Here is a 54,877-nt window from a genome sequence, read left to right on the forward strand (position 1 = left end):
CTTCCCCAAGCCCGATCGAATTTCCAAGCACGGCCAGCCTGGCCGAGGATGTCAGTATTTTGAATATGGCGTCGCCGGTCTGCCGACCATCGGCTGCGATACAAACAGTAGCAAAAAAGGCAGTTCGTCGCTATCTCAGTGGAAGAGGCCGGATTGCATGCCTAATGGCAGCGATCGGCACGGAGCGGCTTGGAACGGGATCATGGCGGCAAGGGATGTACTGACGAAGAACCAGCTTTGCGTGCTCGAGAAACTCGAGGCCGCCAGCGGACCGCTCAGCGCCTATACTTTGCTCGACCAATTGCGCGAGCGCGGTTTTCGCGCGCCGCTGCAGGTCTACCGGGCGCTCGACACGCTGGTGAAATCCGGCTTCGTGCACAGGCTCGAAAGCCTCAATTCCTTCGTCGCCTGTGCCGAGCCGCACGACCACAGCCATTCGATGACGGCGTTTGCCATCTGCGACACCTGCGGCCAGGTGACCGAGTTCTCCGACCACGATGTCGGCCACCGGCTCGACGAATGGGTGCGTTCGACCGGCTTCGCCGCCAAGAAGGCGGTGATCGAGTTTCGTGGGACATGTGCGAAGTGTTTGGCTGAAGCGGCTTAGCAAACCCAAAGGCAACACTTCGGAGGCGGCGGAGCAGTATTCACGCCTCGCCGGTGGGCTCACGATGGTTCCCTGGACGTAGACTCATTCGCGTAGCCGGATACGGAAGCGACTGCCTCGGGTTTCGGCACGATTTGAAAGCCGCTAGTCGACCGACGCGTTGCAGACATTCGGCTATGAAAGTGCAGTCCAAACTACCCTCTCAAGATCGGGAGAGTAGCGGGCGATGATAGCCGCTTGATCATTTTCCTGCGTGAGAATTATCTGCTTCCCAGTAGCGTCACCGAGCAATCGCATAAAGCGGTCAAGGTGCTCAACCTCGGTTTTTCCAGTGACTTGCCTTGGATCGAAGTCGAACTCAATTTCGTCAGCGCTGAAGAAGTGACACGCAAGCTGAATTGGCCCGACGTAAAAGGACAGTAAGCTGCCTGTTTCGCTTTCCAGGGCCGCTTCGACGCCCAATGGCATCGACTCGATCTTGCCGGAGACACTGAAATCAGGAGGCGGGGTCCATTCGAGGAGGATGTTCCAGACGCCCTGCCAATCTACCTCAGACGTGTTCAGAATGTAGATGTCTCGCCAAAGCCGTCCCAAGCGAAATCCGATGCTATCTGTTCCCAATTCATGAATGAACCATTCTCGATGACTGCGGTTGTAGCATGACATACGCCATGAGTGCTTTCCACAAATCCCAAGTCCGCTTTCCACCTAGTTTACGGCCTAGCCAACCGGCTTCTTTGAGGTATGCCGGATGTGCAGGATCTCAATTGCGTCGGCACGGGCACGATAGAAGACCTTATAAGGGTAGCGGCCTATGAAGAGGACGCGAACGCCAGGGATGTCAATCGCGTGACCGCTTTCGGGAAATTCGGCAAGTCGCGAAATCCCAGCGTGGATCCGAGAAATGACTGAAAGGGCGCCCTGAGGCGCCCGCTCTTACGGGTAGTTGAAAATCGCCTCGCGTTCGGCAAAAGCTTGCCGCGTAGATCGGACTTTCATAGCCTGCGGCGGGTGTCGGCCGCGCGAACAGTATCCTCATCTACGAAAATGCCGTGATCGGCCTCTGCTAGCCCCGCTGTGACCGCGCTGCGCTCTGATTCCGACGTCGCATACACGCCGGTCCGCCGCGCCTCGATGACGCGGGCGTAATCAGCAAGCTCCTCTTGGTCTTCGCGAGGCCAAGCCTCCGCATGCCTTACCAGATTCTCAAGTGCCTTGGTGATCATGCGGGCATTATTGCATACCGCTGCTTCTCGTGAACCTTGAACCGAATATGGCTCTGTGGCTCGCCTTAATGCGCCTCTTCCCAGTTGTTGGCGGCGCGGGCGTCGACGTGCAGCGGCACCGACATCGACACCGCCGGCATGGCGGCGTTCTCCATGACGTGGCAGACGACCGGGATCGTCGCCTCGACCTCGGCTTCGACGGTCTCGAAGACCAGCTCGTCATGCACCTGCAGCAGCATGCGGGCGGAAAGCCTGGCTTTTTCCAGGGCATCGTCCATGCGGATCATGGCGCGGCGGATGATGTCGGCCGCGGTGCCCTGCAGGCGGGCGTTGATCGAGGCGCGCTCGTTGAAGGCACGGACCGAAGGATTTGACGATCTGATTTCCGGATAGTGGATGCGGCGGCCGAAAATGGTTTCGACATAGCCGTGCTCGCGGGCATAGGCCTTGGTCGCATCGATATAGTCGCGGATGCCGGGGAAACGGTCGAAATATTTCTTGATGTAGTCGCCGGCTTCCTCGCGCGCGATCGACAGCTGGTTGGCGAGGCCAAAAGCGGAAATGCCGTAGATGATGCCGAAATTGATCGCCTTGGCACGGCGGCGCACTTCCGAAGGCATGCCTTCGACCGGCACGTTGAACATTTCAGACGCGGTGATGGCGTGGATGTCGGCGCCGTCGGCGAAGGCCTGCTTGAGCTGCGGGATTTCGGCGACGTGGGCGAGCACGCGCAGCTCGATCTGGCTGTAGTCGGCGGAAACCAGCTTGTTGCCCTTGTCGGCAATGAAGGCCGTCCTGATCTTTCGGCCTTCGACGGTGCGCACCGGAATGTTCTGCAGATTGGGATCCGAGGACGACAGCCGCCCGGTCGTCGTTGCGGCAAGCGCGTAGGAGGTGTGGACGCGCTTGGTGTCGGGATGGATGAAGCCGGGCAGCGCGTCGGTATAGGTCGATTTCAGCTTGGTCAGCTGGCGCCAGTCGACGATCTTACGCGGCAATTCATGGCCTTCGGCGGCGAGGTCTTCGAGAAGCTGCGCCGAGGTCGACCACTGGCCGGTCTTGGTTTTGGAACCGCCGGGCAGGCCCATCCTGCCGAACAGGATGTCGCCGAGCTGTTTTGGCGAGCCGATGTTGATGCGTTCGCCGACCAACTGGTAGATTTCGTCCTCGAGCCGTGCGGCACCCTGTGCCAGTTCGCCGGAGAGCCGCGACAGGATCTGCCGGTCGACCGAAATGCCGCGCTGTTCCATCCGCGCCAAGACCGGCACCAGCGGCCGTTCCAGCCGTTCATAGACCGAAACCAGGCCCTTGGCGGCAAGCCGTGGCTTCAGCACCTGCCAGAGTCTGAGCGCGACGTCGGCGTGCTCGGCGCCGTAAGCCGTCGCCTTGCCGAGGTCGGCCTGATCGAGGCCGACGAAGCTTCTTCCCGAACCGGCCAATTCCTTCAGCGGAATGGTCGCGTGGCCGAGCCATTTATCGGCCAGCGCCTCCAGGCCGTGGCCACCGTGGGTGCCGGCCTCGAGCACGTAGGAGATCAGCATGATGTCGTCATAGGGGCCTATCTCGATGCCGTGACGGCTCATCACGAGTAGGCGGTATTTCATGTCGTGCACGATCTTGAGGACGGATTTGTCCTCGAGCAGCGGCTTGAGCAACGCCAGCGCATCGCGGACCGGGATCTGGTTTTCGACCGCGCCGCCGCCGAGCAGGTCGCCATTGCCGTTTTTATGGGCAAGCGGCACATAGGCGGCATGGCCAGGCGCGACGGCCATGGCAAGGCCGATCAGTTCGGCCCGCATCGGATCGGGCGAGGAGGCCTTAACGTCGAAGGCGACGATGCCTCTCTCCATCGCCTCGGCGATCCAGACCTTCAGCGTCGCGGCGTCGCGGATGCAGGCGTAGGCGCTGGTGTCGATCTTGCGGGTGGTGGCAGCCTCCAGGCGAAGCGCCGAAAGCAGGGATGGGGTGTCGCCTTGCTTGGCTGCAGCCTGGGCTTCGAGCGCCGCTTCGTCCGGCGGCGGTGCGCTCTCGGCGGCCGCGGGCAGGCCAAAACCCATATCGGGGCCGTGCGCGGTATCGGCACGCTCTATGGTGACGGGGGTGGCTGGAACGTCACCCGCGTCGGTTCCGGTCGCTTCGGCCACGCGGCGGGTCAGCGTCGAGAATTCCATGGTCTTGAGAAAGCCGATCAGCCTGGGGCCGTCCGGCGCATGCAACACGAACTCGTCAAGCCCTTCGGTCACCGGCACGTCGTTCTTCAGCCTCACCAGGTCACGCGAAATGCGCGCCTTGTCGGCATTGGCGATGATCGATTCGCGCCGCTTGTCCTGCTTGATCTCGCCGGCGCGGGCGAGCAGCGTGTCGAGGTCGCCGAACTGTTCGAGCAATTGCGCCGCCGTTTTCGGCCCGATGCCGGGCACGCCCGGCACATTGTCGACCGAATCGCCGGTCAGCGCCTGCAGGTCGATCATCTTCTCCGGCGGCACGCCCCATTTCTCGATCACCTCGGAAACGCCGATCTGGCGGTCCTTCATCGGGTCGTACATGGCAACCGTCGGGCCGACCAGCTGCATCAGGTCCTTGTCGGAGGAGATGATGGTGGTGTCGGCGCCGGCTTCGCAGGCAAGCCGGCAATAGGTGGCGATCAAATCGTCGGCCTCGTAGCCTTCCGTCTCAAGGCATGGCAGGTTGAAGGCCCTGGTCGCCTGGCGGATCAGGCCGAATTGCGGGATCAAATCTTCCGGCGGCGCCGAGCGGTTGGCCTTGTATTCGGGGTAGAGGTCGTTGCGGAAGGTCTTCGACGAATAGTCGAAAATCACGGCGAAATGCGTCGGCACGATGCCGACATCGGTGTTGCGGGCGTCCTGCGTCAGCTTCCAGACCATGTTGCAGAAGCCGAGCACGGCACTGGTCGGCAGCCCGTCGGACTTGCGGGACAGCGGCGGCAGCGCGTGATAGGCACGGAAGATGTAGCCGGAGCCGTCGACAAGGAAGAGATGATCGCCTTTTTTCATGGCACGAGGGATAGCGCGGCGCAGCGCCGCGGTCCATGCCAAAGGCGGCTTGCGCCAAGGGTTCCGGCAACACCCTGACAAATGGCGTGCGAACTTGGCCGGCCCTGCCGGCTTGGCCGCAGCTTTGTTCGCTCACGCCTATGTTACAAAAGTGTAATTTTTGTGCCCTTGAATCGCCACGTTCGCAGACACAGATAAAACGCATCGGCAGTTTTCGCCGAAGTCCGGAGCAAGGCTCGTCCCCCGCCTATCCCGGACACTTGCGGCAGCCTATCCCCCCTCTCCGGGCTGCCGCATCGTTTCGAGTAAAGGCCGCCGTGGTTCCCCTCCACCACGGCGGCATTTTTTTGCCGTTGGACAGGAAGCTGTGGCCCAACGGTCGCGGGCTTTCCGTTTCGCCGCATGGGCTCTAGATTTGCCGCCAGAATCGAAAGGCCCGCCAGATGTCCGCAGTTTCCCCTGTTCTCGACCGCCTAGACAAGAACTTTGACCAGAGCCTGGAACGCCTGTTCGGCCTGCTCGCCATCAAGTCGATCTCCACCGATCCGGACTACGCCGCCGACTGCCGCAAGGCCGCCGAATGGCTGGTCGCCGAGCTCAAGCTGATCGGCTTCGACGCCAGCTTGCGCGACACGCCGGGACATCCGATGGTGGTCGCGCATCACGATGGGCCGGCGGGCGCGCCGCATCTGCTGTTTTACGGCCATTACGACGTCCAGCCGGTCGATCCGATCGAGCTGTGGGAAAGCGACCCGTTCGCGCCGGCGGTCAAGGAGATCGGGCCCGGCCACAAGGTGATCACCGGCCGCGGCGCGGCCGACGACAAGGGCCAGCTGATGACCTTCGTCGAGGCCTGCCGCGCGTGGAAGCAGGTGCATGGCGGATTGCCGTGCCGAATCACCATCCTGTTCGAGGGCGAAGAGGAGTCCGGATCGCCGTCGCTGAAGCCGTTTCTCGAGGCGAATGCGGATGAGCTCAAGGCCGATTTCGCGCTGGTCTGCGACACCGGCATGTGGGACCGCGATACGCCGTCGATCTGCGTCTCGCTGCGCGGGCTGGTCGGCGAGGAGATCACGGTGACTGCCGCCGACCGCGACCTGCATTCCGGGCTCTATGGCGGTGCGGCCGCCAATCCGATCCGCATCCTGGCAAAGATCCTGGCCGACATCCACGATGCCGATGGTCACATCACCATTCCAGGTTTTTATGACGGCGTCGAGGAAACGCCGTCGCAGATATTGCAGTCGTGGCTGTCGCTCGGCGAGACGGCCGAGACCTTCCTCGGCCCGATTGGCCTGTCGATTCCGTCCGGCGAAAAGGGCCGCTCGGTGCTCGAGCTCACCTGGGCGCGACCGACGGCCGAGTTCAACGGCATTATCGGCGGCTATACCGGCAAGGGCTTCAAGACGGTGATCGCCGCGCAAGCCTCGGCAAAAGTCTCCTTCCGCCTGGTCCACAAACAGGATCCGGAAAAAATCCGCGCCGCCTTCCAGGCATTTGCCAGGCAGCGCGTGCCAGCGGACTGCTCGGTCGAATTTCATCCGCATGGCGGCTCGCCGGCAATCCAGCTTTCCTACGACTCGCCCTTCCTGGCCAAGGCCAAGCAGGCGCTGTCCGACGAATGGCCGAAGCCGGCGGTGGTGACCGGCGGCGGCGGCTCGATCCCGGTGGTCGGCGATTTCCAGACCTATCTCGGCATGGAATCGCTGCTGGTCGGTTTCGGCCTCGACGACGACCGCATCCACTCGCCGAACGAGAAGTACGAGATGAGCTCCTTCCACAAGGGCCAGCGCTCCTGGGCGCGCATTCTCGAGGCGCTGACACGCTGAAATTGCGCCAGACTCAAGTTTTTGTTGATTTTTCGCCGGATCGCGGCAAGGACGGGCACGGTCCGTCGCGCATCGCTGCACGGGGCCGCGACCGGAGAAGACGATGAGCGACATACGTTTCCACAAAAACGATCTGCCCGGCCTGCTGCATTACGATGTCGGGGCGGTCGCCATCGACACCGAGACGCTAGGGCTGAACCCGCATCGCGACCGGCTCTGCGTCGTGCAGATCTCGCCGGGCGACGGCTCGGCCGACGTCATCCAAATTGCGCCCGGCCAGAAGAAGGCGCCGAACCTCGTCAGCCTGCTCAAGAACCGCAGCATCACCAAGCTTTTTCATTACGGCCGCTTCGATCTCGCCGTGCTCTACAACGCCTTCGGCGTCATGCCGGAGCCGGTGTTCTGCACCAAGATCGCGTCGCGGCTGACGCGCACCTACACCGACCGGCACGGGTTGAAGGACATCTGCTTCGAGCTTCTCGGGGTCGGCCTGTCGAAGGCGCAGCAATCATCCGACTGGGCAGCCGAGACGCTGTCGCCTGAGCAGCTCGAATATGCCGCCTCCGACGTGCTCTACCTGCACCGGCTGCGCGACGTGCTGAGCGCGCGTCTGGCGCGCGACAACCGGACCAGGGAGGCCGATGCCTGCTTCCGCTTCCTGCCGACGCGTGCGAAACTCGACCTGATGGGCTGGGATGAAGAGGACATCTTCGCCCACAGCTAATGGCCTTCTGGCACTTTAACGCCGTCGGCCGGGAGGAATTGAGATGGCTGCGCGAAAACCAATCGAGACGGCACCCAAGGACGGTTCCAAGGTCACCGTCTACTGGCAGGACAGCGACGGCGTGATGAACGAGAGCATCGCGCAATACCGTTCGCTCGACCGGCTGAAGGCGGCCGGCGGCGACTGGGACGAAAGCGATGCCGGCTGGTGGGCCTATACGGACGGCCATACGCAAAGGAAGATCGAGCCAATCAGCTGGCGGCCGGCCTCCGACGACCCAGACGCGGACGACTGAGGGTTGTCGCGACGGTCGAACTCGGCGCTGCCCCTCAATCCCTGCCGGGACCTTCTCCCCGTGAGAACGGCGAGAAGGGGCTTGGCCGCAACGCCGGCGATCTCCCCTCGCACCGTCCTTCACGAGGAGAGGGTAAGGGTGAGGGGCAGCGCCAACCGAGCGATTATTGTGCGGCAACGCGTATTTTGTTCTTGCTTTGTGCCGGCAGCTATGCTACTAATCTCGCTATGGTGCTCATTGGCTCCAACAACCCGCCCGCCGAGGCGGGTTTTTCATTTCCGGCTTTGGCGCTGTCGCGGGCCGCGCCTGCTCCGCAAACGGTTGAATACACTTTACCTCGATTTTTCCCGACTTAACCCGCCCTTAAATCGCCGCATCTAGTCTTCAACCCGAACGCCATAAGCATCGGGAAGACAGCACAGCGCATGGCGAACCGGAAAGACAGCCGCATCGAGCCCAGCTTCGAGGCATCGCCGGGGGCGAGATCCTCGGCCGGTTTTTCGGTGAGCGAGGAGGACCGCGTCGTGCCGAGCAACCGTAAAGCCGCTGCAAAGCGCAAATCGACCAAGGCCAAGCCGTCTCGTGGCGGGCGCGGCAAAAGCCGGCGCGGCGTGTTCGGCGTGCTTGGCCGGCTGTTCTACTGGTGCTTCGTGCTGGCCATCTGGGGCGGCATCGCCACTGCCGGCATCGTCGTCTATTACGGCGCGAAAATGCCGGCGGCCACCACCTGGGCCATTCCCGATCGCGCCCCCAACATCAAGATCGTCTCGGTCGACGGCCAGCTGCTTGGCAATCGCGGCATGAGCGGCGGCGAGGCCGTCGGCCTGCACGAAATGTCGCCCTATATTCCCGAGGCCGTCATTGCCATCGAAGACCGCCGCTTCTATTCGCATTTCGGCATCGACCCGATCGGCCTTTCCCGGGCCATGGTGACCAATGTGCTGGGCGGGCATTTTTCGCAGGGCGGCTCGACGCTGACCCAGCAGCTGGCCAAGAACCTGTTCCTGACGCCGGACCGCACGCTGGAACGCAAGGTGCAGGAAGTGCTCTTGGCGCTGTGGCTGGAGCACAAGCATACGAAGGACCAGATCCTCGAAATGTACCTCAACCGGGTCTATTTCGGCTCCGGCGCCTATGGTGTCGAAGCGGCCTCGCGCCGCTATTTCGGCAAGAGCGCGCGTGAGGTCACGCTGTCGGAGGCGGCACTTCTCGCCGGCCTGCTCAAGGCGCCGTCGCGGTTGTCGCCGGCGCGCGACCCGAAGGCGGCCGAGCAGCGCGCGCAGCTGGTGCTCGCTGCGATGCGCGACGAGGGCAAGATCAGCGCCAAGGAGCAGACCACGGCAATGAGCGCGCCGGCGACACGCGCGCCGTCGTACTGGACCGGCTCGGAAAACTACGTCGCCGATACGATCATGGAAGAACTGCCCGACCTGATCGGCGACGTGCGCCGCGATATCGTCGTCGACACGACCGTCGATCTGACGCTGCAGAAGCTCGCCGAGCAATCGATCCGCCGGCTGATCGACCAGAGCGGCAAAAAACTCAATGTCAGCCAGGGCGCGCTGGTGTCGATCGACAATTCCGGCGCGGTGCGCGCGATGGTCGGCGGTTACGACTATTCGACCAGCCAGTTCGACCGCGCCTCGGAAGCGCGCCGGCAGCCGGGCTCGGCGTTCAAGCCGTTCGTCTATATGGCGGCGCTGGAATCCGGCCGCACGCCCGACAGCGTGCGCAACGACGCGCCGATCAAGATCGGCAACTGGACGCCCGACAATTACGGCGGCAAATATTTCGGCAAGGTGACGTTGGCGACGGCGCTGGCAAAATCACTGAACTCGGTGGCCGCGCAGCTAACCATGGAAGTCGGGCCGAATGCGGTGGTCGAGGCGGCGCACCGCATGGGCATCCAGTCCGAGCTGACCGCCAACACCTCGATCGCGCTGGGCACCTCGGAAGTGACGCCGCTGGAACTGACCTCGGCCTATGTTCCCTTCGCCAATGGCGGTTACAAGCCGGACATCCATTTCATCCGCCGGGTCACGACGAGTGACGGCAAGGTGCTCTACGAAAACAATGGCGGCGGTGCGCCGCGCGTCGTCAAGCCCGATGTCGTGGGTATGATGAACTCGATGATGACCGGCACGGTCGAGATCGGCACTGCCAGGAAGGCGGCGTTCGCCTGGCCGGCGGCCGGCAAGACCGGCACCAGCCAGAATTCGCGCGACGCCTGGTTCATCGGCTATACAGCCAATTTGACCACCGGCGTCTGGTTCGGCAACGATGACGGCAGCGCGATGAAGAAGGTCACCGGCGGCGCGCTGCCGGCGCAGGCCTGGCACGAGTTCATGGTCGCCGCGCATGAGGGCGTGCCGGTGCGGCCGCTGCCTGGAACCTGGAAATCGACGCCGCCCGACACCATCGTCCAGGACGACATACCGTCCGACACGGCGCCGCCGGCGCCGGTCGCTTCCGTCGGCCAATCGGCACCGCCAACAGCAGCTACCCAGCCGCCCTCGCGTCCCGTGCGTCCTGCCGAGACGGTCGATGCCGGCGGCCTGGCCATGCCGGGCGTCGACAGCGCCACCGCATCGATCAAGCACCCGGTGCCGCCCGGCGAAGTCGGCGGCCCGGTCAAGAAGCGGCAGACCTCGATATTGGATATTCTGACAGGCGGCTGAGGCTGATCCCCCTCGCAACCGCGACCGTGTTCCGCTACATGTCCGCCTGGAGACGCGACATGGCCGAAACCGACACCAGAAAGACGATCGTGCTGACCGGCGCCAGCCGCGGCATCGGCCATGCCACGGTCAAGCGCTTTTCACGCGAAGGCTGGCGCGTCATCACCTGCTCGCGCCAGGCCTTTGCCGAGGACTGCCCGTGGCCGGCCGGCCCGGAAGACCATATCAAGGTCGACCTCGCCGACCAGGAGGATGTCGGCATCGCCATCTCCGAGATCCGCCACCGGCTGGAGGCGCATGGCGGGCAGCTGCACGCGCTGGTCAACAATGCCGGCATCTCGCCAAAGCTCAAGGACGGCAACAGCCGCATGAACTCGATCGACACGCCGATGCATGTCTGGCGCGACGTCTTCCAGGTGAATTTCTTCGCCCCGATCATGCTGGCGCGAGGATTGTTCAAGGAACTGGCATCGGCCAAGGGCTCGATCGTCAACGTCACCTCGATCGCCGGCACCCGCGTGCATCCTTTCGCCGGCACCGCCTACGCGACGTCGAAGGCGGCACTCGGCTCGCTGACGCGCGAGATGGCGCATGATTTCGGCCCGCACGGCATCCGCGTCAATGCGATTGCGCCGGGCGAGATCGATACGGCGATCCTGTCGCCGGGCACAGAAAAAATCGTCGAGACGATCCCGCTGAGGCGGCTGGGCACCACGGCGGAAGTTGCCGATATCATCTTCTTCCTGTGCTCGCAGCAGGCGTCCTACGTGACCGGCTCGGAAATTCACATCAACGGCGGCCAGCACGTTTGAGCGGCTGAGTTTTATCAATCGTCGGCGCTGCCCCTCATCCCCTGCCGGGACCTTCTCCCCGTGAAGAACGGGGAGAAGGGGGAACCCCAGCGCTGGCGACCCCCTCTCCCCATCCTTCACGGGAGGACCTGCTCCAGCCTGGCGATTAATAAGGAAATTGCACGCCGCCGATGCCCGATCAGCTCGCCTGCAGCAGGCTCTCGATATCGGGTATGCTGTGGTTGGTCAGCGTCTTTGGAATTTCCGCCGTTAACTTGTCGGTGACCTCCTTGTGCAGTTTCCTGCGCATGTCGCCCAGCACCGGCGGCGGCGCGATCAGCACGATCTCCTTGAATGTGCCGCGATGCGCGAGCTTGTAGAGCCTGTCGGCAATCTCTTCGGCAAAACGCTCCTTGCCGAGACGGTGCCAGTCGGTGTCCTCGACCGCACTGCGGTGGACGGAAGGGCCGTCGCTGTAGCGGCCGGGGCGGTCCGTGCCTTGTTCTCGGGTTGCCGGATTTTCCTGCTCCATCTCGTGCACGACTTGAAGATCGGGATATTGGACGTCTCCACGGTTCTCGAGGAACAGCGCCTTTTCGCCATCTGCCACCACGATCCATAGTCCGCGTTTCAGTCTGACGTTGCTCATGGGGGCGCTCCTTTTTGATTTTCGAACCCATCGCCGGGCCTTTGCTGCAGGGCTGTGACCGGCCCGGGTCCATAGGGCAAACGCGTACCAAGGCGGGAATGTTCCGGCACTCGGACCCGGTGCTCCGACAGGGGTCGGCGAGAGTGCGGGGCTGCCGTCGATCGCTCGGTCAGCATCCGGCGGCTTAATCTACTAAATTGATAGAATTTAGAAAAATCTGGTTTGTGGTTAGCTCCTCCGGCCGCTAAAAAGGCAGCGGATCAAGGGCTGCAACAGCAGCTTCAATCTGCTCCGCCTTTGAATGTGGAATATTTTTCTCTTGGCCTTCATGCTTGCAGAAAAGAGATTGCCTGCTACGAAGCGATGCGCGAGTGGGTGCCTTCTGGTTTTTCGCGCCCCCGCGTAGAACTGACAAACGGTTCCAGGATTCCGCTCGTCATGCCGCAAGCCACGCCCAAGCTCAATGCCTTTCCCGTCTTCATGCGGGTCGAGGGCGAAGCCATAGCCATCGTCGGCGGCGCAGAGGAAGCGCTGGCCAAGGCGCGGCTGCTCGCGCAGTCGAGCGCTGTGCTGCGCATCGTCAGCGATGAAACAAGCCCGGAGCTGCTGGCCTTTATCGCCGAGACGGGGGCCGCCCACATTGCCAGCGCCTATGATGCAGCACATCTCAACGGTGCGGTGATGGTGTTTGCCGCCAGCGGTGACGAGGCGCTCGATCGCCGCGTTGCCGGGGATGCGCGCCGGCTGGGCATTCCGGTCAATGCCGTCGACCGGCCGGAGCTATGCGATTTCTTCACGCCGGCACTGGTCAACCGCGCGCCGGTCGCCATTGCCATCGGCACGGAAGGTGCCGGCCCGGTGCTGGCGCAGATGCTGCGCAGCCGCATCGACCGCATGCTGTCGCCGTCGCTCGGTCCGCTCGCAGCGCTCGCCGCCTCGTTTCGCGATACCGCCGAAAGACTGCTGCCGAAGGGCAATGCCCGCCGCCGCTTCTGGAGCGATTTCTTTGGCGGCGCGCCAGCCCGCGCTGTCGAGGCCGGCGAGCTTTCGCAGGCGCATGATGCGGCCGTCGGCCTGCTGCTTTCGAAGGAACCGGCATCGGGCCATATCGCGCTTGTAGGCGCCGGTCCAGGCGCCGAGGACCTTTTGACGCTGCGCGCCCATCGCCTGCTGATGGAAGCCGACGTGATCGTCCATGACGCGCTGGTGCCGGAGGCGATCGTCGCCATGGGCCGCCGCGATGCGGAGCGCCTGCCGGTCGGCAAGCGCAAGGGCTGCCATTCCAAGAGCCAGGCCGAGATCAATGCGCTGCTGGTCGAGCTTGGCCACGCCGGCAAGCGCGTCGTGCGGCTGAAGTCCGGCGACCCGCTGGTGTTCGGCCGGGCCGGCGAGGAGATGGCGGCGCTACGCGATGCCGGCGTCGCCTACGAAGTGGTTCCGGGCGTCACCGCAGCCTTTGCCGCCGCCGCCGATTTCGAACTGCCGCTGACGCTGCGCGGCGTGTCGTCGTCGATGGTGTTCACCACCGGCCATGACCTCAAGGGCAATTCGCTGCCCGACTGGGCAAAGCTCGCCATTTCCGGCGCGACGGTCGCCGTCTATATGGGCCGCTCGGTCGCCGCCGAGGTCGCCGGCCGGCTGATCGAAGCCGGCCTGTCGCCGGATACGGCCGTCGCCGTGGTCGAGAATGCCAGCCTTGCCAACCGCCGCCGTTTCCACGGCACACTCGCCGACCTGCCGTCGTTGGAGGCGCGCGCCGACCTTAGCGGCCCGGTGATGACCATCATCGGCGACGCGGTCGCCGGCGCCAATTTCGAACGGTCCGAGCCGCTGGCGGCACACAGGCAGGAAAGCGTGCTCCGGTCTGCCGCGCATGGAGTGAGCCAATGAAAGTCCTGACCGCGAACCGCCTCGCCGACGGCATAGCCGTCTGGTACGCCAATGGCGGCTGGGCCGAGACCATCGACCATGCCGACATCGCCCATGACAAGGCGGCCGAGGACCGGCTGGAGGCGATCGGCGCCAAGGCCTCCGCCGCCAACGAAGTGGTCGACGTCAACCTGATAGACGTGACCGTGGCCAACGGCACGGTCGAAGCGGTCCGGTTGCGCGAAAAGATCCGTGCCGCCGGCCCGACCACCCGCAACGATCTGGGCAAGCAGGCCCGTCTGCAAGCCGCACGCGCGGCATAGATGACACAAGCATGATCCCGATCATGCTCGAACGAAGAAAATAACGGGCGGACGCGCCCGGAAAGACCTGAATATGTACCGTTACGATGAGTTCGACCACGATTTCGTCAAGGCCCGCGTCGCCGAGTTCAGCGACCAGGTCGCGCGGCGCCTTGCCGGCGAGATCACCGAGGACCAGTTCCGGCCGCTGCGGCTGATGAACGGCGTCTATCTGCAGCTGCATGCCTATATGCTGCGCATCGCGGTGCCCTACGGCACGCTGAACAGCAAGCAGCTGCGCATGCTCGGCCACATCGCCCGCAAATACGACAAGGGCTATGGGCATTTCACGACGCGCCAGAACATCCAGTTCAACTGGCCGGCGCTGTCGGACATCCCGGCGATCCTGGCCGATCTGGCAAGCGTCGAGATGCACGCCATCCAGACCAGCGGCAACTGCATTCGCAACGTCACCGCCGACCACTTCGCCGGCGCCGCCGCCGACGAGGTTGCCGATCCGCGTCCCTATGCCGAAATCCTGCGGCAATGGTCCTCGGTGCATCCGGAATTCTCGTTCCTGCCGCGAAAATTCAAGATCGCGGTGACCGGCGCCGAGCGCGACCGCGCCGCCATCCAGACGCATGACATCGGCCTGCACCTGAAGAAGAACGCCGCCGGTGAGCTTGGTTTCGCCGTCTATGTCGGCGGCGGCCAGGGCCGCACGCCGATGGTGGCCAAGAAGATCCGCGATTTCCTGCCCGAAGCGGATCTGTTGTCCTACTGCACGGCGATCCTGCGCGTTTATAACCTCTACGGCCGTCGCGACAACAAGTTCAAGGCGCGCATCAAGATCCTGGTCCATGAGACCGGCGTCGAGGAGATCACCCGCCAGGTCGAGGCCGAATGGCAGGAGTTGAAGGACGCCGAGCTGAGGCTGCCGGAAGAAGACATCCGCGCCATCGATGCCTATTTCGCGCCGCCTCCGCTTGTCGACCGGCCGGAAGGCGACGAGTCGGTCAAGCTTGCCCGCCTCGACTCCAGGAGCTTTTCCGAATGGCTGGACCAGAATGTGGTCACCCATCGCCATCCCGACTACGCGGCGGTGACCATCTCGCTCAAGGGCATCGGCGAGACGCCGGGCGATGCCACCGACAGCCAGATGGAAGCGGTCGCCGACATTGCCGAAAAATATTCATTCGACGAGCTGCGCGTCAGCCACGAGCAGAACCTGATCCTGCCGCATGTCGCGCGGGCCGACCTCAAAGCGGTCTATGACGCGCTTGTCGATATCGGGCTGGCGACGGCCAATTCGAACCTGATCAGCGACATCATCTCCTGCCCCGGCCTCGATTATTGCGCGCTGGCGACGGCGCGCTCGATTCCCGTGGCGCAGGAAATCTCGCGGCGCTTCGCCTCACTGGAGCGCCAGCGCGAGATCGGCGAATTGAAGCTGAAGATTTCCGGCTGCATCAATGCCTGCGGCCATCACCATGTCGGCCATATCGGCATCCTCGGGGTCGAGAAGAAAGGCGCCGAGCTCTACCAGGTAACGCTCGGCGGCTCGGCCGACGAGAACACCTCGGTCGGCGAGATCATCGGCCGCGGCTTCAGTTCGGAAGAGATCACCGATGCCATCGAGCAGATCGTCGAGACCTATCTCGGGCTTCGGCTGGACAGAAACGAAAGATTCATCGACGCCTACCGCCGTGTCGGTCCTGCGCCGTTCAAGGAGGCGCTCTATGCTGGCGAAGCCAAGGCCGCTTGACCGTATTGTCGACGTCGAGGCCGGCATCGCCGCCCAAGCGGCGGGTCTCGACGCGCTCTACGGCCATCTGAAGCCGCTGGAGATCATCGAGCGGTCAACCCGGGAATTCTTTCACGGCGAAATCGCCGCCGTCTCGTCCTTCGGCGCGGATTCGGCGGTGCTGCTGCACATGATCGCCGAGATCGACCGCACGCTGCCGGTGATCTTTCTCGACACCGGCAAGCATTTCGAGGAGACGCTCGGCTATCGTGACGCGCTGGCCGCCGATTTCGGGCTGACCGATATCCGGGTGATCAGGCCCGACGATGCGGCGCTGGCAAGGATCGATCCGACCGGCAATCTGAACGAGACCGACACCGACGCCTGCTGCGAGGTGCGCAAGGTCGAGCCGCTGGCGCGCGGCGTCGAGCCGTTCCGCGCCTGGTTCACCGGCCGCAAGCGCTTCCAGGCGGCGACCCGGGCAGCGCTCCCGGTGTTCGAGGCGGTCGGCTCGCGCATCCGCATAAATCCGCTGGCGCACTGGACGACATCGGACCAGGCCGGCTACATGCGCGCACATGCGCTGCGTGAAAACCCGCTGGTCGCCTATGGCTATCTGTCGATCGGCTGCTTCCCATGCACGCAGCCGGTGCAACCGGGCGACGACGCGCGCAGCGGCCGCTGGGCCGGGCACGCCAAGACCGAATGCGGCATCCACTTGTCGGGGTTGGAAAGGTCGCTGACTGACGCCTCACTTTAGGGTAGATTGATATTCAGCCGGCCTGCAAACGGCGGATTCCTGCGCTTCCGGTGCTCACGTACCCAAGAGTACGCTCCGCTTCGGTTCCTGGAAGCCACCATTTTGGTCGCTTCGCGTCCGCCTTCGGCTCCGGCTCGGCCTGACCTGAATCTCAACGCACCCTGAGGTGTTTTGCACTTTAGAATCTTTGGACTTGGGAATTTTCTTGATGAGCGACTTGATAGCCGAAAACGCCATGCGGCTGTGGACACCGGATGGGTTCCGAGAGGACGAGTGGGTTCATGCCGAAAGCGCCGAGGCGCTGGGCGGCAATGGCCGTTTCATCCTGCCGTTGCAGGCGTTTCTCGGCTTTGATCCGGAGGTGCGGCGGTCGGCGAAGGAACGCATCGGCGTGCTGCTGCAGCCCGGCGACCAGCTCGACAAGATCGCCGGCCTGCTCGACCAGCTGTCGTTGGTGGCGCTGGCCTTTCCGGCGTTCAATGACGGCCGCTCCTTCTCCAAGGGCGAATTGCTGCGCAGCCGTTACCACTTCACCGGCGCCATGCGCGCCACCGGGCAGGTGCTTATCGACCAGCTGCCGCATATGCTGCGCCTCGGCTTCGACGAATTCGAGATCTCGCACCCGGTGCTGCTGAAGCGGCTCGAGCAAGGCCGCACAGGCGGACTGCCGCTGTTCTATCAGCCGGCGGTGAAGCCGGAGCCCAAAGGCCCGAAATATTCCTGGCGGCGGGTGCGCCCCGGCTGATCCCCTCCAGAGGGCCAGAAGCCTATCTGGTCGGACCACATCCTGATTCCAGCCTTTTATTTTGCGCCTATCCGCCTTAGGATAGGCCCATTATTTCGCGATCAGAATAAATGTGGCCACAAGGGAGGAACCGGGTATGGCTGGCAAGAAGATATTGATGCTCGTTGGCGAGTTCAGCGAGGAGTACGAGATTTTCGTCTTTGAACAGGCCATGCATGCGGTCGGCCATACCGTCCATGTCGTTTGCCCCGACAAAAAGGCCGGCGATATCCTGAAGACCTCGCTGCACGACTTCGAGGGCCACCAGACCTATACGGAAAAGCTCGGCCACGACTACATCCTCAACAAGACGTTTTCCGAGGTCAATCCCTCCGACTACGATGCCGTCTACGCGGCGGGCGGGCGCGGGCCGGAATATATCCGCATCGACAAACGCGTGCAGGCGCTGGTGCGGCATTTCCATGAGACGGGAAAGCCGATCTTCACCATCTGCCACGGCGTGCAGATCCTGATCGCAGTCGACGGCGTGGTGCGCGGCCGCGAAGTCGCGGCACTGCAATATTGCGAGCCGGAAGTCACGCTGGCCGGCGGCATCTATATCGATGTTGCGCCGACCGGCGCCCATGTCGACGGCAATCTGGTGTCGGCCAAGGGCTGGCCGGGCCTTGCCGCGTTCATGCGCGAATGCCTGAAAGTGCTGGGCACCGAGATCCGCCAGGGCGAGATCCTGATGCGCGACCAACGCCAGGCGGCTTAAGCTCGGAATTTGGAGCCTGCCGCACCCCTAACGCATGTCGCGCAAAAGTGTGTTCAGCGGTTTTGTGATAACGGCATGCATAAACAAGAACCTAGAGCGCGTCGCATGAGGCTGGTCGAGCGCGACGCGCCTTAGGTGCGGCGGTGCGCCTACACGGCCATCCGCGCTTCGCGGAACGATACCAGCTTGCTGCGGGTCTCGTCCCACAGCGCCAGCTTGACGCAGCGCAGGCTGTCGAGGAGCGTGACGCGGCCGATCTCACGCAATTCCGGATAGTCCCTCAGCACTTCCGGAAGCCGGTAGCACGGCACCTTGGCCGAAAGGTGGTGCACGTGGTGGACGCCGATATTGCCGGTGATCCAGTTCAGCACCGGCGGCAGGTCGTAATAGGACGAACCGTGCAGGGCAGCGTGCTGGAATTCCCACTCGGAGTCCTTTGTCCACTCCGTCTCCTCGAACTGATGCTGGACATAGAACAGCCAGATGCCGGCCGATCCGGCGAGGATGACGATCGGCAGATGCACGACCAGAAACCCGCCGGGGCCAACGAACCAGATGAGCAGCGCGGCGATGACCGCAATGGCGAGGTTGGTCGACATCGACGACACCCAGGGGGTGAAACCGCCCCGCATCATGCCCAAGGGCAGTCTCTGCTCGAACATGAAAATCCATATCGGGCCAAGGCCGAACATCACCAGCGGATGGCGATAGAGGCGATAGGCGAGCCGGCCCCGCCACGACAGTTGCCGATATTCAGCGACGGTCAGTGTCTTGATGTCGCCGGTGCCGCGCTCGTCGAGATTGCCTGCGCTGGCGTGATGGGTTGCGTGGGCGCGGCGCCAGCAATCGTAGGGCGTCAGCGTCAGCACGCCAAGCACACGGCCGATCCAGTCGTCGGCATAGCGATTGGCAAAAAAGGAACCGTGGCCACAATCGTGCTGGATCATGAAGATCCGCACCAGAAAGCCGGCTGCCGGAAGGATGAGGACCAGACCCCACCAATGGCCATAGGCATAGGCGGCCGAAGACAGTGCCCACAGCGTGGCGAAGGGAATGAGGGTGATGGCGAGTTCGACGGCGCTGCGACGCCTGTCGGGCTTTTTATAGCGCGACAGGATTTTCAACCAGGCGCGCTTGCTGTTTGCCACAGCTTCGGGGGAAATCATGTTCATCATGAAACATAGGCGGAGCAGGGCGCTGCCGCAAGACGAAGATCACGCAAAGTTACTGCGGGTAAATGTCGCGCGATGCGACGAATTCCGGCCACAGTCGCCGGGCGCGTCGCCGGCAACGGCGCCTATCGACGGCGCCCGCCTGCGACCATGTTGGTTTCGATGCCATCCAGGCGGTCGAGCAATTTCTTCAGGCGGTCGGGAATATCCGTCTCCGTGCGGAATGCCGGCAGGGTGCGCAGGAAGCGCTTGGTGGTCTCATTGCCGAGCTGGCGCCGGATATCGACGGCGAGCGCGTCGTGCTTTTCGCCATTGGTGCGGGACATCTTCCAAAATCCTGTGTCGGCTTCGAAACTCCTCCAGGAGAGAAATGGTTCCCGCATTGTAGTAGCCTGGCAAGCAAAGCCGTCGGATACGGTAAAGTTTGAATTAAAATCGAAAAGTCTCCGCTGTTCGCCTTCCAGCCGCGGCAGCGGCTGCAGTAGCGCTTGCCCCTTGATTTTTGGCCGCCAAACCTCGATATCGGGCGCAAATCCACACCATCGAAAATGACGGGAAACGGCGATGAGCGACCAGGCAAAAGACGAACGCGCGCCCGATGAAGCCGAGAAGACCGAGGCTGCCGCGGAGCCAAGGGAAAGCGGCGCCGACGGCGACTATGAAGCGCTTGTGCGGCTTCTGAAGGAAAACGAAGAGCTGAAGGATCGCGCGCTGCGCGTCGCGGCCGACATGGAGAATTTGCGCCGCCGCACCGCCCGCGACGTCCACGATGCGCGTGCCTATGCGGTTGCCAACTTTGCCCGCGACATGCTTTCGGTGTCAGACAATCTGCGCCGTGCTCTGGATGCCATCCCGGAGGAGGCCAAGGCTTCGGGCGATGCCGGTTTCAAGGCGCTGATCGACGGCGTCGAGATCACCGAGCGCGCCATGCTGTCGGCGCTGGAACGTCACGGCGTGAAGAAGCTTGAGCCGGAGGGCGAGAAATTCGATCCGAATTTCCACCAGGCGATGTTCGAGGTGCCCAATCCCGACGTACCGGCCAACACGGTCGTGCAGGTCGTGCAGCCCGGCTATTCGATCGGCGAGCGTGTGCTGCGGCCGGCCATGGTCGGCGTCGCCAAGGGCGGCCCCAAGCATGTGGCGAGCGAAGCGCCGGTGGAGCCGGGGCCGGTGAATGAGCAAGCTGAGAAGGATGCGTAAGTTAGGAGAGTAGGGGAATAGGCAGTACGGGAGGAGGGAATGCCGCTACGTCGGGTAAAATAGAGCAGAGCACTTGCCTACTCCGGCCGTTGCCTTCTCTCCCCTACTCAGGCCGCAAACCGCTGCGCTTCTCCGCCATAATAATTGACGTAGCGGGCACCGATCTCCTTGACCGGCATCACCACGAACACGTCGACGGTCGAGAATTCACGGTCGATGACGCAGCCGTCGCCGATGCGCGCGCCGACGCGCAGATAGCCCTTGACCAGCGGCGGCATCGCGGCGATCGCCGCCTTGGTGTTGACGGCCTCGATCGGCATCAGGTCCATGGAACAATAGCGCCCGGCGACGGCTCGCACGTCCCAGGATGAATTCGTCCGGCAGTGGTGGGCAAGATAGGTCAGCGCCTCGGCATGTGCCGCCGGCACGGTGCCGTGGAACGACGCGCAGCCGGTCATCACGCCGATGCCGTAATGGTTGATATAGGCCCAGATGCCTTGCCACAGCGCCTCGATTGTGCGCTTCGAGCGGTATTCCGGCAGAACACAGGAGCGGCCGAGCTCGAGGAAACGCTGGCCGGGATGCCGCGCGATCAGCTTGGTCAGCTCGAATTCGCCTTCGGAATAGAAGCCGCCGGCCGCCGCGGCAATCTCCTGCCGCAGCAGGCGGTAGGTGCCGACGATGCGGCGATGCTCGGGGCCGGAAAGCGAAGTATCGAACACAAGCAGATGATCGCAGAGGGGATCGAAGCGATCGGCATCGCGGCGGTCCTGCATCTGGAACAGGTCCTTCCTGGCACCAAGCTCGTCGTAGAACACCCGGTAGCGCACTTCCTGCGCGGCAGCGATCTCGGCCTCGTTGCGGGCGAGCCGCACTTCGAGATTGCCGATGCGGCCGAGCGATGCGCCTTTTATGACGGCATCGGCGTTCCGGCCGACGAGCAAAGGCCCGCTGGCGTTCGGCCGAGCATCACATTCCGGCATGACTGTATGCACGAGTGATTCTCCTTCGAGCCATCCCTCTTGGCACGGGGATACGGTGTAGGTGCAACAGGATTGTGACAGTACCGTGATACGGCCCTGCGGGCAATACTTCGTCGGCTGGGTAATCTATCAACCGTCTATGTTGTGCCTCAGGCGGCCACTTGCCCCTCGACCGCATGAACCAGGGCATCGGGGTCGAGCGGCTTGGTCACGAAGCCGCTGGCACCGTGAGCGAGCACGGCATGGCGAGTCTTTTCCTGGCTGTCGGCCGACAGCACCATGATCGGCACCGGCGGCATCGCGGTCTCCTCCTCATGGCGGCGGATGGCGGCGATGGCGTCCAGGCCGTCCATGACAGGCATGTGCAAGTCCATCAGCACCACGTCGTAGCGGTGCTTGTGGCCGGTGCTGATGACCGCCTCGACCGCGGCCTTGCCGTTGCCGACCACTTTCACGCGATGCCCGGCCTTCAGCAGCGTGGCGCGGGCCAGCATGGCATTGATGTCGTTGTCCTCGGCGATCAGCACCGACAGGCCCTGCTGGCGGGCGCCAATGGCATGCCCGGCCTGCGCGCCGCGCCTTTGCAGTTGCGGCTCGGCGATAACCGGCGCGTGGCTGGTCAAAAGCACGCGCAGCAGTGTCTCGCCGCGCACCGGCCTCGCCAGGAAGGTGGCGTAACCATTGGCACGGAACTCGCCAAGCATACCGCGGTCGGCCGGCGCGATCAGCGTCACTGCCTCGCACTCGGCAAATCCGCTCTGGCGCAGGCGCCTGAGCAGCCTGCCGTCGCTTTGCTCCATGGCAGCATCGATCAGCAGCACGTCACAGCCCTCGGCGAAAGCGGTGGCCTGGGCGGCGGCGGTGGCCAGATCGACCGTGCCGCCATTGGCGCGAATGGTGCGGGCGATGGCTTCGGCCTCGACCAGGTTCTTCGACACGATCACCGCATGCCGGCCCGACAGCGGGTTCTGGCGGATCTGCGGCGCCTCGACGGCGGAAATAGCGGGAATCTCGAAGACGAATTCGGATCCCTGGCCAAGCCGGCTCGACACAGAGATGGTGCCGCCCATGGCGGTCACCAGGCGCTTGGAAATGGCAAGACCGAGGCCGGCACCGCCATGCGCACGGGTCGAGGTGCCGTCAGCCTGTTCAAAGTCCTCGAAGATGCGCTCCATGTCCTCCTCGCGCAGACCGGGGCCGGTGTCGGTGATGGTGAAGCGGATGCGGTCGGTGGTTTCGGTGCGGACGCGGGCGATGCTTGCCAGGACGCCGCCGCTGTCGGTGAACTTGACGGCGTTGCCGATGAGGTTGAGCAGCACCTGCCTGACCCTGCCGGGGTCGGCGGTGATCAGCTGCGGCACGTCGGGATCGACATGACAGCCGAGGCCGATATCCTTGGCAAAAGCCCGCGCCGCCAAAAGCTCGACGACATTGTCGGCGATCTCACGCACCGACATCGGCTGCGGTTCGGGATCGAAGCGGCCGGCTTCGATCTTGGAGTAGTCGAGCAGGTCCTCGATCAGCGCCAGCAGCGCGCTGGCCGAGGTCGAGATGGCGCCGACATAGGTCCGCTGCTCGGGTGAAAGGCTGGTGTCGGCGAGAAGCCGGGCCATGCCCATGATGCCGTTCATCGGCGTGCGGATCTCGTGGCTGACGGTGGCGAGGAAACGCGATTTGGCCTGGCTCGCATATTCGGCCCGCTCGCGGGCGGTGATCAGCGATGATTCGGCGCGCTTGCGGGCGGTGATGTCGCGGGCGATGGCGCGATGCGAAACGGCGCCGCTGTCCTTGTCGCGCACCGACAGCTCGATCCAAGAGAACCAGCGTGGACCGTCCGGCGTGCGAATGGCGACGTCGGTGGAACTCAGGCATTCATGGTCGGAAAAGGCGGCGTCGGGGACGATGCCGACATCGATGCCTAGTTCGGCCAGGGTCTTGCCGGCCAACTCGCGCTGGTCGGTTTCGACAAGGTCGGCGAAAACCTTGTTGGCGTAGACAATGTGGCCGTCGCGGTCGCGGTGGACGACGAGATCGCCGAGTGCATCGATCAGACCGCGAAAGCGCTCCTCGCTCTCCTGCATCTCCCACATGCGGTCCGCCAGCGTCTCGATTTCGGCGCGGCTGCGGGCGGTGGTGGCATCGAGCAGGGCCACTGCGCGGCGCTCGGTGCGCCTGTTGCGCAGATGCATGGCGAGCCCGGCCATGGCTGTCGCCAAAAGGCCGATGGTGATGAAGATCGGCGCTCCGGTCAAATGCGACAGGCCCGCCAGCACGACGATGGCGACCAGCGTCAGGAAGGACAGGCCTTCGCGGTTGGCGTCGGGTAATTCCGGCGCCAGCGGTGGCGCGGCGACAAGCTGCCGTCCTGGCGCCTCGGGGGCCGTCCCGTCGGCCCGTTCGGCTGGTTCCGCCGCTCTGATGCCGGGTTCCGCAATCATACGGAACTCCTGCCAGACAGAGCTTATCGAAGGTTGTGATTGATCGTTCGAATTTTAGCTGTCGCGCTCTTTTTCCCCCGGAGGCTCACATGTCCACCACCACACGGCCGCGGATCTTGCCCTCGAAGATGTCATGCGCGGCGCCGATGATGCCGTCGAAGCCGATGCTCGTCGACAGACTGGCAAGCTTTGCGTGATCGAGATCGGTGCCGATGCGGCGCCAGGCCTCGAGGCGGACCGCCTTGGGCGCCATCACCGAATCGATGCCGAGCAACGAGACACCGCGCAGGATGAAGGGGGCGACGCTGGCCGGCAGGTCCATGCCGCCGGCGAGGCCGCACGCGGCGACGGCGCCGCCATAGGAGGTCATCGACAGAACGTTGGCCAGCGTGTGGCTGCCGACGGCATCGACGCCGCCGGCCCAGCGTTCCTTGGCGAGCGGTTTTGCCGGCTGGGCAAGCTCGTCGCGTGAAATCACTTCCGCGGCGCCGAGGTCGATCAGATAGGGGCTTTCGGCAGCGCGGCCGGTTGAGGCGATGACATGATAGCCGAGGCTGGACAGGATCGAGATCGCGACCGAGCCGACGCCACCGGCAGCGCCGGTCACCACCACCGGGCCGCGATCGGGCACGATGCCGTGGCGCTCCAGCGCGATGACACAAAGCATGGCGGTGTAGCCGGCGGTGCCGATCGCCATCGCATCGTGCGGGCTCATTCCGTCCGGCAGCGGTACCAGCCAGTCGCCTTTGACGCGGGCGCGCCCGGCAAAGGCGCCGAAATGCGTCTCGCCGACGCCCCAGCCGTTCAATATGACCTTGTCACCCTTGCGCCAGTCAGGATTGGAGGACGAGATGACGGTGCCGGCGAAATCGATGCCCGGCACCAGCGGCCAGCGGCGGATTACCGGCGCCTTGCCGGTAATTGCAAGGCCGTCCTTGTAGTTCACCGTCGTCGCCTCGACCGCGACGGTGACGTCGCCCTCCATCAGGTCTGCCTCGGTAAGCTCGGTCACCGCGACCGACTGGTTTTTCTCGGCGTCGCGCGAAACGAGGATGGCTTTGAAGGTTTCGGGCATGTTTTCTCCTCGGGCTTGCAGATCAGAATGTGCGGCGCCAGGCGAGTGAGGTCAATCGCTCGACATTCCGTGCCGCCAACCAATGAGCTCATCGAAGACGACCAGCACGGCACCAACGGAAATGAAGGCGTCGGCGAGGTTGAAGACGGCGAAGGACCAGACTGGCGTATGGAACAGGACATAGTCGATGACATGGCCGTAGATTGCGCGATCGATCAGGTTGCCGAGCGCGCCGCCGACGATCAGTGCGAAGCCGATGCGGGCAAGCAGGTGGCCGGGCGGCGTGCGGGCCGCAAGATAGAGCACGAAAGCGACCACCAGAACTGCGACGACCACCAGGCCGGTGTCGCCGAAGGACGAAAACAGCGAGAACGCGATGCCGGTGTTGTAGGTGCGGTACAGCGCCAGGAACGGCAGCAGGTCGAGCCGTTCCTGAAAGGCAAGGCCGGTTTCGACCAGGTATTTCAGCCACTGGTCGAGCGCTATCGCGGCGATGACCAGAAGAGCGTACGGCCTCCAGGACTTCATGGTTTGCAGTTTCACGGTTTGAGATGTCACGATCTGGCGTCCTCCGGGCCGAGCTTCAGCGCGTCGCGCCGGATCTCGAACAGCATGACGCCGGTGGCCACCGCAAGGTTGAGCGAATCGGCGCGGCCGGCCTGCGGTATCCGCAGCAGCTTGTCGCAGCTTGCGGCAAGCTCGTCAGGCAGGCCTTGCTGCTCGTTGCCCATCACCAAAAGCACCGGGCCTTTTGAAAAATCGACCGAGCGGTAGTCGACCGCACCCTTCAGATGGGTGCCGGCGACGAGGCCGGGGAAGCTCTTTCGCCAGGCGAGAAAAGCCTCGGGCGGCGCCTTGGCGACGGGCACGGCGAAGATCGAGCCCATGGTGGCGCGCACCGTTTCGACCGAAAAGGGATCGGTGGTCTCGCCGACCAGGATGACGCCCCTGGCGCCGACAGCGTCGACCGTGCGGATGACGGTGCCGAGATTGCCGGGGTCGCGAACGCGGTCGAGTGCTACCCAGACGTCGCCGTCCTGGACGCGGATGTCCTTCAGAGACAGCAATTTCTGCGAGAACACGCCGACGACCATTTGCGGATTGTCACGGCGGGTGATGGCGACCAGCACCTTTTCCGAGACTTCAAGTACGGTGCCGCCGGCGGCGACCGTGCGCGCCGCGACCTTTTCGACTGCCGCGTTGCCACGTCCGGCCTTGGCGAAGACCAATGTCCTGATCGACCAGCCGAGATCAAGCGCGTCGATGACCAGCTTCAGGCCTTCGGCCATGAAGGCATTCTGCTGGTCACGGAATTTCTTCAGCGCGAGCGCCTTGATCTCCTTGATCAGCGGGTTGGCGAGGCTGGTGACTTCCTTCACCTGCCCTGGCGCGCCTGCGTGCCGTTCGTACGCACTCATTCAGGCCACCCAGCGCGAGAACAGCGAGGTCGAAAGCGCCCGACCGGCAGATTTCTCGCGGATGATCAATTCGCCCGACTCGACCGTGCCGCCCATGCCGGCGAAGGTGTCGCGCATCAGGGCATGGATCGCGAAAAAAGAGGCGCGGATCGAATAGGCGGTCAGTACCACGGCGAGCGGCTTCGGCGTCAGGATCGCGCGGCAGATATCGGTCAGCGCCGGCAGGTCCTCGAACAACTGCCAGACCTCGCCTTTCGGTCCGCGGCCATAGGCGGGCGGGTCGAACAGGATGATGTCGTAGCGGCTGCCGCGGCGCTCCTCGCGTTCGGCGAATTTCACGGCATCGTCGACGATCCAGCGGATCGGCTTTTGCGACAGCCCAGCCATCTCCTGGTTTTCGCGTGCCCAGCCGATCGCCTTCTTGGAAGCATCGACATGGGTGACCTCGGCGCCGGCATGCGCCGCCACCAGGGAGGCAAGGCCGGTGTAACCGAACAGGTTCAGCACCTTCACCGGCCGTTTTGCCGCCGCGATCAGTCCGGCCATGTGGTCCCAGTGCGAGGCCTGCTCGGGAAAGACGCCGACATGGCGAAACGAAGTGAAGCGGCCGAGATAGTCGATGCCGTCATGCTTCATCGGCCAGGTCTCGCCGAGCGGCGTCTTGGGGAAGCGCCAGCGGCCGATGCCTTCCTCGTCGGTATCGCCGGTGAAAATGGCGTCGACGCGTTCCCAGTCCCTGGCCGCCAAAGCCTTTTGCCAGATCGCCTGGCCCTCCGGCCGAACGATGCGGTAGGGGCCGTATTGCTCGAGTTTTTCTCCGGCGCCACTGTCTAGCAGCGCGTAGTCCTGATTGGGGCCGACTTCGAGGATCAGCGGCAAATGTTCGGCAGGCAGCGCGCCATCGCGGCGCGAGAGCATGCGTGGCGCGGCTTTAGGCTCGGACCGGTCTTGCGGTTTAGGCTCCGGACCGGCGGTTGGGCTGGCGTCGCGCCGCCGGACATGCTCCGCCCCGCCTTTTGCGGGCGGTCGGCTGTCGCGGCGTCTGTCGCGAAAAGGTTTCAAGAAGGCGCATCTCCGGACGGCGGCTTGGCCGCTTCTGCCACAGCACATTGACCGGCGCAACAAAAGGGCTGCCGACGTGCGCAGCCGGATCAGCCGCGCCTGATCGACAGCAGGCCGGTTGCGAGCGCTATGAAACCAACGGCCTTGAAGCCGGTGACGACCATATGGCCGGTTTCCCAGCGGCTCCGGATGGTTTCGAAATTGCCTGGGATCGGTCCAGGTACCCAAGTGGCCAGGACATCGTTTGCCGGTTTGACCAGCGCAAACCACGCCCCAAGCGCTAGCAGGTAGAGCACGGTGGCGGCCAAGACCCACCAGAATGCCGGACGATCGCTGCGCAGCATCCAGGCGAGGAGGCCCGGACAGACGATTGCCGCCAGGTCCAGCGGTGCGCCGATAATCGCGAAGAATTGGAACTGAGCGTTAAAGACAGTGGTTTCTCGCCAGAGCGAAGGCGGCCATCTGGTCAGCCGCGGCACCGATTCCAGCACATGGGCGAAAGACGGCCCAAGGCTGAGCGCCGCGACGATGGCGGTCAAAACCGACCAGAACAACAGAAAACCGCGTATATCCATAATGGCCAGACAACGGCGTCAGGGCGCAGACGTTCCGGTCGGCGATCGTCTTGCTTGCCGTCGAAAGGGCAGGCGCACTATCGTCCATTCAAATTGGACATCCATCAAACCGGGTTGCGATCCATGTCCCGCGCCGAACGCCTGCTCGACCTGATCCAGATCCTGCGCCGGCATCGCCGGCCGGTCAGCGGCCGCAACCTCGCGGGCGAAATGGGTGTGTCGATCCGCACGCTCTATCGCGATATCGCCACGCTGCAGGGGCAGGGTGCGCCGATCGAGGGTGAGGCGGGGCTGGGTTACGTGCTCAGGCCAGGTTTCATGCTGCCGCCCTTGATGTTCACCGATGAGGAGATCGAGGCGATCGTTCTCGGTTCGCGCTGGGTGGCCAAGCAGCCGGACTGGCGGCTTGCGAACGCCGCCACCGACGCGCTGGCCACGATCGCGGCGGTGCTGCCGGACGATTTGCGCGAGGAACTCGATGCCTCGACGCTGCTGGTCGGGTCGCGAACCGAGGTCACAGAAGGCATCGATCTCGGCGTGGTGCGGCAGGCCATCCGCGAGGAGCGCAAGCTGAGCTTTGTCTATCGCGACGCCGGCGGCGCTGCCTCCGAGCGCACCGTCTGGCCGTTCGCACTCGGCTTCTTCGACAAGGTGCGCGTCGTCGCGGCCTGGTGCGAGATGCGCCAGGATTTCAGGCACTTTCGCGCCGATCGGATATCCGGCCTCAACGCCACCGAGATGCGCTATCCGCGCCGCCGTCAGGTGCTGCTCAAAGAATGGCGGGCGACGCTCGACACGCCAAGCTAAGACTGCTGCTCAGTTGAGACTGCTGCCAGAATCTGGCAGTGGCATACGCTATGCTCCTCCAGTCGAAACCATCTGGAGAGCAATTCATGACACCGCCCAATTTCGTCATCCTCTATGTCGACAAGCCTGAGCAAAGCGGCGCCTTCTATAGCGCGCTGCTTGGGCGGCAACCGGTCGAGACCTCGCCGACCTTCGTGCTGTTCGTGCTCGACAACGGCTTCAAGCTCGGCCTCTGGTCGCGTCACACCGTGGAACCGGCCGCCGCGGCAGCGGGCGGCGGCGCCGAGATCGTCTTTGCGCTGGACACGCCGGGTGCCGTCGACGCCACCCATGCCGAGTGGGCCGGCCGCGGGCTGAAAATTCTGCAGACGCCGACCGACATGGATTTCGGCCGCACCTTCGTCGCGCTTGATCCCGACAGCCACCGGCTGCGGGTTTATTGGCAAAGGGAGTAGGGCAGTAGGGGAGTACGTGACAGGAAACATAGCTGGCGCAGCGCCGCACGATCAGTGCGGTTTCCTACTCCCCTACTCCCCTTTCGCTTGCCCGATACACGGCAATGCCGGCGGCGAGGTCCTCGAGGGCTGCGCCGACCGACTTGAACAGCGTGATCTCGTCGTCGTTCTGCCGGCCTTTTTTCTGGCCGCGCGCCAGTTCATAGAGGTCGGCGACGATGGCTTCCGGCTTCAGAACGCCGGAGGCCAGCGGCTGGACGATATCGCCGGCTTCCTTGGTGGCGCCGGCGCGGGTGTCGACATAGACGCGGGCGCGTGCAATCGCGTCGTCGTCGCTTTCGCGCATCGCCGGCGTGAAGCCGCCGACGAGATCGACATGGGTGCCGGACTTCAAGAGTGCGCCCTTGATCAGTGGCATGGTGGTGATGGTCGCCGACGATACGATATCGGCTTTTCCGAGTTCGGCGTCGAGATCGCCTGCTGCTTCGGCCGCAAAACCCTCGGCACGCAATTTTGCCGCGACCTTTTCGGCATTCGACGACGTGCGGTTCCAGATGCGGATGTTCTTGATCGGACGCACCGCCGAATGCGCCTTTGCAAGGAATGGCGACAGCGCGCCGGCGCCGACCACCAGCAGCCGTGATGCATCCTCGCGGGCCAGATAGGAGGCAGCCAGCGCCGAGGCACAGGCCGTGCGCCACTGTGTCAGCCTCTGGCCATCGATCAAGGCCTGAGGCTCGCCTGTGGCGCCGTCGAGCAAGAGGTAAAGCCCCATCACCGCGGGCTTGCCGACGGCATTGTTGTCAGGCGACACGGTGACGATCTTGACGCCGATATGGCCATCGGCCGAGGTGCCGGCTGCGTTGAAGTCGGTCCAGGCCGGCATCAAAAGCAGCGTCGAGGCGGCGCCATCGGGCCGCTCGACAGTGTGATGGTGCCTGACCGGCTGCACGGCGCCATCGCGAAAGGCGGCGCGTAACGTCTCGACCAGCCCGGAAAAGGTCAGCGCGCGGTCGACCTCGGCGGCGGAAATGGTCAGCATGAAAGGCTCCGTGGAGAACTAGGCCGGTTGTGCCTCAGGCCCGAGCCGCGGCTCAGTTCGTCGGCTTCGGCAAGACTGGGCTCTGCGACGCGGTGGGCGCGCGGCTGACCGCCTGGCGCAGGTTCTCGGCCTCGGCGCCGCGCTGGCGCGCCAGCTTGCGGTAGCGGCCCTGCTTGATCCAGGTCGCCAGGCTGCCGACGATCATGCCGATAGCCAGCGCCAGGAACAGGAAAATGAAGAGCGGCACGGTCAGCGTCAGCGCCGGATTGCCGGGATTGAACGGATCGAGTGTGAAGGCTACCGGTTCGCGGTTCGCGACGGCCAGCGCAATCAGGATGACGGCCAGCGGCACGAAAACCACGATGAGAATGAAGCGATTGAACATGTTTTTCCGTTCGGAAGAAAAGGCAGGAGCGGTGGCGCGTGCCGCGCCTATTTGCCTCCGTTCAGCCTTTCACGCAATTCCTTGCCGGTCTTGAAGAACGGTACCCATTTCTCCTCAACCTCCACGGATTCGCCGGTGCGCGGGTTGCGGCCGGTGCGGGCAGGGCGGTTTTTCACCGAAAACGCGCCGAAGCCGCGCAACTCGACCCGGTTGCCCTCGGCAAGCGCGTCGGTGATTTCATCGAAGATAGCGCTGACAATGTTTTCGACGTCGCGCAGGAAAAGATGCGGATTACGCGTGGCGATGATCTGAACAAGTTCGGATTTGATCATGAAAAGGCTCCCCGTGAAAGCAGTGCCGCCGAAATTATCAGAATGATTTTATTTGGTTTTTCACTCGTCCAAGCGGTTCCTCAAGGGTGCCAGACGGAAACGAGACCGTCAAGAAACAAGCGGTCCGCTCCAATTTCGTGAAGGACGTCGCCGCCATGGCCGGGCAGGCCTAGCGCAGCGCCGACAGTCTGCGCCATCGCCTTGGAGAACAGGAAACCACCGCGTTTTTCCGTGTCCTTCCATTCCACCACCTTGAGCTTGGCATCGACACCCTTGCCTGCAAGCCAGTCGATCGCTTCGGCTTCGCCGCCGACCGCGTCGATCAATCTGTTGGTGACCGCCTGCCGGCCGGTGAAGATCGACCCGTCTGCGAGCGCGAGCGCCTCCGGTTTGGTCATGTTGCGGCGCTCGGCGACGATGCCGACGAACCAGTCGTAGCTGTCGAGGATGAGCTTGCGGACCATGGCGCGCTCATCGTCATTGGTCGGCTTGAAGGGAGAAGGCGAGGCCTTCAAGGGCGAGGATTTCACCTCCTCCAGCTTGACGCCGAGCTTGTCCATGAGGCCGCTGACGTCCGGGTACTGGATCAGCACGCCGATCGAGCCGACGATCGAGGATTTGCGTGCAACAATATGGTCGGCCGCAGTGGCGATCATGTAGCCCGCCGAAGCCGCGAGCGTGCCGACCTCGGCCACCACCGGCTTGTCGGCGGCGAGCTTGCGCACTGCCTCATAGATCGATTCGCCACCGACGGTGGTGCCGCCGGGTGAATCGATCGACAGGATCACAGCCTTGACGCGCGGCGACTGACGGATGGCCTCCAGCCGCTTGATCAGTTCTTCGTCTTCGGTGATGGTACCTTCGATCTTGACCTTGGCGATGTGGTCGACTGCCGCGCTGGTGAAGTCGTCACCATAGATCCACGCCGAAAAGGCGATCAGCCCGGCTGCGGCGACGATAATCGTCGCGATACGCCAGAATGTCAGCTTGCGGCGCAAGCGGCGGCGGTCGATCAGGTCGTCGGCTCTCAATGCCATGGTCAGCCTCGTAGTCGGTGGGAGCAGATGCTTTTAAAGCAACCATTCGCGCCCGGCTACCGTTTCCTGACGGCCTTGCGCCAAAGGCCTTAGGCATTCGCGGCAAGCCTCAACCTGTCGCGTTCCACAGGCTCTAACACTGTGCGCCTATATCTGGTATGAGGTACAGGCTGCGCTGGGGCCATTTTCGTTGTACAGGGGCGGCTGTCACATTTTTGCGGTTTTCCTCGGCTTGTGCTTGCTTGAGGGCGCCGGCATCCCACCTATAGGGCGGCCTGGCGGGCAGGGGTTTAGAAGAAGCAGTCATGTTAGCGGGACCAATCGAACCGACCAACACCGAGACGGAGTTGGCTCCCAAGGCCGCAGGCCGGGCGCGGGTCGACGCGTTTGACATTGCGCAGCGTCATTCGCGCCGGGTCCGGATCCTGAAGCTGGCCGTACCGCTGGTCGCTGCCGTGATCGCGGTCGCGTTTCCGGTCTATTCCTATCTCATGGCACCCGCTGCAATCGAGGTGCAGGCCGACGGCGGCGCCTTTGCCGATGGCAAGCTGGTGATGGCCAATCCCAAGCTCAACGGCTTCACCAAGCAGAACCTGCCCTATTCGATGACAGCCCTGCGCGCCATACAGGATGTCAGCAAACAGGGCATCATCGATCTGGAAGGTATCAAGGCCAAGCTGCCGATTGCTGCCGACAACACCGCCGCCATCGGTGCTGCGCACGGCACCTACGATCGCGACGGCAACACGTTCAGCCTGACCAGCGACGTGACCGTGTCGACCACGGATGGCGTGGTGGCAAAATTCAAATCAGTCTATCTCGACATGGCCGAAGGCACTATGAAGACAAGCGAACCCGTCGATGTCAGCCGCGGCGGGTCGCGGATCAGGGCGGATTCGATGTCGGTCCAGGACAATGGCAAGGTCCTGATTTTCGAGAACAAGGTGCGCGTCGACATCGATCCCGCCAGTTTGAAGGCGGCAGAGGCAAAGAGCGGAGAAACCAATGCGGTTCAGTAGTTCGGCACGGCGCCTGGCCGCGATCTCGGCGTTAACGCTTGGGTTGCCCTTGGGGCTGACCTTCGGGCCAGCGCCGTCGCTGGCGCAATCCAGTGCCACCAGCCAAATGTCCGGCCTCAGACTGTCGGGCGACAAGCCTATCCAGATCGAAAGCGACAAGCTCGAGGTGCGCCAGGCGGAAAGCGTCGCCGTCTTCACCGGCAACGTCAACGTCGTTCAGGGTCCAACCGTGCTCAAGGCCGGCAAAATGACGGTCTATTACGTCAGGGATGCAGGCGCCGCCAAAGGCGCCCAGCCCGCGGGTGCCGCGGCAATGACCGGATCCGCCAACATCGACCATCTCGAGGTCGACGATAAGGTCTACATCAAATCGGACGATCAGGTTGCCACCGGCGACCGCGGCACCTTCGACATGAAGACCGAAGTACTGGTGCTTTCGGGCAGCAAGGTCGTGCTCTCGCAAGGCGACAACGTGCTTGTCGGCTGCAAGCTTACCGTGCAGATGAAGAGCGGCCTTGCCCAGGTCGACGCTTGCGGCGGCCGCGTCATGATGTCGATTACGCCACCGGCGAAGTCTGGAGCAGCGAAACCCTGATGACCGGCATATCGTCGCTGCTGGCGCGCCTTCCAGGGCGCGCCGCCAGCAAACTTGCGGCACCGGCCAGGGTCACCGTCGAAGCGGCAAAGTTCAAGGGAACCTTGATCGCCAAAGGGCTGACCAAAAGTTACAAGGGCCGCAAAGTCGTCAGCGGCGTGACGCTGGGCGTGCGCGCCGGCGAGGCGGTTGGGCTGCTCGGCCCCAACGGCGCCGGCAAGACGACCTGTTTCTACATGGTGACCGGCCTAGTGCCGGTCGATGAAGGCACCATCGAAATCGACGGGTTTGACGTCACGTCGATGCCGATGTATCGCCGCGCCCGTCTCGGCATCGGCTACCTGCCGCAGGAAGCGTCGATTTTTCGCGGCCTGAATGTCGAGCAAAACATCCGGGCCGTGCTCGAAGTGGTCGAAAAGAGCCGCAAGGAGCGTGAGCGGCTGCTCGACGAATTGCTCGAGGAATTCCACATCAGCCATCTGCGCAAGGCTCCGTCGCTGTCGCTCTCCGGTGGTGAGCGGCGACGCCTCGAAATTGCCCGTGCGTTGGCAACCCGCCCTGCCTACATGCTGCTCGACGAACCGTTCGCCGGCATCGATCCGATCGCTGTCGCCGACATCCAGCAGCTCGTGCGCCACTTGACGGCACGTGGCATCGGCGTGCTGATCACCGACCACAATGTCCGCGAGACACTTGGCCTGATCGACCGCGCCTACATCATCCATGCCGGTCAGGTGCTGACCCATGGCCGGGCCGACGAGATAGTCGCAAATGCCGATGTGCGGCGGCTTTATCTCGGCGAGGGATTTACGCTCTAAATGCGAAATTCCGGTTCGAACGGGATTTCCGGCGTAGTCCAGCAGGTCTTTCTTCAATTTTCTGCCTGAAAACGCGCTGGCAGGCGAGTTTTACCGCTCCTCGCCTTGACAAGCAAAAGCCGGGCCAGTTTCTATGCTGGCCTGGAAAATTCCTTCCAGCAGTGCGGGTGCGTAGACGGGGCGTTTGAAACCGAACCATGGCGTTGGCGGCAAAACTACAGCTACGACAGTCGCAGTCGCTGGTGATGACGCCGCAGCTGATGCAGTCGATCCGCCTGCTGCAGTTCACCCACCTAGAGCTGGAACGCTTCATCGACGACGAGATCGAACGCAATCCCCTGCTGGAACGTGCCGAACCGCAGGAGGACGCCGCCAGCGACCAGGCGCAGAAGGGCGACGCTGCACCGGAACCGGCTGCCGACGGCGACTGGTTCGAAGCGGAGACGGCGTGGAGCGCCGAGGCGATCTCGGAAAAGCTCGATACATCGCTGGAAAACCTGTTTCCCGATGATCCTGGTACGAGCGAGCGGCTCGGGCCCGACCTGACGGCGCAATGGAAATCGGCGTCCGGCAACGGTTCCACCTCTTCCTCCGACGGCTTTGACGTCGCGGACATGGCGGCGGCTGCCATCACGCTGCGCGACCATGTCGGCGAGCAGGTAGCGCTCGCCTTTGCCGATCCGGCGGCCCGCCTGATCGCCAGCGAGCTTGCCGACGGCCTCGACGAGGCCGGCTACATGCGTGCCGACATGGCCGAGATCGCGGCCCGCCTCGGCACGGACGTCACGGCGGTGGCAAGGGTCCTGGCGGTCTGCCAGACATTCGAGCCCGCCGGCATCTTCGCCCGCGACCTCGCCGAATGCCTGTTGCTGCAGCTTGCCGTGCGCGACCGGCTCGATCCGGCGATGAAGGCGCTGATCGCCAATCTCGAACTCCTGGCACGGCGCGATTTCCAGACGCTGAAGCGGATTTGCGGCGTCGACGAGGAGGATCTGCTCGACATGCTGGCCGAGATCCGGGCGCTCGACCCGCGGCCGGGAATGGCGTTTTCGCGCGGTGCCAGCGACGCAATCGTGGCCGACGTCGAGGTGCGCGCAGCCAATGACGGCAGCTGGACGGTCGAGCTCAATGCCGAGACGCTGCCGCGCGTGCTGGTCGATCACATCTATTTCGCCCAGGTCACGCCACATGCGAAAAACCAGGCGGAAAAGGATTTCCTCGCCGAATGCCTGCAGAACGCCAACTGGCTCACGCGCAGCCTCGACCAGCGGGCGAAGACCATTCTCAAGGTGGCCTCTGAGATCGTGCGCCAGCAGGACGCTTTTCTCGTCCACGGCGTGCGGCACCTGAAGCCGCTCAACCTGCGTACGGTGGCGGACGCCATCGGCATGCACGAATCAACGGTCAGCCGGGTCACGGCAAACAAATACATGCTGACGCCGCGCGGTGTGTTCGAACTGCGCTATTTCTTCACCGCCTCGATCGCTTCGTCTGGTGGCGGCGATGCGCATTCGTCGGAAGCGGTTCGCGACCGCATAAAGCAGCTGATCGACGAGGAGAAAGCCGTCGATGTGCTTTCCGACGATGCCATCGTCGACATGCTGCGGGAAAGCGGCGTCGACATTGCCAGACGCACGGTGGCCAAATACCGGGAAGGCATGAACATACCCTCTTCGGTGCAGCGGCGGCGCGAAAAACGCGCTTTGGCCAGCGCCGGCCGTTGAGCTCCGACGGAATTTCCACAGCTTTCGCAGTTCATTGACAAGCGGCAACGAAGTGGCTAGAAGCCCGCCCGCATGAGACGGGCTAGCGAGTGGATTTGAGTTCGCCGATGCCCGCACGAGAGATGGTCCGTCACGACGTAGGCCACGGGACGGCCAAGAAGGCGGCTTGTGATCAACCGGAAAGTTCGGATCTAAAATCGGCGCAAGTGACGCCGCAAAAGCTTGTGCGCGCGGACCACGAGTATAAACTCGGGACAGTTTGAAGCCTGAGCAAGGAAGGTCAGTTTTCAGATGACACTGCGCATATCGGGAAAACACATGGATATCGGCGATGCGTTCCGTACGCGCATCAACGACCGTGTCGGGGAAGTGATCGGGAAATATTTCGATCGGGGCTTTTCAGGGCAAATCGTAGTCGTCAAATCGGGGTCGCGCTACACGGCCGATTGCATGATCCGGCTGGACTCCGGTGCTTCGCTGCAGGCGACGGGCGATGCCCAGGATCCAACGCTTGCCTTCGATACCGCGGCAGACCGTCTGGAAACACGACTCAGGCGCTACAAACGCCGGCTGAAGTCGCACAATTCAGGCAATAGCAACGGCGAGCTCACCGACGTCGCCTATACGGTGATGGCGCCGCTTGCCGACGACGAGGAGGACATACCGGAGAATTTCGCGCCGGCCATCGTCGCCGAATCGACCATGACGCTGCGGACCATGTCGGTGGCGTCGGCGGTGATCGAACTCGACACCAAGGACAGCCCGGTCCTGGTCTTCCGCAATGCCGGAAACGACCATCTCAATATCGTCTATCGCCGGCCGGACGGGAATATCGGCTGGATCGACCCGTCCACGGCCAAGGTCGCGCAGGGGTAAAAACCAGCCGCACGCGAGCGTGGGGACTGGCGACGGCAGGCGAACAAGGGATTTCAAGCATGGATCTGAGCGATCTCGTCAGCGTTCCGGCAATCATGCCGGCGTTGAAGGCGAACTCCAAAAAGCAGCTGCTGCAATTGCTGTCCGAACGGGCGGCGGCGATTTCCGGCATTCCGGAGCGAGAGGTGTTCGACACCATCCTGCAACGCGAGCGGCTTGGCTCGACCGGCGTCGGCAACGGCATCGCCATTCCGCACGGCAAGCTGGCCGGGGTGAAGCGGATCGCCGGCGTCTTTGCCCGGCTGGAGACACCGGTGGACTTCGAGGCCCTCGATGATCAGCCGGTCGACCTGGTGTTTCTGCTTTTGGCTCCCGAAGGTGCCGGCGCCGACCACCTCAAGGCGCTGTCGCGCATCGCGCGGGTGCTGCGCGATGCCGACACGGTTGCCAAGATCAGAGGCACGCGCGACGCCGTGGCCATCCACGCACTGCTGTCGGACACGCAGGCCTCGCACGCCGCCTGAGGTTTTGATTAAATCCGTTGAAGGGCCGCCGTGTGCGGCCCTGTCCGTTTCCAACCAGATCGCCGCGCCATATTTGTCAGTTGATGGCGCCGTTGTCAGTGGATAACGACGTTAGTGGATAGCGACCGGGGTCAGATCGTTTTCCAGCGCGCCAGCCAGTGCCCGGTCGCGAGCGTCCGAAAGCAGGATCGGCTGGCCATTGGCGGCAAACAGGGCCCACAGTTCCAGACCCGGCGCGATTTCGCCGAGGCCCGGGAAACGGCCGCGCAGATCGTCGCTCGACACTTTCCTGAGATAGGCGACCGAACCTTCGCCGAGATGGGCGAATTCGCCGCTGGTCATGATGATATTTTCGTTAGTTCTGGTCATTTCAAGCCTCCGTGCCGCGAGACGCCGCTCAAGGCCATCCCGCATGAGAGCTATCGGCAAAAATCAGTCTTTCACCGATATGTTTATTTTTCGTACCAGCCGTTCGGACTCCGGCCGATCGAGATCGATCGACAGAAGGCCGTTCTTCAATTCCGCCGCAATCACCCGCATGCCGTCGGCCAGCACGAAACAGCGCTGGAACTGGCGCGCGGCGATGCCGCGGTGGAGAAATTCGCGCTCGGTGTCGTCGTTCTGGCGGCCGCGCACGACCAACTGGTTCTCCTCCGTTGTGACATCGAGATCGCTTTCCGCGAAACCGGCGACGGCGAGCGTGATACGCAGCCTTTCGGTTTTGCCGTCGGCACCGCTGAGGCGCTCGATGTTGTAGGGAGGATAGCTGTCACCGGACTTTGCCAAGCGCTCCAGCGTCTTTTCCATGGAATCGAAACCGAGGAGAAGCGGGCTGGAAAAAGGCGTCATTCTGCTCATGTTACAGTGTCCTCTCAAGAGCGACATAAAGTGGAAAAACCCGGATGGCATTTTTCCCGATGGTCTTGATATGGTCCGCCGCCCGGCAGACTTCAAGCCGTCACACGTCCCGCCCAAAAAGACTTGCCAAAACAAGGAATTGAAATGCCCCAATCCCGCAGGATCATCATCGACACTGACCCCGGCCAGGACGATGCCGTCGCCATATTGCTGGCGCTCGGCAGCGCCGAACTGGAGATCGTCGGCATCACCGCGGTGGCCGGCAACGTGCCGCTGAAACTTACCGAAAAAAACGCCCGCAAGATCTGCGAACTGGCCGGCCGGACGGACGTCAAGGTCTATGCAGGCGCCATCCGGCCACTGGCGCGCGAACTCGTCACCGCCGAGGAAGTGCATGGCAAGACCGGCCTCAACGGACCGCAACTGCCCGAACCAAAGATGAAGCTGCAGGACGAGTATGCGGTCGATTTCATCGTCGAGACGCTGATGAGGGAGGAGAGCGGCACGATCACGCTGTGCGCGCTCGGGCCGCTCACCAATGTTGCGCTGGCGCTGATCCGCGAGCCGAAAATCGCGCCGCGCATCAAGGAGATCGTGCTGATGGGCGGCGGCTTCTTCGAGGGCGGCAACGTCACGCCGACCGCCGAGTTCAACATCTATGTCGACCCGCATGCCGCCGATGTCGTGTTCAAATCCGGCATTCCGATCGTCATGATGCCGCTCGACGTCACCCACAAGGCGCTGACCACCGCCAAGCGCACGAAGGCCTTCCGCAAGCTCGGCACCAGGGTCGGCACGGCCACCGCGGACATGCTGGAATTCTTCGAACGCTTTGACGAGGAGAAATACGGCACAGATGGCGGCCCGCTACACGATCCTTGCGTCATCGCCTACCTGTTGAAGCCGAAGCTGTTCAAGGGCCGCAACTGCAATGTCAGCGTGGAAACCGCCTCGGAGCTCACCATGGGCATGACGGTGATCGACTGGTGGGGCGTGACCAAGCGGCCGAAGAACGCCATGGTGATGCGTGACATCGACCACGATGCGTTTTTCGCGCTGTTGCTGGAAAGGCTGGGGCGGCTTTAGCGCCGTCTTTCCTTCCCCCTTGATGGGTTGGGCGGAGTGCCGTCATTGCCAAGCTGGAACACCCCTCATCCAACCGAGCTTCGCTCGGCCACCTTCTCCACAAGGGGAGAAGGGAAAGGTGCCGTTACTTCGCCTTGGAACATGCCAGCCACAGGCCGCCGCCGACCAGGAAGCTGCCGCTGATCCGCGACAGCAGCTTGACGCGGCCGGCCGACAGCAGGCGCCCGGCGCGGCCGGCGGCCAGCGCGTAGGTCGAATCCGAGACGGCGGCGAAGATCATCGCGGTGAGACCCATGACGCCGATCTGTAACGCATAATTGCCTTCAGGCGCAATGAACTGCGGAAAGAAGGCGCCGAAGAACACCAGCGTCTTCGGATTGCTGATCGCCACCAGCAGGCCCTGCAAAAAGAAGCCGCCGCGCGGTCTTTTTGCCGATCCGTCGGCGTTCAGCTTGCCTTTCGAGCGGAACATCTGCACGCCCATCCAGATCAGGTAGGCAGCGCCGATCAGCCTGACCAATTCGAACCAGTGGCCCATGCCGGCGATCAGCGAAGTCAATCCGATGCCGACGATGGCGATCATGATGGCTAGCCCGGCCTGGGTGCCGGCGACGTTGGCGAGGCCGGCGCGGGAGCCATGGCGTATGCTGTTGGCGATGATCAGCGTCACCGTCGGTCCAGGCACCAGGACGATGACGATGCAGGCGACGACGTAGGTGGCGTAGAGTTCCAGCGACATTTTTTCCCTCCGCAGAATGCCGCTCGTGCGGCGCGCTGTCGCGATCAATGCATGGCGATAAGTTGTGTGCAAGCCGGCAAGGCGCCGACAATGCGGAGCTGATTTCAGCAGGCGCCGGCCTGCCATGGCAGCGTTGCCTCATAGGCGGCTGCCGCCCTTAGCACGGAGAGGTCACCGCGCGGCCGCCCGATCAATTGCATGCCCATTGGCCTGCCCCTGGAGTCGAAGCCCGCCGGCACATTGATCGCCGGGCAGCCGCCCAACGTGGCGAGCGCTGAGACCTGCATCCAGCGGTGATAGCTGTCCATGGCACGCCCGGCCACTTGCGTCGGCCAGTGGGTGGAGATCTCGAACGGAAAGACCTGTGCGGCTGGCAGCGCAATCAGGTCGAAGCGGTCGAAGAGCGATAGCAGCATTCGGTGCCAGGACGAGCGCCGCACCGTGGCGGCATGGATCTGCGGCGCGGTGAGGCGCAGCGCTTGTTGCACCTCCCAAACAGCCTCTGGCTTCAGCAGACTGCGTTTCAAGGGATCGTCGTAATGCGCCTTGAGGGCACAACCACTGCTCGCCTGGCGAAGCGTTACAAAGGCTTGCCACAGCGCTTCGAAGTCGAATTCCGGCATCAGCGGCTCGGCCTCAAAGGATACATCCGCGAATCGGCCGAGTGCTGCCTCGCAAAGCTGTAGAATGCCTGCTTCAACCGGCAGATGGCTGCCGAGATCGCCGAGCCAGGCGATACGCCCGCCGGCCGCCGGCGTTTCCACCCCTTGGAGAAACGAGCCTGGCTTATCATGCGACAGCGGCGCGCGAGGATGATAGCCGGCCTGCATGTCGAGCAGCAGCGCCATGTCGCGCACGTTACGCCCCATCGGCCCTTCGACGCCCATCTGCGCATGAAACACATCAAGGTCAGGGCCAGCCGGCACCAATCCCTGCGACGGGCGGAACCCATAGACATTGTTGTAGGCAGCGGGATTGCGCAACGAGCCGCCAAAATCGCTGCCATCGGCAACGGGAACCATGTCGAGTGCCAGCGCGACCGCCGCGCCGCCGCTCGAGCCGCCGGCGGTCAGCGTCGGGTCGAATGCGTTGAGCGTCTGTCCGAACACGGTGTTGTAGGTGTTGGAGCCGAGCCCGAATTCGGGAACGTTGGTCTTGCCGATGATGATGGCACCGGCCTTGCGGACGCGCTCGACGAAGAAGTCGTCTTCCTCAGGCACGAAATCGGCGAAGATCGGCGAGCCGAAGGTGGTTCTCAAGCCTTTTGTCAGCGCAAGATCCTTAATCGCGATCGGCAGGCCGAACAGCGATCCGGTATCTCCTCCTCGCGCCAGATGGGCGTCAGCGTTGTCGGTCTCGCGCAGGATGTCGGCATGTTCGCGCAATGAAACGATAGCGTTGACCAGCGGGTTCACCGCCTCGATCCTGTCGAGGAATGCCGCGACCACTTCGCGCACCGAAAGCTGCCGGTGCCTGATCTTCTCGGTAAGCTCCACGGCAGACAGGCGGCAGATGTCGCCGGCGGGCGGTACCGCATGCTTCGTGGTCGGGCGCACGGCTGTCATACCGCTTTAGCCTGCGGATTTCTGCAGGGCGACATCGACATCCCTGGCCAGCGGGATGGCCGGCTGTGCACCGGCTTTCAGGCAGGCCAGCGAACCGGCGGCGGCAGCGCGGGCAAGCGCCTGGTCGAGCGACAGGCCGGCTGCCAGTCCGGCTGCAAAATAGCCGCAGAACGTGTCGCCGGCGCCGACCGTGTCGAGCGGGGTGATCTGCAGCGCCGGAACCATCAGGAGATCGTCGGGCGTCGCCGCCAGAACGCCGTCCGGGCCAAGCGTGACGACGATGGTACGGCCGGTTCTCGCGGCATAGTCGCGCATCCGTGCCGGGCGGTCGCGGCCACTCAACGACAGCGCCTCGCCATAGAGGTCGAACTCGGTTTCGTTGGCGACGAGATAGTCGGCCTTGCCGAGGAAGCCGGCAGCGTCGCTGTGGAAAGGTGCGGTGTTGAGCACTGTGATCGCGCCGGCCGTCCCTGCCGCGTCGAGTGCTGCCTCGACGGTCTGCAGAGGGATCTCCAGCTGCAGCAGCACGACGTCGCCGCTTTTCAGGAAGGCCTTGGAAAGGTCACCCGGCACGACCGAATCATTGGCGCCCGGCACGACAGCGATCACGTTCTCGCCGTCGGCGCCGACCATGATCAGCGCAGTACCGGTAGAGGCAAAGGTCTCGCCGACGCCGGACAGGTCGATCTTGCCGTCGCGCAGCAGCGCCAGAGCCTCGCCGGCGAAGCTGTCCTTGCCGACTGCGCCGACCATGCGCACCTTGGCGCCGGCGCGGGCGGCGGCCAGCGCCTGGTTGGCGCCTTTGCCGCCGGGGGCAGTGGCGAAACCGGAGCCGCGCACCGTCTCGCCGGGACCGGGCAAGCGGTCGACACTGGCGATGAGGTCGAGATTGATGGAGCCGATGACGACGATCAAGAAGTGCCTCCCGCTAGCGCATGTCACTCTAATTGCGCGGGAAGCTACTCCGTAAGATCGCTGCTTGTCACCCTAGCGGTCCTTACATCGCTCCTATCGTTCCATTCTTTGGCTATATTCACGAAGAGACCTGTCCCGCCTCCCAGCCGAGGATGGCGCGTTTGCGGGTCAGGCCCCAATGGTAGCCGGTGAGCGCACCGGACTTGCCGAGAGCCCGGTGGCACGGCACGACGAAGGACATCGGATTGGCACCGACCGCGGCACCGACAGCCCGGCTGGCGCTCGGTGCGCCGATGCGCGCGGCGATCGAGGAATAGGTGCAGGCCTGACCCATCGGAATACGCAGCAAGGCTTCCCAGACGCGGACCTGGAAGTCGGTGCCGATCATGACGACGCGCAGCGGCTGGTCGGCGCGCCACAGCGTCGGATCGAAAATACGCGCGGCATAGGGCGCCGTTGCAGCCATGTCCTCGACATAGCTAGCGTTCGGCCAGCGGCTGGACATGTCGGCAAAGGCCGCACGCTCGCCGCCCGGGTCGTTGAAGGCGAGGCCGGCGAGGCCGCGGTCAGTCACCATGATCAGGGCGATGCCGAAAGGCGAGATATGGTAGCCGTAGCGGATGGTGAGCCCGGCGCCGCGCGTCTTGTAATCGCCCGGCGACATCGCTTCGTGGGTGACGAACAGATCATGCAGCCGGCCTGGACCGGACATGCCGAGCTCGAACGAGGTTTCAAGCAGCGGCATGCCGGCATCGAGCAGCTTGCGCGCATGATCGAGGGTAACGGCCTGCAGAAAAGCCTTGGGCGACAGGCCGGCCCAGCGGGTGAACAGCTTCTGCAGCCCGGTCGGCGTCTCGCCGACCTCCTCGGCCAGCACTTCCAGCGAAGGCTGGTCGCGATAGTCGAGGCTGATCTTTTCGATGGCACGACGGACGATTTCGTAGTCACCGCCTTCAGGCGTGATGTCTTTCTGAAGGATTGCTGTCGTTTTGAGAGGCATTTGGGCGTTCATGGCAGTATCTCCTTGCGTGCGAATATCGTCCTTCGCGGCGGCGATCACCACCCGAAACTTGCTTTCCCGCAGCATGTACCCAGATAGAGCTGGCTTTGAATGGGGAGGACGGTCGTGGCTGGTGAAAAAGTAAACCTGACCGGGGCAAAGGAGACTTTGCTTTTGACACTTTACGGCAAGGCGCTGGAGAGCCGGCTGCCCAATTCGCTGCTCAGGGACTACTTTGCCGACGAGGCGGTGCGCAACATCGATTATGATTTCTCACGGCTCAAGGTCGACAACAATCTCGGCATCGGTCTAGCAATCAGGGCAAAGACGCTGGACGTCTGCGTTCAGGACTTTGTCGCCCGAAATCCTGACACCATCGTGCTGCATCTGGGGTGTGGGCTCGACACGCGCATATTTCGTATCGACCCGCCAGCCGGCGTGGACTGGTTCGATGTCGACTATCCCGAAGTCATCGACCTCAGGCGCAGGCTCTATCCCGTGCGGGATCGCTACCACCTGATCGCTTCGTCGCTCACCGAACCTGGATGGCTGAACGAAGTACCTCGGGATCGCCCGGCCATAGTCGTGGCGGAAGGCCTGACTCCCTACCTGGCCGCCGAGGACGGGCAGCAACTGTTTTCTCGTTTGGTGGGACATCTTTCGAGCGGCGAACTGGTTTTCGATGCCTATAGTCGCCTGGGCCTGAAGATCATTCGCCTCAATTCCTCCTTCCGCGCCACCGGCGCCGAGGTCCATTGGAGCATTGAGAACCCGCATGAATTGGAGCGAGCCGTTCCGAAGCTGCGGTTCATCGAGGACATCCCTGCCTATAAGCCGGAACATGCCGCTCGCATGCGCTGGCTCGCGAAACTGTTTGTTCGCCTTTGGAAATACATTCCAGCATTGCGCAAGATCGGCAGGCTGTTGCGCTATCGGTTCTGAAACGCTGGCTCAGCGCGCCTTGGCGGTCGCCAGAGCGCGCGAAAATGCGGTGGCAAAACTCTCGCGGTCGTCGGGGTTGAGAAAGGCGCCGATCGAGACGGTTTTTCCTTGCGCCTCGACCGCCATTCTGGTGATGCCGATCTCGGCGTGGCGGGCGATCGAAAAGCGTGCCCAGAACGGATTGAAGCGGTGTGATTCCGATTTGCCCGACGGGGCAGTCTTGCGGATATCGAGGCTGGTGCGCGACACCGACACCTCCTCGCGAGCCCGGGCGGCGCGATAATTGGCACGGAAGGCGATATAGACGGCGATCACGTCGAGGCCGAAGAAGCCGAACACCGGCCAGGCGCCGCGCGACAGAAAAAACGCTCCGGTCACCAGCCACCCGAACAGCAGTGCGCCCATCAGGATGGCAAAGCCGGTCTTGCCCAGCGACCGGTGCGGTGTCAGCAGCGCCTGGAAGAATGGCTCGTCGGCCTGAAATGAGGCGTTTGTGTCGCTCATTGGGGAATATTATAGGAAGGCAATGACAAGCCCCAAGCCCAAAAACTCTTCCGCGCTCAAAAAAGACCTGCTGCCCGGCCGCCGCGATGGCTCGAACGCCAAGCCGCGTCCGCGGCCGGCGAGATCGCGGGTGCTTTACAGCCCGGCCGAGGTGCATGAGATTTTTCGCCGTTTTTCCGTTCAGCGGCCGGAGCCGAGAGGCGAACTCGAACACATCAACCCCTTCACGCTGCTGGTGGCGGTGGTGCTTTCGGCTCAGGCGACGGACGCCGGCGTCAACAAGGCGACGCGGGCGCTGTTCAAAATTGCCGACACGCCGCAAAAGATGCTGGCGCTGGGCGAGGCCAAGCTCGGCGACCATATCCGCACCATCGGGCTATGGCGCAACAAGGCCAAGAACGTCATCGCGCTGTCCGAGGCGCTGATCCGTGACCACGGCGGCGAGGTGCCTGAGGATCGCGATCAACTGGTCGAGCTGCCGGGTGTCGGCCGCAAGACCGCAAATGTCGTGCTCAACGTCGCCTTCGGCCAGCACACGATGGCAGTCGACACGCACATCTTCCGCATCGGTAACAGGCTCGGCCTGGCGCCGGGCAAGACGCCGGAACAGGTAGAGCAAGGTTTCCTGAAGATCATTCCGGATGAATATATCCGGCATGCGCATCATTGGCTGATCCTGCACGGCCGCTATGTCTGCAAGGCACGCAAGCCGGATTGCCCGGCCTGCGTCATCGCCGATATCTGCAAGGCCAAGGAAAAGACGACCAGCGTGCCTGCACCACTCGTCGAGATCGCGCCGCTCGGGCCAGTGGAAGCAGCTCAGGACCAAGCAGCGGCAACCACTGCCAGCTAAGAATCTAAAGTTCCTGTTATGCGGCGACATCCATGTTCAGGAACTCTCCTCGACGAACACCTCTTCGCGCTTCTTCTTGACCGCGGGGAGAAAGACGATGACGAGCACGGCGAGCGCGATGAGGAGCAGGCTGGCGCTGATCGGCCGCGTCACGAAGGCGCTTGGGTCGCCGCGCGAGAGGATCATGGCGCGGCGCAGGTTTTCCTCAAGCAGCGGGCCGAGCACGAAGCCGAGCAGCAGCGGCGCAGGTTCGCAGCGCAGCTTGGTCAGGATGTAGCCAAGCAAGCCGAAGAAGGCGACGGCATAGAGGTCGTAGACATTGGTGTTGACGCTGTAAACGCCGATCGAGCAGAACGCCATGATGATCGGGAAGAGCACGTAGTAGGGGATGGTAAGGAGTTTCACCCAGAGCCCGATCAGCGGCAGGTTCAAGACAATCAACATCAGATTGCCGATCCACATCGAGGTGATGATCCCCCAAAACAGCGCGGGCTGTTCGATGGCGACATTGGGGCCGGGCACGATGCCCTGGATGATCATCGCTCCGATCATCAGCGCCATTACCGGGTTGGCCGGAATGCCGAGCGTCAGCATCGGGATGAAGGAGGTTTGGGCGCCGGCATTGTTGGCCGATTCCGGTCCGGCGACGCCTTCGATGGCGCCCTTGCCGAATTCCCCGGGATTTTTCGAGACACGTTTTTCGACGGTGTAGGAGGCAAAGGCGGCAAGGATCGCGCCGCCTCCCGGCAGGATGCCGAGCGCCGAACCGATGATCGTTCCGCGCACGATGGGAGCCGCCATGCGCCGAAAATCTTCTTTACTCGGCATAAGGCCGGAGATACTTCGGATCAGCACGGAACGCTCATGCTCGTTTTCGAGGTTGCGCAATATCTCGGCGACGCCGAAGACGCCGACCGCCACCGCGACGAAATTCAGCCCGTCGGCATATTCGCGGATGCCGAGCGTGAAGCGGGGCGTACCGGTGTAAATATCGGTGCCGACAAGTCCCAGCAGCAGGCCGAGCACGACCATGGCCAGCGCCTTGACGATCGAGCCGTGGGCGAGCGCGACGGACGAGACCAGGCCGACGATCATCAGCGAAAAATACTCGGCCGCGCCGAATCTCAGCGCTATCGCCGTCAGCGGTGGGGCGAAGATGGCAACGAGGAAGGTCGACACCGTGCCGGCAAAGAACGAGCCTATTGCCGCGGTCGCCAGGGCTGCTCCGGCGCGGCCGTTCCTGGCCATCTGATAACCGTCGATTGCGGTGACGGCCGACGAGGATTCGCCGGGCATGTTGATGAGAATGGCGGTGGTCGAGCCGCCATACTGCGCGCCGTAATAGATACCGGCGAGCATGATGAGAGAGGAAACCGGGTCGCCGATCTGGAAGGTGATCGGCAACAGCATGGCGATGGTTGCGGTGGCACCGATGCCGGGCAGGACGCCAATCAGCGTGCCGAGAAGGACGCCGATCAGGCAGAAACCGAGATTTGCCAAAGATGTGGCTGTCGAAAAGCCAAGTGCGAGATTGTTGAGGAGTTCCATTTCATCTCCTCACAACGACAGTGGCAACCACGGGCCGAAACGCCGGAACGGCAGGCCGAGTGCGTAGCTGAAGACGACGAATGCGAACAGCGTCAGGCCGGCCGACAGTACGAGTGCGGTCAGCGGCCTCATGCGGCCGCTACCGAACGATGCGATCAGCGCCGTCAGGAAGATCGACGGGATGAAGCCGAGGCCGCGCACCGTCAGGCCGAAGAAGATCGGAGCAGGCAGGATAAACAGCATGCCGCGCCACGCGATGTAACCAATCGGCTCGCTCTCGAAACGCACCGCTTGGACAAGGATGGCGGCGCCAAGCAGGATCAGCACGATCGCCAGCACGAGCGGGAAATAACCCGGCCCCATGCGAAAGGCGGTGCCGATTTCGAGGCCCAGCGACTGCAGCGCGAAAAAGGCGCCAATAAAGACCAACAGCGCGGCGCATATGCCGTTGGTCCTGTCGATTGCGAAAGGTTTCATTGCGTCCTCCCGGCTCGCCTCATGGGCGTGCCGATGCCGGTGTAAAAAAACGGGGCGCTGATGGCGCCCCGTTAGAACCTTTAGTCGGCGTACTGGCCGGCCGCTTCGATGATCGGCTTCCAGCGCGCGATCTCACTTTCCAGCTTGGCTTTGAGCGCGGCCGGCGTGGCATCGGCCTCCGGCGACGGCTTGGTGCCGAGTTCGGCAAATCGGGCAACGACATTCTGGTCCTTCAGCGCCACCTGCAGCGATTTCGAAAGGCGTTCGGTGATCTCGGCCGGTGTGCCCTTGGGGGCATAGATTCCGTGCCAGATGCCGACCTGCACCTGGGGAAGGCCGGCTTCTATCGTCGTCGGCACGTCCGGCAGCACATCGAGGCGTTGTGGCGAGGTTACGGCATAGGCCTTGATAGTGCCGCCCTGAATCTGCTTGGTGGTATTGGTCGTCTGGTCGCACATGATATCGACCTGGCCGCCGAGAAGATCGGTCATGGCCGGGCCGGTGCCCTTGTAGGGTACGGTGACCAGCGGCGTGCCGATGGCGCTCATGAACAGCATGCCGCACAGATGCGAGGCGGCACCGATCCCGGCATTGGCAACGGTGATGCTGTCCTTGTTGGCCTTGGCATAGTCGACCAGCCCCTTCAGATCGGTCGGCTCGAGGTCCTTGCGGCCGACGATGGTCATCGGCACCTCGGTGACGAGGCCGACATATTCGAAGCCGTTCAGCGTGTCGTAGGCGAGCTTTCTATAGAGCGTAGCACTTGTAGCCATGCCGATGTGATGGAGGAGCAGCGTGTAGCCGTCAGGCTCGGCATTTGCGACGCGGCCGGCGCCGAGCGTGCCGCCGGCGCCGCCGACATTCTCGACGATGACCTGCTGGCCGAGGTCTTTCGACATAGCTTCCGCGACAAGACGCGCGACGGTGTCGGTCGGGCCACCGGCCGAAAACGGCACGACAATGGTGATGGTGCGTTCGGGGTAGGTCTGCGCGCCAGCCGCCGACGGATAAAGCATGGCGGCCGCAGCGACAGCCAGCGCGGCGATGAGTTTTCGCATCGTGTTTCCTCCCAGGATATGATTGCCAACCGCTGCGCGGGTTCCTCCAAAACGACTGTAGATGGAGCAATAACTAGCGCAACCCGACAAATGACAATCGCGCTCAAACGGCAAACCGCACGTTTCTCTGCGCAAATAAGCGGGAAGGTTGGGCCGTGCGATACCCTTCCTCCAACCTATTCTAGTAGCCGTAGCCGCGCGCCATCGCCGCCGCGAACACCGGGATCAATAGGAAGATCGATGCTTCGGTGCGGACATAGGTGCGAACGGACGCTAGCTCCACCGCAGGAACCTGGAAGCCGGGACTGACGCTCGCCTGCCTGTTCCAGGACAGGAAACGGATGGTCGGGATAATCGACAACAGGCCGACAATGGCGAAAGCGGCCATCTTTGCCCAGAACACCCAATTGTAGACGTAGAATTCCCAGCCTTTCAGACCATAGACGACGCGGCCGATGCCAACGACGATGATCAGCATGGCAATAATGCCGTAGTGGCGGTCGATGCCGACGAGCCGCTTCAGCGTCGCGGCGGACAAGTCGCTGCGGATCAGGACGAATTCGGCGCCGATGATGCCTGCCAACGAAAACACCAGCAGATGATGGAAGATGGCAAGCACAAGGTCGGTGGTGTCCATGCTGGATTCCCTCTGTCGGACGGCAGCGCCGAAACCCAACGCGCCTGAACCAATACCGGAGAAAAACTAACACCGCCTGGCAGGATTCACATCAGCCTGGAAGATGATCTACACAGCCTTGGCTCTTGTTTTTCACAACGGATTTGGATTTCCCGTCTCGTGCGTGTCGCTGTCCCCCTTTTGGAAGACCTGCATTAGGCACCGGCAACACAAACGAGACATGACCATGGCCAGTCCGCATACAATTGTCGCCCCAGTGCTTGAGACCTCGCGCACGGTCCTGCGGCCGCACCGGCTTGACGATTTCGACGCCTATGTCGCTATGTGGGCCGATCCCGTCGTCACCCGCTTTATCGGCGGGAAGCCGCGCACGCGGGAGGAAAGCTGGATGCGCTTCCTACGACACGCCGGCCTGTGGTCGCTTCTGGGCTACGGTTTTTGGGCGATCGAGGAAAAGGAGACCGGCCGCTTCATCGGCGAGGCCGGCTTTCACGATCTGAAACGCGACATGACGCCGTCGATCGAGGGCATTCCGGAGACCGGCTGGGCTCTGGTTTCGGGCGCGCATGGCCACGGGCTGGCCAGCGAAGTCGTCGCACGGGTGCTTGCCTGGGGCGACGAGACGTTCGGCGCCGCGAAGACCGTCTGCATCATCGATCCGGAAAACACCGGATCGCTGAACGTCGCGGCAAAATGTGGTTATGGCGAAGTGCTGCGAACCGTCTACCAAGGCAAGCCGACCATCCTGCTGGAGCGGCAGCCCTGACGGACACCGTCTGGCCTCTGCCTGCCACGTCGTCCGGCGTCGAGTTCGCCTGCCTGAAGACCGCACAGGCCGATTGTGCCGCATGCAGCGTGTTCTGTCTTTGACAGGAGGACGCAAACTCTGCATGAATTTTATCGAGCGGGTCTGAAGTCAGGCCACGTTTCTGGCAGGCACCGGAGGAGGTGTCGCGATTTGGAGGAATCCCATGCTGAACAGACGCCGATTCTTGATGAGCACCGCGGCAGCAGGTGCTGCCGGACTCGCGGCATCGCATTTTGTCCCCGCCTTCGCGCAGGACGCGCCGCAGCTGCAGATTTTCGTGCCGGCGGCGCCGGGCGGCGGCTGGGACCAGACGGCGCGCGCCATGGACCAGGTGCTGCGCAGCGAAAAACTGATTTCCGGCTCGCAGATCACCAATGTCGGCGGCGCCGGCGGTACTGTCGGCCTGCCGCAATTCGTCAACCAATGGAAGGGCAAGGGCGATGCGCTGATGGTGGCCGGCATGGTCATGGTAGGCGCCATCATCGCCAACAAGGCGGCCAACAACCTTACCGAGGTCACGCCGATCGCCCGCCTCACCGGCGAGTTCGAGGCGCTTGTGGTGCCGGCCGCCTCCCCGTTCAAGACGGCCGCGGACTTTGTCGCTGCTCTCAAGGCTGACCCGACGCAGGTTCCGGTTGCTGGCGGTTCGGCCGGCGGCTCGGACCATATATTGTTCGGCCTCATCGCCAAGACCGTTGGTGTTCCGGCCACCAATCTTTCCTATGTGCCGTTCGCCGGCGGCGGCGAGGCGCTTTCGGCGCTGCTCGGCAACCAGGTCGCGGCCGGCATCTCCGGCTATGGCGAGTTCGCCGAACAGGTCAAGGCGGGTGCGCTGCGGCTGCTGGCCATCTCCGCGGACAAACGCCAGGAGGGGATCGATGCGCCGACGATGAAGGAAGCCGGCATCGATGTCGAGCTGTTCAACTGGCGTGGCGTCTTCGCACCGCCCGGCGTCTCGGACGCCGACAAAGCAGCAATGATCAAGCTGATCGAGACCATGGCCAAGAGCGACGCCTGGGCCACCGAATGCAAGAACCGCAACTGGACGCAGATCCTGCTCACCGGTGACGATTATGCGAAATTCGTCGCAGAAGACACGGCCCGCATCGGGACGATCCTCAAGGACCTCGGTCTAGCGTGATGCTCTCGGCAAGGGGTGGCAGCCTACGCCAACCCTTGCCGACTTTCGCCAGCCGCATGGACATACGCGGCGCCGGAGGTGAAACTGCGCCGAGATCGGCCGGGTGAGACCGGTCCAAGGAGAACCGGCCCCAAGGGACCGACATTGGGAGGACGATGATGAGCACCAGCGACCAGCCGGCGCCGCCGCGCCTTGCAGTGCCCGAACTGCTGATCGGCGTCGGGCTCCTCGCCTGTGCGGGTGCGGTTGCCTGGCAGACGCTGGCAATCCCGGTGTCGCCGCTCTATTCCAAGGTCGGTCCGACCGTCTTTCCCTACATCACCATGACCGGCATGGTGATCCTGTCGCTGCTGCTCATCATTGCCGCCTTGCGGGGCGGCTGGCAGCCGGAGGACGAAAAGGCGACGCCGACCGACTGGAAGGCGATGGGCATCGTCGCCCTCGGACTGATCGCCAACCTCGTGCTGATCCAGCCGCTCGGCTTTACCGCGGCATCTGTCATCATGTTCGTTCTCATCTGCCACGGTTTCGGCAGCCGGCGTCCGGTGCGTGACGTGCTGCTCGGGCTGATCCTGGCGCTGGCCGCCTATTTCGGCTTTGCCAGGGCGCTCGGCGTCAATATCGGCGCCGGCTTCATCGAAAACCAGCTGAACGCGATCGTCGATTCGCTCGTCACCATGCTGAGGGGCTGACGCCTTGGAAACGCTCGGCCATCTCGCGCACGGATTTTCGGTCGCCTTCTCGCCGATCAATCTCATATGGTGCCTGGTCGGCACCACGCTTGGGACTGCGATCGGCGTGCTGCCCGGCCTCGGACCGGCACTGACCATAGCGCTGCTGTTGCCGATCACCTATCAGGTGGCGCCGGAGGCATCCTTCATCCTGTTTGCCGGTATCTATTACGGCGCCATGTATGGCGGCTCGACGACATCGATCCTGCTCAACACGCCTGGCGAAAGCGCCACCATCGTCACCGCGCTCGAGGGCAACAGGATGGCCCGCTCCGGCCGTGGCGGTGCGGCCCTGGCGACCTCGGCGATTGGTTCCTTCGTCGCCGGCACGCTGGGCACGATCGGCGTTGCCTTTCTGGCGCCGATCGTCGTCAAATTTGCGCTGGCCTTCGGCCCGGCCGAATATTTCTCGCTGATGGTGCTGGCCTTCATCACGGTTTCGGCGGTGCTCGGCTCGTCGTCGGTACGCGGCCTGACCAGCCTGTTCGCCGGCTTCGTCGTCGGCATGATAGGCGTCGACCTGCAGACGGGGCAGCCGCGCTTCACCTTCGGCATGAGCGAATTGCTCGACGGCGTCGACGTCATCGTCGTCGCCGTTGGCCTGTTCGCCGTTGGCGAGACGCTTTACATGGCCTCGCGCCGCTATGCCGGCAAGGACGAGATCGTGCCGTTGAAAGGGTCGCTTTACATGACCGCGGCTGAATGGTCGCGCTCGTGGAGGCCATGGCTGCGCGGCTCCCTGATCGGCTTCCCGATCGGCGCCATGCCGGCCGGCGGTGCCGAAATCCCGACCTTCCTCTCCTATGCCATCGAGAAGAAACTCTCCAGACACAAGGACGAGTTCGGCACCGTCGGTGCCATCGAGGGCGTTGCCGGACCGGAAGCGGCCAACAATGCATCCGCGGCCGGCGTGCTGGTGCCGATGCTGACGCTCGGCCTGCCGACATCGGCGACGGCCGCAATCATGCTGTCGGCATTCCAGAGCTACGGTATCAATCCGGGGCCGCTGCTGCTGACGACGCAGGCCGACCTGGTGTGGGGGCTGATCGCCAGCCTGTTCATCGCCAACGTCATCCTCGTCGTCCTTAACCTGCCGCTGATCGGGCTTTGGGTGCGATTGCTGAAGATCCCGGCGCCGCAGCTCTATGCCGGCATCCTGGTGTTCGCCACAGTCGGCACCTACGGCATCTCGCAATCGCCGATCGACCTCGTCATCCTCTATCTGCTCGGTGCCGCCGGTTTCCTGATGCGGCGTTTCGATTTTCCGACCGCGCCGGTTATCATCGGCATGATTCTCGGGCCCCTTGCCGAAACGCAGTTCCGCCGCGCGATGACCATCTCGAACGGCGATTGGACGGTGTTCTACAAGCATCCGCTGTCGCTGACGTTGCTGACGCTGGCCTTCATCGGGCTGGTTGGACCGCATATCTGGGCCTACATCGAGCACAGACGCATGCGGGGACCGGAGCACGTGCCCGGCGATGCCTGAGCTGTTCGTGACGTCATGACAGACCTGCTTTCCGGCATCCGCATCCTTGACCTGACCAATGTGTTGGCCGGCCCCTATTGCGCCTACCAGCTGGCATTGCTCGGGGCCGACGTCATCAAGGTTGAGACGCCGCAAGGCGGCGATCTGGCGCGCCAGCTCGGCGCCTCTCCGGAGCTCAACCGGGCGGGCATGGGCGCTTCGTTCCTGGCGCAGAATGCCGGCAAACGCTCGGTGGCGCTCGATCTCAAGCAGGAGGCCGACCGCGAACGCTTCCTCGATCTGGTCGCTTCGGCCGACGCGCTGGTCGAGAATTTCCGCCCCGGCGTCATGGACCGGCTGGGGCTTGGCCATGCCAGGCTGAAAGAAGTCCGGCCAAGCCTTGTCTATTGTGCGATATCGGGCTTCGGCCAGACCGGGCCGATGCGCGACAATCCAGCCTACGACCAGATCATCCAGGGTCTTTCCGGGATTATGAGCATCACCGGTACACCGGAAACGGCGCCGCTGCGTGTTGGCTATCCGGTCGCCGATACGCTTGGCGGGCTGGTCGGGGCGTTCGCCATTACCGCCGCATTGGTCAAGCAGAAGACGACAGGCGAGGGCGCGTTCCTCGACGTCTCGATGCTCGAATGCACGCTTTCTGCGCTCGGCTGGCCGGTGTCGAACTATCTGACGGCGGACGTCGAGCCGCAGCCGATGGGCAATGAAAACATGACGGCCGCACCGTCTGGCGCGTTTCGCACCGGCGACGGCTTGCTCAACATCGCAGCCAACAAGCAGGAGCAGTTCGTCACACTGTGCCAGTTGATCGGTCGGCCGGAGCTGGCGTCGGACGTCCGCTTTGCCGAGCGAGAAACGCGCAAGCAGAACCGCATTGCATTGAAAGCGCTGATCGAGGATGCCTTGGCGAGCGGCTCGGCCGCCGCCTGGGAGGAGACGTTCAATCGCGCCGGCGTGCCGGCAGGCCGGGTGCTGACAATCCCGCAGATACTGCAGGAG

General features: G+C 63.3%; 57 protein-coding genes and 1 pseudogene (1 of these 58 cut by a window edge). 29 read left to right on the forward strand and 29 right to left on the reverse strand.

The annotated features are described in order from the left end of the window. Positions 1 to 202: 202 nt before the first annotated feature. A complete protein-coding gene (locus NKJ35_RS22055) occupies positions 203 to 607 on the forward strand; it encodes a Fur family transcriptional regulator (protein WP_023675234.1) in 405 nt (134 codons plus the stop codon). Positions 608 to 781: 174 nt separating this feature from the next. Here NKJ35_RS22055 and NKJ35_RS22060 read toward each other — a convergent pair whose 3' ends face one another. From NKJ35_RS22060 to polA, 4 genes and pseudogenes are all read right to left on the reverse strand, one after another. Next, on the reverse strand, positions 782 to 1,315 hold the full coding sequence (locus NKJ35_RS22060; RefSeq protein WP_352649538.1) for a hypothetical protein: 534 nt from the start codon (positions 1,313 to 1,315) through the stop codon (positions 782 to 784). 12 nt (positions 1,316 to 1,327) lie between these two features. Beyond that, positions 1,328 to 1,516 (reverse strand): annotated as a pseudogene (locus tag NKJ35_RS22065) (type II toxin-antitoxin system RelE/ParE family toxin); the annotation flags it as partial. Positions 1,517 to 1,602: 86 nt separating this feature from the next. After that, positions 1,603 to 1,833: a hypothetical protein gene (locus NKJ35_RS22070; protein WP_352649539.1), complete on the reverse strand. Its 231-nt coding sequence runs from the start codon at positions 1,831 to 1,833 to the stop codon at positions 1,603 to 1,605. 65 nt (positions 1,834 to 1,898) lie between these two features. Next, positions 1,899 to 4,847: a DNA polymerase I gene (polA, locus tag NKJ35_RS22075; protein ID WP_352649540.1), complete on the reverse strand. Its 2,949-nt coding sequence runs from the start codon at positions 4,845 to 4,847 to the stop codon at positions 1,899 to 1,901. A gap of 443 nt (positions 4,848 to 5,290) precedes the next feature. Here polA and NKJ35_RS22080 point away from each other — a divergent pair, with 443 nt between their 5' ends. The 5 genes from NKJ35_RS22080 (at position 5,291) to NKJ35_RS22100 (ending at position 11,185) form a co-directional block, all read left to right on the forward strand. After that, positions 5,291 to 6,676, forward strand: a complete 1,386-nt coding sequence (locus NKJ35_RS22080) for a M20/M25/M40 family metallo-hydrolase (protein ID WP_352649541.1) — start codon at positions 5,291 to 5,293, stop codon at positions 6,674 to 6,676. 103 nt (positions 6,677 to 6,779) lie between these two features. Further along, positions 6,780 to 7,400 (forward strand): ribonuclease D, encoded by a 621-nt coding sequence (locus NKJ35_RS22085; protein ID WP_023675237.1) that lies wholly within the window; start codon positions 6,780 to 6,782, stop codon positions 7,398 to 7,400. A gap of 43 nt (positions 7,401 to 7,443) precedes the next feature. Then, on the forward strand, positions 7,444 to 7,695 hold the full coding sequence (locus NKJ35_RS22090; RefSeq protein WP_352448348.1) for a hypothetical protein: 252 nt from the start codon (positions 7,444 to 7,446) through the stop codon (positions 7,693 to 7,695). Positions 7,696 to 8,120: 425 nt separating this feature from the next. Next, a complete protein-coding gene (locus tag NKJ35_RS22095; RefSeq protein WP_352649542.1) occupies positions 8,121 to 10,373 on the forward strand; it encodes a transglycosylase domain-containing protein in 2,253 nt (750 codons plus the stop codon). Between the two features lie 59 nt (positions 10,374 to 10,432). Next, on the forward strand, positions 10,433 to 11,185 hold the full coding sequence (locus NKJ35_RS22100) for an SDR family NAD(P)-dependent oxidoreductase (protein ID WP_023675240.1): 753 nt from the start codon (positions 10,433 to 10,435) through the stop codon (positions 11,183 to 11,185). Positions 11,186 to 11,363: 178 nt separating this feature from the next. Here the strand turns inward: NKJ35_RS22100 and NKJ35_RS22105 are convergent, their stop codons facing one another. Next, a complete protein-coding gene (locus NKJ35_RS22105) occupies positions 11,364 to 11,813 on the reverse strand; it encodes a baeRF12 domain-containing protein (protein ID WP_352649543.1) in 450 nt (149 codons plus the stop codon). Positions 11,814 to 12,251: 438 nt separating this feature from the next. Between NKJ35_RS22105 and cysG the strand changes: the two genes are divergently transcribed. From cysG to NKJ35_RS22135, 6 genes are all read left to right on the forward strand, one after another. Then, positions 12,252 to 13,703 carry a siroheme synthase CysG gene (cysG, locus tag NKJ35_RS22110; RefSeq protein ID WP_352476391.1) on the forward strand — a complete coding sequence of 484 codons (1,452 nt, stop codon included), beginning with the start codon at positions 12,252 to 12,254 and terminating at the stop codon, positions 13,701 to 13,703. Further along, positions 13,700 to 14,005, forward strand: coding sequence for a DUF2849 domain-containing protein (locus NKJ35_RS22115; RefSeq protein WP_352649545.1), 306 nt, complete (start codon positions 13,700 to 13,702; stop codon positions 14,003 to 14,005). Before cysG ends, NKJ35_RS22115 begins: the two co-directional genes overlap by 4 nt. Positions 14,006 to 14,078: 73 nt before the next feature. After that, the gene (locus NKJ35_RS22120) at positions 14,079 to 15,749 is read left to right on the forward strand and encodes a nitrite/sulfite reductase (protein ID WP_352649546.1); all 1,671 of its coding nucleotides are present in this window, start codon (positions 14,079 to 14,081) and stop codon (positions 15,747 to 15,749) included. Continuing rightward, a complete protein-coding gene (locus tag NKJ35_RS22125) occupies positions 15,724 to 16,488 on the forward strand; it encodes a phosphoadenylyl-sulfate reductase (RefSeq protein ID WP_352649547.1) in 765 nt (254 codons plus the stop codon). The genes NKJ35_RS22120 and NKJ35_RS22125 overlap by 26 nt, the downstream gene beginning before the upstream one ends. A gap of 208 nt (positions 16,489 to 16,696) precedes the next feature. Beyond that, positions 16,697 to 17,233 (forward strand): DUF934 domain-containing protein, encoded by a 537-nt coding sequence (locus tag NKJ35_RS22130; protein WP_352476395.1) that lies wholly within the window; start codon positions 16,697 to 16,699, stop codon positions 17,231 to 17,233. A gap of 136 nt (positions 17,234 to 17,369) precedes the next feature. Further along, positions 17,370 to 17,990 (forward strand): DJ-1/PfpI family protein, encoded by a 621-nt coding sequence (locus NKJ35_RS22135; RefSeq protein WP_352476396.1) that lies wholly within the window; start codon positions 17,370 to 17,372, stop codon positions 17,988 to 17,990. Positions 17,991 to 18,139: 149 nt separating this feature from the next. Here the strand turns inward: NKJ35_RS22135 and NKJ35_RS22140 are convergent, their stop codons facing one another. Further along, positions 18,140 to 19,162: a fatty acid desaturase gene (locus NKJ35_RS22140; protein ID WP_352649548.1), complete on the reverse strand. Its 1,023-nt coding sequence runs from the start codon at positions 19,160 to 19,162 to the stop codon at positions 18,140 to 18,142. Positions 19,163 to 19,287: 125 nt separating this feature from the next. Next, a complete protein-coding gene (locus NKJ35_RS22145; protein WP_254816803.1) occupies positions 19,288 to 19,488 on the reverse strand; it encodes a hypothetical protein in 201 nt (66 codons plus the stop codon). 238 nt (positions 19,489 to 19,726) lie between these two features. Here NKJ35_RS22145 and grpE point away from each other — a divergent pair, with 238 nt between their 5' ends. Further along, on the forward strand, positions 19,727 to 20,362 hold the full coding sequence (gene grpE / locus NKJ35_RS22150) for a nucleotide exchange factor GrpE (RefSeq protein WP_352649549.1): 636 nt from the start codon (positions 19,727 to 19,729) through the stop codon (positions 20,360 to 20,362). Positions 20,363 to 20,469: 107 nt separating this feature from the next. Here the strand turns inward: grpE and olsB are convergent, their stop codons facing one another. The 7 genes from olsB to NKJ35_RS22185 all read right to left on the reverse strand — a co-directional run bounded on the left by olsB (position 20,470) and on the right by NKJ35_RS22185 (position 27,913). Beyond that, a complete protein-coding gene (olsB, locus tag NKJ35_RS22155) occupies positions 20,470 to 21,345 on the reverse strand; it encodes a l-ornithine N(alpha)-acyltransferase (RefSeq protein WP_023675251.1) in 876 nt (291 codons plus the stop codon). 149 nt (positions 21,346 to 21,494) lie between these two features. After that, positions 21,495 to 23,783 carry a hybrid sensor histidine kinase/response regulator gene (locus NKJ35_RS22160; RefSeq protein ID WP_352649550.1) on the reverse strand — a complete coding sequence of 763 codons (2,289 nt, stop codon included), beginning with the start codon at positions 23,781 to 23,783 and terminating at the stop codon, positions 21,495 to 21,497. A gap of 85 nt (positions 23,784 to 23,868) precedes the next feature. Beyond that, entirely contained in the window at positions 23,869 to 24,858 is a 990-nt protein-coding gene (gene acuI / locus NKJ35_RS22165) for an acrylyl-CoA reductase (NADPH) (protein WP_352649551.1), read from the reverse strand. A 51-nt stretch (positions 24,859 to 24,909) separates the two neighbouring features. Beyond that, positions 24,910 to 25,386 (reverse strand): signal peptidase II, encoded by a 477-nt coding sequence (gene lspA, locus NKJ35_RS22170; RefSeq protein ID WP_352649585.1) that lies wholly within the window; start codon positions 25,384 to 25,386, stop codon positions 24,910 to 24,912. A gap of 26 nt (positions 25,387 to 25,412) precedes the next feature. After that, on the reverse strand, positions 25,413 to 26,276 hold the full coding sequence (locus NKJ35_RS22175) for a TrmH family RNA methyltransferase (protein ID WP_352649552.1): 864 nt from the start codon (positions 26,274 to 26,276) through the stop codon (positions 25,413 to 25,415). Beyond that, a complete protein-coding gene (locus NKJ35_RS22180; RefSeq protein ID WP_352649553.1) occupies positions 26,277 to 27,338 on the reverse strand; it encodes an RsmD family RNA methyltransferase in 1,062 nt (353 codons plus the stop codon). A gap of 89 nt (positions 27,339 to 27,427) precedes the next feature. Further along, entirely contained in the window at positions 27,428 to 27,913 is a 486-nt protein-coding gene (locus tag NKJ35_RS22185) for an anthrone oxygenase family protein (RefSeq protein WP_352649554.1), read from the reverse strand. A 123-nt stretch (positions 27,914 to 28,036) separates the two neighbouring features. On the opposite strand from NKJ35_RS22185, the gene NKJ35_RS22190 reads away from it, so the two are divergent. Then, a complete protein-coding gene (locus tag NKJ35_RS22190; protein WP_352649555.1) occupies positions 28,037 to 28,720 on the forward strand; it encodes a helix-turn-helix transcriptional regulator in 684 nt (227 codons plus the stop codon). An 86-nt stretch (positions 28,721 to 28,806) separates the two neighbouring features. Beyond that, complete coding sequence (locus NKJ35_RS22195; RefSeq protein ID WP_352506606.1) at positions 28,807 to 29,175, forward strand: VOC family protein; 369 nt, start codon at positions 28,807 to 28,809, stop codon at positions 29,173 to 29,175. A 64-nt stretch (positions 29,176 to 29,239) separates the two neighbouring features. On the opposite strand, the gene lhpI is transcribed toward NKJ35_RS22195, so the two are convergent. The 4 genes from lhpI to sppA all read right to left on the reverse strand — a co-directional run bounded on the left by lhpI (position 29,240) and on the right by sppA (position 31,971). Further along, the gene (lhpI, locus tag NKJ35_RS22200) at positions 29,240 to 30,217 is read right to left on the reverse strand and encodes a bifunctional Delta(1)-pyrroline-2-carboxylate/Delta(1)-piperideine-2-carboxylate reductase (protein ID WP_352649556.1); all 978 of its coding nucleotides are present in this window, start codon (positions 30,215 to 30,217) and stop codon (positions 29,240 to 29,242) included. A 52-nt stretch (positions 30,218 to 30,269) separates the two neighbouring features. Further along, positions 30,270 to 30,602 carry a LapA family protein gene (locus NKJ35_RS22205; protein ID WP_352649557.1) on the reverse strand — a complete coding sequence of 111 codons (333 nt, stop codon included), beginning with the start codon at positions 30,600 to 30,602 and terminating at the stop codon, positions 30,270 to 30,272. A 47-nt stretch (positions 30,603 to 30,649) separates the two neighbouring features. Next, the gene (locus NKJ35_RS22210) at positions 30,650 to 30,934 is read right to left on the reverse strand and encodes an integration host factor subunit beta (protein WP_023675261.1); all 285 of its coding nucleotides are present in this window, start codon (positions 30,932 to 30,934) and stop codon (positions 30,650 to 30,652) included. Between the two features lie 80 nt (positions 30,935 to 31,014). Next, positions 31,015 to 31,971 carry a signal peptide peptidase SppA gene (sppA, locus tag NKJ35_RS22215; protein ID WP_352649558.1) on the reverse strand — a complete coding sequence of 319 codons (957 nt, stop codon included), beginning with the start codon at positions 31,969 to 31,971 and terminating at the stop codon, positions 31,015 to 31,017. Positions 31,972 to 32,276: 305 nt separating this feature from the next. Here sppA and lptC point away from each other — a divergent pair, with 305 nt between their 5' ends. From lptC to ptsN, 6 genes are all read left to right on the forward strand, one after another. Further along, entirely contained in the window at positions 32,277 to 32,990 is a 714-nt protein-coding gene (lptC, locus tag NKJ35_RS22220; protein ID WP_352476407.1) for an LPS export ABC transporter periplasmic protein LptC, read from the forward strand. Continuing rightward, entirely contained in the window at positions 32,977 to 33,585 is a 609-nt protein-coding gene (locus NKJ35_RS22225; RefSeq protein ID WP_352649559.1) for an LptA/OstA family protein, read from the forward strand. Before lptC ends, NKJ35_RS22225 begins: the two co-directional genes overlap by 14 nt. Continuing rightward, positions 33,585 to 34,403: an LPS export ABC transporter ATP-binding protein gene (gene lptB, locus NKJ35_RS22230; protein WP_023718959.1), complete on the forward strand. Its 819-nt coding sequence runs from the start codon at positions 33,585 to 33,587 to the stop codon at positions 34,401 to 34,403. Before NKJ35_RS22225 ends, lptB begins: the two co-directional genes overlap by 1 nt. Before the next feature lie 197 nt (positions 34,404 to 34,600). Beyond that, complete coding sequence (gene rpoN, locus NKJ35_RS22235; protein WP_352649560.1) at positions 34,601 to 36,127, forward strand: RNA polymerase factor sigma-54; 1,527 nt, start codon at positions 34,601 to 34,603, stop codon at positions 36,125 to 36,127. 291 nt (positions 36,128 to 36,418) lie between these two features. Continuing rightward, a complete protein-coding gene (gene hpf, locus NKJ35_RS22240) occupies positions 36,419 to 37,003 on the forward strand; it encodes a ribosome hibernation-promoting factor, HPF/YfiA family (protein WP_023675267.1) in 585 nt (194 codons plus the stop codon). A 59-nt stretch (positions 37,004 to 37,062) separates the two neighbouring features. Further along, positions 37,063 to 37,527 (forward strand): PTS IIA-like nitrogen regulatory protein PtsN, encoded by a 465-nt coding sequence (gene ptsN / locus NKJ35_RS22245; protein WP_023675268.1) that lies wholly within the window; start codon positions 37,063 to 37,065, stop codon positions 37,525 to 37,527. 111 nt (positions 37,528 to 37,638) lie between these two features. On the opposite strand, the gene NKJ35_RS22250 is transcribed toward ptsN, so the two are convergent. Beyond that, a complete protein-coding gene (locus NKJ35_RS22250) occupies positions 37,639 to 37,896 on the reverse strand; it encodes a BQ00720 family protein (protein WP_023675269.1) in 258 nt (85 codons plus the stop codon). A gap of 63 nt (positions 37,897 to 37,959) precedes the next feature. Then, the gene (locus NKJ35_RS22255; protein WP_023675270.1) at positions 37,960 to 38,385 is read right to left on the reverse strand and encodes an Hsp20 family protein; all 426 of its coding nucleotides are present in this window, start codon (positions 38,383 to 38,385) and stop codon (positions 37,960 to 37,962) included. Between the two features lie 144 nt (positions 38,386 to 38,529). Between NKJ35_RS22255 and NKJ35_RS22260 the strand changes: the two genes are divergently transcribed. After that, positions 38,530 to 39,471 (forward strand): nucleoside hydrolase, encoded by a 942-nt coding sequence (locus NKJ35_RS22260; protein ID WP_352649561.1) that lies wholly within the window; start codon positions 38,530 to 38,532, stop codon positions 39,469 to 39,471. A 124-nt stretch (positions 39,472 to 39,595) separates the two neighbouring features. Here NKJ35_RS22260 and NKJ35_RS22265 read toward each other — a convergent pair whose 3' ends face one another. The 4 genes from NKJ35_RS22265 to NKJ35_RS22280 form a co-directional block, all read right to left on the reverse strand. Further along, positions 39,596 to 40,210: a LysE family translocator gene (locus tag NKJ35_RS22265; protein WP_352649562.1), complete on the reverse strand. Its 615-nt coding sequence runs from the start codon at positions 40,208 to 40,210 to the stop codon at positions 39,596 to 39,598. A gap of 104 nt (positions 40,211 to 40,314) precedes the next feature. Next, entirely contained in the window at positions 40,315 to 41,775 is a 1,461-nt protein-coding gene (locus tag NKJ35_RS22270) for an amidase (protein ID WP_352649563.1), read from the reverse strand. A 6-nt stretch (positions 41,776 to 41,781) separates the two neighbouring features. Further along, positions 41,782 to 42,690, reverse strand: coding sequence for a ribokinase (locus NKJ35_RS22275; RefSeq protein ID WP_352649564.1), 909 nt, complete (start codon positions 42,688 to 42,690; stop codon positions 41,782 to 41,784). A 118-nt stretch (positions 42,691 to 42,808) separates the two neighbouring features. Further along, positions 42,809 to 43,702 (reverse strand): methylated-DNA--[protein]-cysteine S-methyltransferase, encoded by an 894-nt coding sequence (locus NKJ35_RS22280; protein WP_254816823.1) that lies wholly within the window; start codon positions 43,700 to 43,702, stop codon positions 42,809 to 42,811. Between the two features lie 114 nt (positions 43,703 to 43,816). Between NKJ35_RS22280 and NKJ35_RS22285 the strand changes: the two genes are divergently transcribed. Next, positions 43,817 to 44,632 carry a class I SAM-dependent methyltransferase gene (locus NKJ35_RS22285; protein ID WP_352649565.1) on the forward strand — a complete coding sequence of 272 codons (816 nt, stop codon included), beginning with the start codon at positions 43,817 to 43,819 and terminating at the stop codon, positions 44,630 to 44,632. Positions 44,633 to 44,641: 9 nt separating this feature from the next. Here the strand turns inward: NKJ35_RS22285 and NKJ35_RS22290 are convergent, their stop codons facing one another. Beyond that, positions 44,642 to 45,136, reverse strand: coding sequence for a DUF2244 domain-containing protein (locus NKJ35_RS22290; RefSeq protein WP_254816825.1), 495 nt, complete (start codon positions 45,134 to 45,136; stop codon positions 44,642 to 44,644). A 22-nt stretch (positions 45,137 to 45,158) separates the two neighbouring features. Between NKJ35_RS22290 and nth the strand changes: the two genes are divergently transcribed. After that, positions 45,159 to 45,989 carry an endonuclease III gene (gene nth, locus NKJ35_RS22295; RefSeq protein ID WP_352649566.1) on the forward strand — a complete coding sequence of 277 codons (831 nt, stop codon included), beginning with the start codon at positions 45,159 to 45,161 and terminating at the stop codon, positions 45,987 to 45,989. A gap of 36 nt (positions 45,990 to 46,025) precedes the next feature. Here nth and NKJ35_RS22300 read toward each other — a convergent pair whose 3' ends face one another. The 4 genes from NKJ35_RS22300 to NKJ35_RS22315 all read right to left on the reverse strand — a co-directional run bounded on the left by NKJ35_RS22300 (position 46,026) and on the right by NKJ35_RS22315 (position 49,709). Further along, positions 46,026 to 47,537, reverse strand: a complete 1,512-nt coding sequence (locus NKJ35_RS22300) for a tripartite tricarboxylate transporter permease (protein ID WP_352649567.1) — start codon at positions 47,535 to 47,537, stop codon at positions 46,026 to 46,028. Positions 47,538 to 47,546: 9 nt separating this feature from the next. Beyond that, positions 47,547 to 48,014 carry a tripartite tricarboxylate transporter TctB family protein gene (locus tag NKJ35_RS22305; protein ID WP_352476416.1) on the reverse strand — a complete coding sequence of 156 codons (468 nt, stop codon included), beginning with the start codon at positions 48,012 to 48,014 and terminating at the stop codon, positions 47,547 to 47,549. A gap of 80 nt (positions 48,015 to 48,094) precedes the next feature. Further along, complete coding sequence (locus NKJ35_RS22310) at positions 48,095 to 49,072, reverse strand: tripartite tricarboxylate transporter substrate-binding protein (protein WP_254816829.1); 978 nt, start codon at positions 49,070 to 49,072, stop codon at positions 48,095 to 48,097. Positions 49,073 to 49,253: 181 nt separating this feature from the next. Continuing rightward, positions 49,254 to 49,709, reverse strand: a complete 456-nt coding sequence (locus NKJ35_RS22315) for a DUF2214 family protein (protein ID WP_352476417.1) — start codon at positions 49,707 to 49,709, stop codon at positions 49,254 to 49,256. 226 nt (positions 49,710 to 49,935) lie between these two features. On the opposite strand from NKJ35_RS22315, the gene NKJ35_RS22320 reads away from it, so the two are divergent. From NKJ35_RS22320 to NKJ35_RS22340, 5 genes are all read left to right on the forward strand, one after another. Beyond that, entirely contained in the window at positions 49,936 to 50,475 is a 540-nt protein-coding gene (locus tag NKJ35_RS22320) for a GNAT family N-acetyltransferase (RefSeq protein WP_352649568.1), read from the forward strand. A gap of 205 nt (positions 50,476 to 50,680) precedes the next feature. Beyond that, complete coding sequence (locus NKJ35_RS22325) at positions 50,681 to 51,658, forward strand: Bug family tripartite tricarboxylate transporter substrate binding protein (RefSeq protein ID WP_352649569.1); 978 nt, start codon at positions 50,681 to 50,683, stop codon at positions 51,656 to 51,658. Positions 51,659 to 51,816: 158 nt separating this feature from the next. After that, positions 51,817 to 52,350, forward strand: coding sequence for a tripartite tricarboxylate transporter TctB family protein (locus tag NKJ35_RS22330; protein ID WP_254816833.1), 534 nt, complete (start codon positions 51,817 to 51,819; stop codon positions 52,348 to 52,350). A gap of 4 nt (positions 52,351 to 52,354) precedes the next feature. Further along, positions 52,355 to 53,878, forward strand: a complete 1,524-nt coding sequence (locus NKJ35_RS22335; RefSeq protein ID WP_352476420.1) for a tripartite tricarboxylate transporter permease — start codon at positions 52,355 to 52,357, stop codon at positions 53,876 to 53,878. Positions 53,879 to 53,893: 15 nt separating this feature from the next. Further along, positions 53,894 to 54,877: the 5' portion of a CaiB/BaiF CoA transferase family protein gene (locus NKJ35_RS22340; RefSeq protein ID WP_352476421.1), read on the forward strand. Its footprint extends 201 nt past the window's final position; the window shows 984 of its 1,185 coding nt (coding positions 1–984); its start codon is at positions 53,894 to 53,896; its stop codon lies off the right edge, out of view.

The sequence above is a fragment of the Mesorhizobium sp. M0136 genome (assembly GCF_040322515.1).
Classification (GTDB): domain Bacteria; phylum Pseudomonadota; class Alphaproteobacteria; order Rhizobiales; family Rhizobiaceae; genus Mesorhizobium.

Bases quoted from the DNA above. Each gene is read 5' to 3' on its own strand.
- NKJ35_RS22055 (WP_023675234.1), top strand. From the start codon at position 203: ATGGCGGCAAGGGATGTACTGACGAAGAACCAGCTTTGCGTGCTCGAG.
- NKJ35_RS22070 (WP_352649539.1), bottom strand. From the start codon at position 1,833: ATGATCACCAAGGCACTTGAGAATCTGGTAAGGCATGCGGAGGCTTGG.
- polA (WP_352649540.1), bottom strand. From the start codon at position 4,847: ATGAAAAAAGGCGATCATCTCTTCCTTGTCGACGGCTCCGGCTACATC.
- NKJ35_RS22080 (WP_352649541.1), top strand. From the start codon at position 5,291: ATGTCCGCAGTTTCCCCTGTTCTCGACCGCCTAGACAAGAACTTTGAC.
- NKJ35_RS22085 (WP_023675237.1), top strand. From the start codon at position 6,780: ATGAGCGACATACGTTTCCACAAAAACGATCTGCCCGGCCTGCTGCAT.
- NKJ35_RS22090 (WP_352448348.1), top strand. From the start codon at position 7,444: ATGGCTGCGCGAAAACCAATCGAGACGGCACCCAAGGACGGTTCCAAG.
- NKJ35_RS22095 (WP_352649542.1), top strand. From the start codon at position 8,121: ATGGCGAACCGGAAAGACAGCCGCATCGAGCCCAGCTTCGAGGCATCG.
- NKJ35_RS22100 (WP_023675240.1), top strand. From the start codon at position 10,433: ATGGCCGAAACCGACACCAGAAAGACGATCGTGCTGACCGGCGCCAGC.
- NKJ35_RS22105 (WP_352649543.1), bottom strand. From the start codon at position 11,813: ATGAGCAACGTCAGACTGAAACGCGGACTATGGATCGTGGTGGCAGAT.
- cysG (WP_352476391.1), top strand. From the start codon at position 12,252: ATGCCGCAAGCCACGCCCAAGCTCAATGCCTTTCCCGTCTTCATGCGG.
- NKJ35_RS22115 (WP_352649545.1), top strand. From the start codon at position 13,700: ATGAAAGTCCTGACCGCGAACCGCCTCGCCGACGGCATAGCCGTCTGG.
- NKJ35_RS22120 (WP_352649546.1), top strand. From the start codon at position 14,079: ATGTACCGTTACGATGAGTTCGACCACGATTTCGTCAAGGCCCGCGTC.
- NKJ35_RS22125 (WP_352649547.1), top strand. From the start codon at position 15,724: ATGCTGGCGAAGCCAAGGCCGCTTGACCGTATTGTCGACGTCGAGGCC.
- NKJ35_RS22130 (WP_352476395.1), top strand. From the start codon at position 16,697: ATGAGCGACTTGATAGCCGAAAACGCCATGCGGCTGTGGACACCGGAT.
- NKJ35_RS22135 (WP_352476396.1), top strand. From the start codon at position 17,370: ATGGCTGGCAAGAAGATATTGATGCTCGTTGGCGAGTTCAGCGAGGAG.
- NKJ35_RS22140 (WP_352649548.1), bottom strand. From the start codon at position 19,162: ATGAACATGATTTCCCCCGAAGCTGTGGCAAACAGCAAGCGCGCCTGG.
- NKJ35_RS22145 (WP_254816803.1), bottom strand. From the start codon at position 19,488: ATGTCCCGCACCAATGGCGAAAAGCACGACGCGCTCGCCGTCGATATC.
- grpE (WP_352649549.1), top strand. From the start codon at position 19,727: ATGAGCGACCAGGCAAAAGACGAACGCGCGCCCGATGAAGCCGAGAAG.
- olsB (WP_023675251.1), bottom strand. From the start codon at position 21,345: ATGCCGGAATGTGATGCTCGGCCGAACGCCAGCGGGCCTTTGCTCGTC.
- NKJ35_RS22160 (WP_352649550.1), bottom strand. From the start codon at position 23,783: ATGATTGCGGAACCCGGCATCAGAGCGGCGGAACCAGCCGAACGGGCC.
- acuI (WP_352649551.1), bottom strand. From the start codon at position 24,858: ATGCCCGAAACCTTCAAAGCCATCCTCGTTTCGCGCGACGCCGAGAAA.
- lspA (WP_352649585.1), bottom strand. From the start codon at position 25,386: ATGAAGTCCTGGAGGCCGTACGCTCTTCTGGTCATCGCCGCGATAGCG.
- NKJ35_RS22175 (WP_352649552.1), bottom strand. From the start codon at position 26,276: ATGAGTGCGTACGAACGGCACGCAGGCGCGCCAGGGCAGGTGAAGGAA.
- NKJ35_RS22185 (WP_352649554.1), bottom strand. From the start codon at position 27,913: ATGGATATACGCGGTTTTCTGTTGTTCTGGTCGGTTTTGACCGCCATC.
- NKJ35_RS22190 (WP_352649555.1), top strand. From the start codon at position 28,037: ATGTCCCGCGCCGAACGCCTGCTCGACCTGATCCAGATCCTGCGCCGG.
- NKJ35_RS22195 (WP_352506606.1), top strand. From the start codon at position 28,807: ATGACACCGCCCAATTTCGTCATCCTCTATGTCGACAAGCCTGAGCAA.
- lhpI (WP_352649556.1), bottom strand. From the start codon at position 30,217: ATGCTGACCATTTCCGCCGCCGAGGTCGACCGCGCGCTGACCTTTTCC.
- NKJ35_RS22205 (WP_352649557.1), bottom strand. From the start codon at position 30,602: ATGTTCAATCGCTTCATTCTCATCGTGGTTTTCGTGCCGCTGGCCGTC.
- NKJ35_RS22210 (WP_023675261.1), bottom strand. From the start codon at position 30,934: ATGATCAAATCCGAACTTGTTCAGATCATCGCCACGCGTAATCCGCAT.
- sppA (WP_352649558.1), bottom strand. From the start codon at position 31,971: ATGGCATTGAGAGCCGACGACCTGATCGACCGCCGCCGCTTGCGCCGC.
- lptC (WP_352476407.1), top strand. From the start codon at position 32,277: ATGTTAGCGGGACCAATCGAACCGACCAACACCGAGACGGAGTTGGCT.
- NKJ35_RS22225 (WP_352649559.1), top strand. From the start codon at position 32,977: ATGCGGTTCAGTAGTTCGGCACGGCGCCTGGCCGCGATCTCGGCGTTA.
- lptB (WP_023718959.1), top strand. From the start codon at position 33,585: ATGACCGGCATATCGTCGCTGCTGGCGCGCCTTCCAGGGCGCGCCGCC.
- rpoN (WP_352649560.1), top strand. From the start codon at position 34,601: ATGGCGTTGGCGGCAAAACTACAGCTACGACAGTCGCAGTCGCTGGTG.
- hpf (WP_023675267.1), top strand. From the start codon at position 36,419: ATGACACTGCGCATATCGGGAAAACACATGGATATCGGCGATGCGTTC.
- ptsN (WP_023675268.1), top strand. From the start codon at position 37,063: ATGGATCTGAGCGATCTCGTCAGCGTTCCGGCAATCATGCCGGCGTTG.
- NKJ35_RS22250 (WP_023675269.1), bottom strand. From the start codon at position 37,896: ATGACCAGAACTAACGAAAATATCATCATGACCAGCGGCGAATTCGCC.
- NKJ35_RS22255 (WP_023675270.1), bottom strand. From the start codon at position 38,385: ATGAGCAGAATGACGCCTTTTTCCAGCCCGCTTCTCCTCGGTTTCGAT.
- NKJ35_RS22260 (WP_352649561.1), top strand. From the start codon at position 38,530: ATGCCCCAATCCCGCAGGATCATCATCGACACTGACCCCGGCCAGGAC.
- NKJ35_RS22265 (WP_352649562.1), bottom strand. From the start codon at position 40,210: ATGTCGCTGGAACTCTACGCCACCTACGTCGTCGCCTGCATCGTCATC.
- NKJ35_RS22270 (WP_352649563.1), bottom strand. From the start codon at position 41,775: ATGACAGCCGTGCGCCCGACCACGAAGCATGCGGTACCGCCCGCCGGC.
- NKJ35_RS22280 (WP_254816823.1), bottom strand. From the start codon at position 43,702: ATGAACGCCCAAATGCCTCTCAAAACGACAGCAATCCTTCAGAAAGAC.
- NKJ35_RS22290 (WP_254816825.1), bottom strand. From the start codon at position 45,136: ATGAGCGACACAAACGCCTCATTTCAGGCCGACGAGCCATTCTTCCAG.
- nth (WP_352649566.1), top strand. From the start codon at position 45,159: ATGACAAGCCCCAAGCCCAAAAACTCTTCCGCGCTCAAAAAAGACCTG.
- NKJ35_RS22300 (WP_352649567.1), bottom strand. From the start codon at position 47,537: ATGGAACTCCTCAACAATCTCGCACTTGGCTTTTCGACAGCCACATCT.
- NKJ35_RS22305 (WP_352476416.1), bottom strand. From the start codon at position 48,014: ATGAAACCTTTCGCAATCGACAGGACCAACGGCATATGCGCCGCGCTG.
- NKJ35_RS22310 (WP_254816829.1), bottom strand. From the start codon at position 49,072: ATGCGAAAACTCATCGCCGCGCTGGCTGTCGCTGCGGCCGCCATGCTT.
- NKJ35_RS22315 (WP_352476417.1), bottom strand. From the start codon at position 49,709: ATGGACACCACCGACCTTGTGCTTGCCATCTTCCATCATCTGCTGGTG.
- NKJ35_RS22320 (WP_352649568.1), top strand. From the start codon at position 49,936: ATGGCCAGTCCGCATACAATTGTCGCCCCAGTGCTTGAGACCTCGCGC.
- NKJ35_RS22325 (WP_352649569.1), top strand. From the start codon at position 50,681: ATGCTGAACAGACGCCGATTCTTGATGAGCACCGCGGCAGCAGGTGCT.
- NKJ35_RS22330 (WP_254816833.1), top strand. From the start codon at position 51,817: ATGAGCACCAGCGACCAGCCGGCGCCGCCGCGCCTTGCAGTGCCCGAA.